The sequence below is a fragment of the Hymenobacter arizonensis genome (assembly GCF_900115775.1).
GTDB lineage: Bacteria > Bacteroidota > Bacteroidia > Cytophagales > Hymenobacteraceae > Hymenobacter > Hymenobacter arizonensis.
In genome coordinates this window covers 516774-574297 of sequence record NZ_FOXS01000001.1, presented here as the reverse complement: position 1 = coordinate 574297, position 57524 = coordinate 516774, and the positions used below count along the sequence as shown (strand labels likewise).

The following is a 57524-nucleotide window of genomic DNA, read 5'->3' as shown; positions in this document are numbered from 1 at the left end:
TTGCTTATAAAGCTGGTTATGTTCAGCGAAACTAAGTAGCAGGCAAAACAGCAGTTGTATACTGGCTTTCATAAAGCAAATATTACCTGCAAGAGCTTGGGTGCATAGCGGCAAGATGAGAACGGTTCAGACGAAGTGCGCATAGAGGTGTATTTCTATGGGAAGTTCAACTCTATGTCCTTTTTTCATACTGAATACAGGCTCACCAGTTCAACTAACCAGTTGAGGTGCAACTTTTTTACAACCCGATGGCCACTACTCATCGTGCTTAAATAATGGATGACATAAATCATGCGCCCCAGCAAGTTTCCTCATTTCGATAGCAAGCGTTGAAGCGGACTTTTGCGGGCTACCATTCACGCCCCTGCCGGGGCCCAAAGGACAAGTTTTTTAATCCAAAGCGGGGCGCCTGCCGTAAAGCATCTGTCAGCCAATGCGCTGAACCTGACCCGGAAACGGGTAAAAAAGAAATTGCAGTGGCCCAACGAGCAGCCCTGCACAGGGCCCGACAGCAGACCACACGGTGCTGCGGAGCAACTTGACGGCGGGCAAAACGTGAACGGGAACCAGACCCAGTAATCGAATGGCTATGAGCGCAGTAGGAGAAGCAACCAAACCCAAAACCAAACCTTTGCAATTGTCGGCCGATGAGGCCGTGGCCTGGCACAGCCTGCCCGCCGACGACGTGCTGGAGCACCTGCAGGTGTCGCCCGAGCAGGGCCTGAGCGATGCCGAGGTAGCCGAGCGGCAAGCCCAAGCGGGCCTCAACCAGATGACGCCCAAAGCCCAGCAAAGCGCCCTGCTCCGCTTCCTGCTGCAGTTCCATCAGCCGCTGATTTACATTTTGCTGGCGGCCACGGTGGTCACCATATTTCTGAAAGAGTACACCGACGCCATTGTCATTTTCGCGGTGGTGTTCGTCAACGCCGTCATCGGCTACGTGCAGGAATCGAAGGCACTGGCGGCCATCGATGCGCTGGCCAAGAGCATGACGGCCCACGCCCAGGTGATTCGCAACGGGCACCGACAGGAAATCGACGCCCGGCAGCTGGTGCCCGGCGACGTAGTGTTGGTGCAGTCGGGTGACCGGTTTCCGGCCGACGTGCGCCTGGTGCGGGCCCGTGACCTGAAAGTGGACGAATCGGCGCTGACCGGCGAGTCGGTGGCGGTGGAAAAAAACCAGGAGCCCGTGCCCGCCGACCACGGCCTGGCCGACCGCCTGTGCCTGGGATACGCCTCCACATCCGTCACCTACGGACAGGCCCGGGGCGTAGTAATCGCCACCGGCGACCGCACCGAAGTCGGCAAAATTCAGCAGTCCATCGCTGGGGCCGACGACCTGGAAACGCCACTCACTCGCAAAATCAAACAGTTCAGCCACTTGCTGCTGTGGGTGATTCTGGCCCTGTGCGTGGTGGTGTTTCTGATAGGCCTGTGGCGCGGCGAAAGCCTCGCCGACACGTTTATGGTGGCCGTGGCGCTGGCCGTGGGCGCCATTCCGGAGGGCCTGCCGGTGGCCGTCACCATCATGCTGGCGCTGGGCGTGTCGAAAATGGCAGCCCGCCGCGCCATTGTGCGCAAGCTGGTGGCCGTGGAAACGCTGGGCAGCACCAGCGTCATCTGTTCCGATAAAACCGGCACCCTCACCGAAAACCAGATGACCGTGCAGCGGCTGGCCGCCGGCGGCCACACCTACGAGGTGAATGGCCTGGGCTACCGGCCCGAAGGCGATATCCTGCTCGATGGACAGGCCGCCGACTTGGCCACCAACCAGGCGCTGGCGCGGTGCCTGCAAGCCGGCTTGCTGTGCAACGACAGCGCGGTAGCCGAAAAAGAAGGCAAATGGACCGCCGAAGGCGACCCCACCGAAGCGGCCCTGGTGGTAACGGCCGGCAAAGGGGGCCTGCAGCGCGCCGAGCTAGAGCAGGACTGCCCGCGCCTCGACGCCATTCCCTTTGAGTCGGAATACCAGTACATGGCCACGCTGCACGGCGGCGAGCAGCCCATCATCTACCTGAAAGGCTCCGTTGAAGCCTTGCTCGAACGCTGCGACCACGCAATGCTGGCCGATGGCACGCTGGCCGACGTAGACCCCGCCGCCATTATGCAGCAGGTGGAGCAGATGGCCAGCGACGGCCTGCGCGTGCTGGCCTTTGCCACCGTCGATGCGCCCGCCGGCCTCACGGCCATCGACCACGGCAACACCGGCAGCGGCTTGGTGTTTCTGGGCCTGCAGGCCATGATAGACCCGCCCCGGCAGGAAGCGGTGGAGGCCGTGCACCTGTGCCAGGTTGCGGGCATCGCCGTGAAGATGATAACCGGCGACCACGCCCTCACGGCGGCAGCCATAGCCGGGCAAGTGGGCCTGCTGGGGCGGGAGGAAAACGGCAGGCTGGTGGCCATAACCGGCAAGGAGTTGGAGAAGATGAGCGACGAGGAGCTGACCGAAGTGGCCAACAGCACCGCCGTGTTTGCCCGCGTGTCGCCCGACCAGAAGCTACGCCTCGTGAAGGCCCTGCAGGCCAACGACCGGGTGGTGGCCATGACCGGCGACGGCGTGAACGACGGCCCCGCGCTGAAGCAAGCCAACATCGGCATCGCCATGGGCATCACCGGCACCGACGTGGCCAAGGACGCAGCCGACATGGTGCTCACCGACGACAATTTCTCCTCCATCGAGGGCGCCGTGGAAGAAGGACGGGGCGTGTTCGACAACCTCACCAAGTTCATCGTCTGGACACTGCCCACCAACCTAGGCGAGGCCCTCACCATCCTGGCCGCCATTGCATTTGGCACGCAGCTGCCCGTGCAGCCCATCCACATTCTCTGGATTAACATGACCACGGCCGTGCTGCTGGGCCTCACCCTGGCGTTCGAGCCCAAGGAGCCCGGCATCATGGACCGCCCGCCCCGCCCCGCCGACCAACCCATCCTCACTTTTGAGCTTACCATGCGCACACTGCTGGTGGGTGTGCTGATGCTGGCGGCCACCTTTGGCCTATTCGTGTACGAGCGGCGCCTGGGCGCTTCGCTGGCCGAAGCCCAGACCGTGGCCACCACCGTGCTTGTGGTGATGGAGGTTTTTTACCTCTTTAGCTGCCGCTCGCTGGTGCGGCCGGTCAAGGAAATCGGCTTCTTTTCGAACCTCTGGATTTACTACGGCATTGCCGCCATGTTATTCCTGCAGGCTCTGTTCGTTTACTTGCCGTTCATGAACAACCTGTTCAGCACCAGCCCACTCGGAGGCGTGCAGCTGCTGCGCATCTTCGGAGCCGGACTGACCTTGCTCATTATTGTGAGCATAGAAAAGCACTTCCGCTTCCGCGCCAACAGTCGGGCCAGCGTTGCGACCAAAGAGGCCGCTAGCGCGGCCGATTAGCGGCTTGGGGGAGTGTGCCGGTCCGACGCCCTAGGCGTCCGACCGGTTGTTGCGAGAACAATACTCTCGGCCCAAACTACCCAGAGTCCTCATTACAACCGGTCGGACGCCTAGGGCGTCGGACCAGGGCTAGCGACCTGTCTACTGCCGCCGCAACTCCTGCAGCTTCAGGTGCAGCTCTATCATGCGCGTGTCCTCGTCGCTCCAAATGAAATTTCGAATGTTATCAACCCGAATGGTGGCGAGGCCATCGTGCTCCCCGTATTCGGTATAGCAGTTCAGGAGCACGTGTTCGTCGGTGAATTGCTGGATGCGGCCGTACAGGTCGGGCCCTACCTGCGTGGCCAGAAACACCAGCTGCTGCGCTTCCATGGCACGGGCCAGCAGCAGCGGAATGGTCAGGTATTCCTGCTCCATGAAGGCGGGCGACTTGATGCCCGCATACACTTTGTCCAGGTTGTCTTCCTTGAGCTCGATGTTGCGGATGTATCGGTCGTCGAAATCTATCTGGAAAATATCTTCCATGTTGAAGGACTGCACCCCGGTCGGCATACCGTCGCGGTTGATGACGCGCAGCATCACCATCTCATCGCTGAAATTGACCACGTAGCCCACCGAAAACCTGCCGTCCGACGAGTTGCTTCGAACGCCCAGCATGCGTTTTTCGGCTTGGGCGCGCTTCAGGATTTCAACAAACAGACTGGACATAGCAACAGAGGAAACAAGGTAAGGCCAAACGCAACAGGGCGTTAGCTCGATATAAGCTGAGCAATTGCCCGGCAATATTACAATGGCGCAAATGTTCCTCCTGGTCCTACCCTACGGCCTGGCCCATTACTGCAGAAACCCTAGCAGCGCCCGGTGGAACTGCGCCGCCGCTTCCAGGTGCGGGATGTGGCCTACTTTCTCCAGCTCCATCAGCTTGGCGCCCTTAATCTGGGCGGCGGTGCGGCGGCCCAGGGCTGGGTATTGGCCCATTTGGGCCAGCACTTTGGGGTCTTTTATCAGGCCCTTGCCCACTACCGTGCGGTCTTGCTGCCCAATGACGAGCAGCGTGGGCGCCGTGATGCGACTGAACTCGTAGCTAACCGGCTGCTGGTAAATCATCTCAAAGGTGAGGGCATTGGCGCGGGCCACTTTGGCGAAGTCGGGGCTACGGGTTTGGGCAGCCAGGGGGAGCAGCCATTGGTCGTGGGCAGCCGGGTAGCCGTTGGGGTAATAGGTGGCGTGGTACTTCCGAATGCTGGCTTCGGTGCTTTTCAGCTCCCCGGCCTCGGCCTGGTCCACGCTTTGAAACGGTACGCCCACGCGGTAATCCTCCAGGCCGATGGGGTTTTCGAGCACGAGTTTTTCGGTGGCTTCCGGGTACATCAGCGCGAAGCGGGTGGCCAACATGCCGCCCATGCTATGCCCCACAATGACGGCCTTTTTCACGCCGAGCGTGTCGAGCAGCTTTTTGGTGTTGCGCGCCAGCAGATGAAAAGAGTAATGAATGTCAGCTTTGTCTGACTTGCCGAACCCAATCTGGTCGGGCACCACCACGCGGAAACCGGCGCCCGTGAGCGCCTTCACGGTTTCGCGCCAGTAGGCCCCGAAAAAGTTTTTGCCGTGAAGTAGCACTACGGTGCGGCCGTTGGGGCTTGCCGTGGCGGGCACGTCCATATAGGCCATGCGCAGGGCCTGCCCTTCTATTTTCAGCGGCAATATTTTGACAGGAAAAGGGTACTCGTAGCCATCGAGCGTGGCGTTGAGTGGAGCGGTTTGGGCGTGGCTGGTGGTGGCCGTGAGTAGCAATGGCCACAGTAGAAGCAGGAAGTATCGGAGCATAACAGAGTCTGTAAGAAACATTCCGCTCTACGACAAACTGTGGACGCTGAGTATTATTTAGAGTAAACAAAAAGGGTTTCATGTAGGCTAGGCCCCGTTGAATGCGCCATGTTGACCCTGCCCCCGTCTGTCATGCTGAGCTTGCGAAGCATCCTCTCACGTCTTAACGCTTTGTTCATCGGGGATAAGGTGCTTCGCTCCGCTCAGCATGACAGATATAGGGGTCAGAAATAATCAACCGCTACCCGCTTTGCCGACCGTTCAAACTAAGCCGGCAAGCCTTCCAGCACCTCCTTGGTCTTGCTCACGTGGTCGACGGCCCCGCTCAAGGAGTTGAAAATGTATTGGATAATGCCATTCTTATCAATCACATACGTGACGCGCCCGGGCAGCAGGCCCAACAGAGCCCGGGGCACTTCGTAGAGCTTGCGCACTTCGCCTTTCTCATCGGCCAGCAGCTCGAAAGGCAGGTTGTGCTTAGCGGTGAACTTCTGGTGCGATTTCTCGCTGTCGGAGCTGATGCCCACTACTTCGGCGCCGAGGTCCTTGAAGTCCTCGTACTGGTCGCGGAAGCTGCAGGCTTGGGCGGTGCAGCCGGGCGTGTCGTCTTTGGGGTAGAAATACAGCACCACGTGCCGGCCACGCAGCGCCGAGAGGCGGAACGTGTCGCCGGTAGTGGTTTTCAAAGTAAAGTCGGGAGCGGGTTGGCCTACCTGAAGCATGATTGGGTTTGATGTATGACAGCCGCAAAGTTGCAGCACCGTGCTGCTTTACGGCGGCGGCGGCATCTTTGTGGTGCGGTTGGCGCGTGCTGCCCGGATTATTGGCTTGCTGCGGACCGCTCCGCCCTTCTTTTTACTATGGCTCCGCCCCGCATCAGCGTTATCATTCCGGCTCACAACGAGGAAAATGCCATTGCCTTGGTGCTGGCAGAAATCCCGGCCGGGCTAGTGCAGGAAGTGGTGGTGGTCAACAATAATTCGACCGACAACACCAGCGCGGTGGCCCGGGCGGCCGGGGGCACGGTGCTGCACGAGGCCCGCCCCGGCTACGGCTATGCCTGCCTGGCGGGCATGGCCTACGTCTTCGGCAAGCCCCAATCCGAACAGCCCGACATCGTCGTATTTCTCGACGGCGACCATTCCGACTTCCCCGAACAAATGCCCGAGCTGCTGGCTCCCCTGCTCCAAGGCGACGCCGACATGGTCATTGGCTCGCGGGCGCTGGGCGTGCGCGAACGCGGCGCGCTGCTCCCGCAGCAACGCTTCGGCAACTGGCTCGCCTCGCGGCTGATGCGCCTGCGATACGGCGGCACCTTCACCGACTTAGGTCCGTTCCGGGCCATCCTCGCCCCGGCCTTGCTTGGCCTCCACATGGAAGACAAAACCTACGGCTGGACGGTGGAAATGCAAGTGAAAGCCGCCCGCCAGGGCCTGCGCACCGTGGAAGTGCCCGTGCGCTACCGCAAGCGCATCGGCACCAGCAAAGTATCGGGCACGGTGCGAGGCACCATCGGGGCGGGCTACAAGATTTTGTGGACCATTTTCCGGTACTGGTAAGCGCCTCCGAGCGCTCCACTCCTGTTCGATTCTGGCAAATGTTCTCTGTGTTTTTGGTCTCTAGTTTCTGCTTCTGATGCCGCTGCTGCCCCTTTTGCTTGTGGTGCTGTACGGCCTGTGCCTGGTGTTCATCATCTGCTTCAGCATGGGGCAGTGGCAGCTTACGCGCCTGGCGCGCCGTGCCTATGCGGGCCCGCCAACGCCCTTGCCGCCAGCGCCCAGCAGCTGGCCCAAGGTCACGGTGCAGCTGCCGCTTTACAATGAGCAAAACGTGGTAGAACGCGTAATTGACGCTACGGCAGCCCTCGAATACCCCGCCGACCGCCTGCACATTCAGGTGCTCGACGACTCGACGGATGCCACCGTGGGCCTGGCTGCGGCGCGCGTGGCCCACCACACCGCCCGGGGCCTGCACATCACCCACGTACGCCGCCCCGGCCGCGAGGGCTACAAAGCCGGTGCCCTGCGTCACGGCCTCACCGAAACCGACGGCGAGTACATCGCCATTTTCGATGCCGACTTCGTGCCCACGCCCGATTTTCTGCGCCGCACCATGCCCTTCTTTTTGCAGGACGAACGGGTGGGCGTGGTGCAAACCCGCTGGGGCCACCTCAATCAGGACGAATCCCTGCTGACGCGTCTGCAAGCCTTCGGGCTTGATGCGCACTTTCTTATTGAGCAAGTCGGCCGCACGTTCGCGGGCTTCTTCATCAATTTCAACGGCACGGGCGGCGTGTGGCGCCGCAGCTGCATCGACGATGCCGGCGGCTGGCACACCGACACCCTCACCGAGGACCTCGACCTGAGCTACCGCGCCCAGCTGCGCGGCTGGCGCTTCGTGTATCGTCCCGAAATCGTAGCGCCCGCCGAGCTGCCTGCCGTGATGGACGCCCTTAAATCGCAGCAGTTTCGCTGGACCAAGGGCGCCGCCGAGACGGCCCGCAAGCACCTTGGCACCATGTGGCGGTCGTCGCTGCCGTTGGCTACCAAGCTGCAAGCCACGTTTCACCTGCTCAACAGCAGCGTGTATGTGGTCATTATGCTTATGGCCTTGCTGAGCGTGCCACTGGTGTTTGTGCGAGCCGACTACCGCGAGTTTCAACTGGTATTTCAGCTGGCATCGGTGTTTTTGCTGGGCTTCGTGCCGCTCATTTATTACTACTACACGGCGTGGCGGCTGGCTCAGCCGACTAATAAGGCGCAGCTGTACCCGGGGTTCTTTCTGCTTTTTCTGTCGGTGTCGATGGGCCTGGCGCTGCATAATGCCCGGGCCGTTCTGCTTGGCTGGATGGGCCAGCGCACGCCCTTCGTTCGCACGCCCAAAACCGGCAACAAAGGCCGCACCAAGCGGCGCTACCGTACCGGGGGCGTGGGGCTGCTGGTGGTATTGGAAGGTGTTTTAGCCGTGTACTTTGCCTTTGGGTTGGGCGCCGGAATCTATTTTGGCGATGCAGGCCTGCTGCCCTTTCACACTTTGCTGACTTTCGGATTTGCGGCGGTGTGCTACTATTCGGTACGCCACTCGCAGCAGTAATTTAAGTCCTTGCGCCGGTCCGACCGCCCTAGGCGGTCCGACCGGTTGAATAGCGCGCCGCCCTGCTCCAGCGGCAACCGGTCGGACCGCCTAGGGCGGTCGGACCGGAGCAACTTGCTAGTTTACATATTACCAATAAAATAACCACGGCTTCCATGCTTCCCTCTTATTCCCAAGTGGTGGCGCTGCTCGTTTCCTTGGCGGCCTATGCAGGCCTGGCGTATGCCACCCCACGGGAGAATTTTGGGCAACTGGCAAGTCTTTTTGCCGTGGCTTTGCTGGCCTATGCGTGGCTATTGCGCAGCCGGCTTTCGTGGCGCTGGGGCCTGACCGCAGCCCTGGTTTTTCGCCTGTTGTGGCTGCCCGCCACGCCCGCCTTCTCCGACGATGTGCACCGCTTTCGCTGGGATGGCCTGCTGGTGGCCAACGGCGTGAATCCCTTTCAATTTCGGCCCGATGAAATCATTGCCGACGGGGCTCGTACGGCCATCCGCGACGAGCAAAAACGTAATCAGGCCCTGCCTGAGCTGCAGCAGCTGTATCGCCGCCTCAACTCGCCGCATTATTACTCGGTATATCCTCCGGTTTGCCAGTACGTGTTCGGGGCCGCCGCCTGGGCCTTCCCCAACTCCGACGTTGGCTTTGCCGTGGGCCTGCGCGCAGTGCTGCTACTGGCCGAAGCCGGGGTAGCGTGGCTGCTGCTGGCGCTGCTCGCTGGCGTGGGTACCCGGCCTGAGCAAGCGCTGCGGTACCTGCTCCACCCATTGGTGATTGTGGAGCTCACTGGCAATCTGCATTTTGAAGGCTTGGTGCTGTGTTTCCTGCTGCTGGCCTTGTGGCTGCTGAGCCGGAGCCGCTGGCTGGGTTCGGCGGTGGCGCTGGGGCTGGGTGTGGCCACCAAGCTGCTGCCGCTGCTGGCGCTGCCGCTGCTGGTGCGGCGGCTGGGCTGGCGGCATTTTTTGGGCTATGCTGCCATTTGCGGCGGCACGCTGGCAGTGCTTTTTAGCCCGTTTCTGTCGGTGGAGTTGTTCATAAACATCAGCCGGAGCCTCAACCTGTACTTCCGCAGCTTTGAGTTCAATGCCAGCATTTACTACCTGCTGCGGCCCCTCGGTATCTGGCTCACTTCCTACAACCAGATTGCTGTAATCGGCCCGGCTTTAGCGCTGCTTAGCGGGCTGTCGGGGCTGGTATTGGCGTGGCGGGAACGCCGCCCCAGCCTGTCTACTTTGCCGCAAGCTCTACTCCTGCTGCTCACGGTTTATTTCGCCCTGGCCACCACGGTTCATCCCTGGTACCTGACCTTGTTGATTGGCCTTAGTGCGTTGACGCGTTTTCGCTACCCGCTGGTGTGGGGTGGTATGGCGGTGCTGTCGTACGCCGCGTATCAGACTCGTGCTTATACTGAAAACTTGCTGCTTATCGGGCTGGAGTATGCAGTGACTTTGGCGGTGCTTGGCTGGGAGGTTTTGCGTCAGCCCACGGCAACTAGTAGTGCCTTGGCAGATAAATCTGATTGAGAATAGTGCGCCAATTGCTGTAGAGACGCGACACTTCGCGTCTAGTCGTTGAACGATAACGCCCGAACGACAGCCGAACGACGAGACGCCAAGTGTGGCGTCTCTACACTGTTCAATCCTACCTCAAATGTCTTTTAGGTAGCACTACGCCACACCTCCAGGTCGGCGGCGGTGTCCACGTCGTGCAGCTCTGGCAAGAAAGCTACCCGCAACCCCAGGCGCTTGGCATCGGCCACGGTATCGATTAGCACAGAAGCCGTGCTCCATTCCTTGTTGAGGAACAGCTCCGGTTGCGGTCGGCTCAGGCCCAGCAGGTAATAGCCGCCATCGGTTGCGGGGCCCAGGACTACTTCGTGCTCGGCCAGCAAGTCAAAGGCCTGGGTCAGATGCGTATCGCGCAAGCCCGGGCAATCGGTGCCGATGATGGCCACGCGCTGCGCTCCCGCTGCGAAGGCAGCTGCAAAAGCGGCCTTCATGCGTTGTCCTAAGTCGCCGGATTCCTGGCAGCGGGTGGCCATGCCCTCCCACTCCTTGGTCTCGGCGGCGGTGGGTTCCGGTCTAGCGGTATCCGCCAGCCAAACCGTGGTGGGCACGCCGGCTTCCGTAATGGCCGTGCGCGTGATGGCCAGCAGCTCCTGGTAGATAGCCAAGGCGCTTTCTTCGCCAATGCCGGCCGCCAGTCGGCTTTTCACGCGCCCCAACGCTGGCACGCGCGCAAATACGAGCAGGTGGTTGCCTTCTATTGAAGCACCCGCCCTCGGCGCGGCTGTATTACTCATACACTTTTCGTCCATTTTTTAGCCACGGCCCCCACATAGCCGAGTACGGGTGCACGTTTTGGGTTAACCCCTGGGCATTATAAACCGGGTAATTCTGATTGACCCACTCAAACAATCCCCCATACAAATTGCGCACATTTTTGAAGCCTAGGGCGTGCAGGCGTTCGCCCAGCCGCTCGCTGCGGTAGCCCACCGAGCAGTACACTACCACCGGGCGGCTCCGGTCGAGGCCCGCAAACTGCTCGGTGGCCAGCGAGTCGTAGTTCACAAACCGGGCCCCGCGCAAATGGCTCACCCTGAACTCGGCCGGGCTACGGGCATCGAGCAGCTGCGGGGCCGTGGGCCGGCTCAGTTCCCGTACCAGTTCGGCGGGCTTAATGGTGGGCACGGTGTTGCGGTACAGCGCCTGCAGCATGCGCGCGTAGGTGGGGCTGGTCATGCCCGCTTGGCCGGGCTCGGTTTGCCCGCACGCACTCAGCGCAAACAAGCTAAAACAGGCAAAGGCGGCGCGGGTAAGGGGCACGGAGCGGTCAACTAGTTACAAAAACGGATTTGCGAAGAACTTCCAATCAAGCGCTGCGACGCACGTGAATTTTCACCCGCTCGCCGTTATCATACGTGGTGGGCATCACGTCGATGCGGTCGGCTTCATCGTAATAGATGGCCAGGCCGCGCACAATGCCGACGGCCAGGCCACTCATGCGCCGCGGCGACACGTACTCAATCATCAGCTCGTTTTCGCTGATGCGCGTGACGTCGAGCACGGGCGGCGCGTTGTCGGCGTGCTCCTGGCGCACTTGCTTGTGCATGGTCAGCTCGGTGTGCTCAATCATATCGAGGGTTTTCCACTCCGGGCGCACCAGCTTCTGGTACATGTACATGAGGTCGGGCACCAGGTACTCGCCGAATTTCTCATGCAGCTCCTCGGCCGGAATGCCAGTCATTTCAGCAGCATGGCCCACCAGGGCATACACGTGCTCGTCGGGATACACCGACTTATGGTTAAACTCAATCTTATCAAGTCCCGAAAGCTCCACGAGCTTAACCCAAGTACTGTGGTCGTATTGGGTTTGCACGTAGCGCTTCAATAGGGTAATAATAGAACCGTGCATGGGGTATGGCGGAGAGAAAAAAGCGTAAAAACAAAATTACCGCTTGCTAGCTGCTTTAGCTAACAAGCGGTAATTATTGGCAACCTGTTGACAATCTAACCTAACTCGGTTCTAGATATTGCCAATCACCGTCATGGTGCTCAGTGTGGGGTTGACGCTGCCGCCCGTGGGCTCCACCGTCATGGCAAAGGCCTGGGCGCTGTTGATGTCCTTCATGGCCTGGAGGCCTTCGCCCGATACTGTAGTGGCGACAAGCACGCCGGCATCCACGGGCTTGCCATTGTCGAGGGCCCACAGCTGGTACTGCTTGCCTGCTGGCAGCGCCGGCAGGCTTTTCACATCAAGATACACCTTATGGGTGGTGGGGTTGAACAGCACCCGGGCCCGCGCCGAAGGAGCGGTTTTGGTGCCGGCCAGGGCCACCGCGCGGAACTCGTCGTTGCGGAGCACCTGGTTTTCCTGTCGCAGCTCGCCGAGCTGCTTGTCCATTACGGTGGTGGTTTGGGCAAAGCGGGCCTGGTCGTTTTGCAGGGCCACCAGGTCGTTGCTGGCGTCTTTCCAGCGGCTGTAAAACAAGGCGTTGGCGCCCAGGCTCAGCAGCAGGGCCACCGAGGCAGCCATGGTCCAGATGGAACGGCCAGCGGGCTCGGCCACCGGAGCCGACGACATGGGACGAACAACGGCTTCGCCGGCCACGGGCGTGGGCTGGGCGGCGGCCGGAGTACCGGCCTGGGGCGTGGTGCTGGCCTGCGCCAGGGCGTCGACATCGGCGCGCAGGCCGCTGGTCGAAGCGGGAGCCGAAATCTGGGCCATTACGTTGCCCAGCACCCGCTCCCGCATACCGGCAGGGGGCGTGATGGCGTGCGCTTCGGCATAAAAACCTAAAGCTGCCTGCACCTGTTCCAACTCTTCCCGAACGGCCGGATGGCGGGCCGCCTGGGCTTCAACGGCAGCTTGCTCGGCTGCCGACAGCTCTCCCAGAGCGTACTGCTCCAGAATGCCTGATTCTATATATTCTTGGATATTTTCCACGATGATTCAGCGAATGAGTTTGCTTAGGACTTTGATGGCGGTGCGGGCCCGGGTTTTCACCGTTCCCAGAGGAATGTTGAGCTCCTCCGCCACTTCACTTTGGGTGAAGCCCTCGAAATAGAGCAGGTCGATTATCTGGCGCTGCTCGGGAATCAGTTTTTGGGTGATTTCCTGCAGGCCAATGTGCTCTGGTCGGAAGGTGGTGGGCGCCGCTTGCCGCTGCGCTGTTAGACTATCGTCCAGTCCCTGAGTACGGCTACCTACGCGGTGCTGTCGTGAGCGGATTTTATCGATGCTGAGATTTCGGCAGATGTTCAGCACCCACGTAAAAAGCCTCCCTTTGCTGGCGTCGTAGCTGGCAAAGGCGTGCCATATTTTGACCAGTGCTTCCTGCAGCACGTCTTCGGCTTCGTCTTCGGCCTTCACAATACGGAAGATGACGCCGTAGAGCGCCGAGGAGTACCGTTCGTAGAACAGGGTCATGGCCGATTCGTCGCGGGCTTGCAGCCGTCTGACGAGCTCTGCCTCAGCGGCAGGTGGCAGGGATATAAGGGGAGTATCGGACACGGTAGTGACAGAAAGTGGATGATGAAGCCGCAATCGGCCTCATACTAAGCGCACGAAAATACAGTAAGCGGCGCAATCGCCACCGTAAGGTGCTGGAATGCGTAACCGTACTACCCTGGCATAAGTTGAAGGTTTACTGAATGTGCGCCCCACCCCGCCGTTTAGCGCCTTTTGGCCAATCTCATTCCACCCCCTTTTTTCTACCCCCTCCTACCCGCCATGCCCATCGAATCCTACAACCCGCACACCGGCCGTGTTCTGCGTCGCTTCACGGCGTTTACCTGGGCCAAGACCGAACGCATTCTCGACCAGGCCCACCGGGCCGCTGCCAAGTGGCAGGCCACCACCTTCGCGCACCGGGCCGAGATTTTGCGCCGCTCGGCCGAGATACTCCGCGAGCGCCAGGACGACCTGGCCCGCCTCATGGCCCTGGAAATGGGCAAACCCGTGACCGACGGCCGCGCCGAGGTACTGAAGTGTGCCACCTGCTGCGAGTACTACGCCGACCATGCCGAGGGCTTCTTGGCCGACGAAATCATCAAAACCGACGCCAGCCGCAGCTTCATCAGCTACCAGCCCCTGGGCGTGGTGCTGGCCATAATGCCCTGGAACTTCCCGCTGTGGCAAGTGGTACGTTTCGCCGCCCCGGCCCTGATGGCGGGCAACGTCGGCCTGCTGAAACACGCCTCCAACGTGCCCCAATGCGCGCTGGCCCTCGAAGCCATCTTTCACGACGCGGGCCTGCCCCCGGCCTGCTTCCGCACGCTGCTCATTGAAACCGACCAGGTAGAAAAACTGCTGACCGACGACCGGGTGCGCGCCGCTACTCTCACGGGCAGCGAAGGCGCCGGGGCCGCGGTGGCGGCCATTGCGGGCGCCCAAATCAAGAAAACCGTGCTGGAGCTGGGCGGCTCCGATGCCTTCATCGTGCTGGCCGACGCCGACCTAGAATTGGCTGCTAAAACCGCCGCCCAGTCGCGCATGATAAACAGCGGCCAGAGCTGCATTGCGGCCAAGCGCTTCATTGTGGAGAAGCCGGTGGTGAAAGATTTTATCAGCCTCATGAAAACGCACTTGCTGGCCATGCGCCCCGGCGACCCGCTCGACGAGTCTACGCAGTACGGCCCCTTGGCCCGTCCCGACCTGGCCGATGAGCTCACCAGTCAGGTTGAAGAATCGGTAGACCAAGGCGCCCGGGTGGAGCTGTTTGGCGGCCAGGCCAAGCCCGGTACCGCCTTGTTCAGGCCGATGATTTTATCGAACATAAAACCTGGCCAGCGCGCTTATGCGGAAGAGCTGTTCGGCCCTGTGGCCTTGGTGCTGGAAGCCAAAAACGCCGATGATGCCGTGCGCCTCGCCAACGACTCCCGCTTCGGCCTGGGCGCCGCTGTGTGGACCGCCGATGCAAAAAAAGGCGAAGCCATGGCCCGGCAGATTGAGAGCGGCGCCGTGTTCGTGAACGGCTTGGTGAAATCTTCGCCCGAGCTGCCGTTCGGCGGCGTTAAGAAATCAGGCTACGGTCGCGAGTTGTCCTACTTGGGCATCCGCGAGTTCGTCAACCAAAAGTCGGTTTGGATAGGTAAGAAAGTGGAAGTAAAGGATAAGACAGAATAAGCTTTCCTACCCGGGCTTACACTAGCCTTCCGCTGCAATGTGTGAACCGCGGAATAGAGGACGGTCATGCCGAGCGCAGCCGAAGCATCATGCTCTCGGGGTAGTAAACCCAGCCTACTGAGTTGCTACCCCGAGCGTGATGCTTCGGCTGCGCTTGGCATGACCATAGCTTTTGCAAAATGTGATTTGGGTGGTTCTATTCTTTGAGTAGCTGCTTCCTGAGCGCCCGCGTTGACGTTTCGGTACCCCTATTTCATCGTCTGCATTAGCCGCTTCGGGACGACCGCGGAACCAGATGCCGCCACCCGTCGCGGGGGGAAATACTTAGGGCCAAAAGCCGTAGTAAGCGGCTCGCATTTACGCGTTTGTGCCGAAGGCCCAGTGCCCTCAAGCTCCGGACCTTTGCCTACAGGTTTCGCCACTTTATTTGCTACATCGTGCTGAATTTTTTGTCTGCCGCCGGGTTCTTTGCCATTTGCTGGACACCGGCCGATTCCTCCGCGCAACCGGGGGCTACCTACGTCCTGCCGGGACCCCGAGGCGTGGTACGAGTTTTTGTGCCAGCCGCCGGCGGGGACATCGACTGGTATACCGGCCCGCTTTCGGCGGGTGAGTTGCGCTACCGCGGGCCTCTTACCAGCGAGGACCAGCTGCAAAAACTGCTGGCCACCACCCGCTGAGCTCCGGGGGGCGCACCGAGAGTCCCTTTCCGGTATTTGTCTTTGCCTCTCTAGCGGTACTTGCCGCACCGTTCCCCCTTCCTATGAAAAACAATCTTTTCCCTCGCGAGTCGCCCCAGGAGGACACCACCCCCGCGACTTTTATCGATTTAGACGTACCAGACGCCGTTCGGGCAGCGTGCGCGGCGGCGCAAGCCTCGGACCCGCTGCCCCAGCGCCCGCCCCTGCACGTCGACTGTCACCACTTACGCAGCCAACGCACGCTCGGCGTCAGTCACGTCGTGTCCCAGTTGCTGCTCTTGCGTCGGGGCGGCACGGCGGTGTGGCTGCACCGTGTCAATGCCCCGTTGCGGCGGTGCCTACGGCTGTTGCAACTGCACTCGCTGTTTCATTTCGTGGCACCCGAACCGGACGTAGCTCCTTTGTAAGGACACCCCTCAAGTTCTTGCGAGCGAACTGATTGGATGAACGCTCGGCAGCTCATTTTCTTCCTTCCCACCGATACTCACCTGGCCTGAATCGGCGGGCTAGCTGCCAGAAAATGCGAGCGTACCCCAATCCAGGCCGCGCCCCACGCCCGCTGCCCGAGTGTCCGGCCCGGAGAATGAAACCGGTCTGGTCTACCCTTGCCGACCCAGCGGCTCGCCTCTACCTCACCCGTATGCTACCACTCGCGCCCGAAGGGATTTATTTCGAGAACGCCGCGGGGCGCCTAGTTGAGCACCCCAACGGCTACGCGCTGGTCCGCTACTACCCTGGCCCGCGCAAATTCTCCGACTTTCAGGCCCTGCTCACGCACCTGAGCAGCCTGCTGGCCCGCCGCCGCTGGAATCGGCTCCTTAGCGACCAGCGCCAGATGTCCCCCCACACGGCGCAGGAGACAGCGTGGCTCCGCGACGTCTGGCTCGGCGCCACCAGCCGGCGCCCGGGCCCGCGCTACGGCGCCGTGCTGCGGGCCCTCGACGTCTTTGCCCGGCTTTCCATGAACCAGGTGCTGCACGAAGCCCGCGGCACCGGCCTGGTATACCGCGAGTTTGACCGCGAGGAAGAGGCGGCGCAGTGGCTCAGGCAGGTTCGCTGACTGTGGCCTACTGCCAGCGGGCAGCCCGTGCCCAGCCAGCCAAGGATAGTCGGGCCGCAGTCTGGGTTGTGCCCAACCAGAGGCAAACCCATGCCGGGCAAACGCCGCCGGCCGGGTTGCGCTACTGCTGCTGCTGTTGCTGCTGGTGGCGTTGCTGCTGCTCCTGGTAGAGGCGGAATGAATTCGCGGGCATTTCGGGGTCCGGCACTGCGTACACGGGGGCTGGCGCCAGGGCCGGGGCATCGGCCGGCACGGGTTCGGCGAAGTCGATTTGCACCGACACGTGCAGCTTATGGGTGCCAATGCCTTTGTAGGTTCCTTTCACGGGCGTGCAATCCGGGAAATTGCGGCCAATGGCCATGCGCACGTGGCCATCGTTCACGATGGTGTTGTTGGTGGGGTCCAGGCCCAGCCAGCCGTAGTTGGGAATGTAGGCTTCTACCCAAGCGTGGGTGGCGCCGATGCCGCGCACTTCGGCTCCTTCCTCCTCTTTTTTGGGGCACACGTACCCGCTCACGTACCGGGCCGGGATGCCCACCTGCCGCAGCAACGCCTGCAGGATGTGCGCAAAATCCTGGCACACGCCTGCCTTGAGCTGCCAGATTTCTTCGGCCGGGGTTTCGATGTTGGTCACGCCCTGGCGGTAGTCAAAGTGCCCAAATACGTATTCGGAGAGCACCAAGGCATTCTTCAGCGGTTTTTCGGTTTCGCTGGTCAGTTGGCTGAGGGTGGTTTTGACGTCGGCCAAGGACTTGAAATCCTCGGGGGTCAGAAAGTCGATAAAAGCCGGGTCGAGCTGCCGGCTCCGCAGGTCCTGCCACTGCTGCGCGGCGGGCTCCTCATCCATCGGAAACTGGATGGGGTGGGTGGTGACGTCGGCCGAGGACTCGATAACGAGCACGGTGTGGGGCTCAAGCACCGTGAAAACGCCCACGGTGTTGCCGAAGGCGTCCACGTAGGTGTCGATGGGCGGGCCGTGCCGGGCGCCGGAGTCGCTGGAAACGCATACTTCGTGCCGCGCCACCTGCAGCCGCTCGTCAGGGAGCGGATACAGCATAATCTGGTTGGCGCCGTCTACGACTTCGGCGGCGTAGGAGTAGCGCGTGATGTGCTTGATGGTGTAGGATGGCATACGGTCGTTTTAGCTTTTCCCCAAATAGTTTTTGCCCAAGGCCACCGCAATGTTGAGCAGCTCCTTGCGGGTGTCCAGCAGAAATTCGTTGAGCTGCTGCGGATTGCGGGCCGACGCGTCGGTGTATTTCACCTGGTTGGCCAGGCGCCCAATTAGGAACTCCAGCTTCTGGTGGCTTTCCGGCAGGCTGTCCGATTTCAGCCGCTCGAAGTACCAGCTCAGCCGGTTCAGGCACGAGTGCAGCGAGTGCGTGAAATAGGCGTTGTGCAGCACAAACTGCAGCACGCTGTCGGGGTTGAAGTTGCCGCGGTAGGTTTTCAGGTACAGCTCCTGGCCGGACATGGAGTGCACCAGGTAGCGCAGCTGCGGAACTTCCCTTTCGGGCAACGGCTGGGCCGCCACGTTCAGCCACTGCACGCGCAGCGTGTCGGTGGTTTGCAGGGCCCGCTCCAGCAGCTTGCCCAGGTTCAGGTAGCCGTAGCTTTCGTCGCGGGGCATGGTGTTCTGCACCGCTCCAATGAATACCAGGCCGTGGCGCATCAGGGCGTCGATGCCCGAAAGCGGGTCGCCGAAGCGAATCTGCTCTGGGATTTCGCCCTCCCGGATGGCGTGGTAAAAGCTGTTCAGGCAATGCCACACCTCCTGCGTAATGTGGTCCTGCACGGCGCGGGCATTCTCGCGGGCCTGCAGCACGCTGTTATAAGCCGAAGTGGGGTTGTCTTTATCCAGAATAATGCGCTCTAGCACCCGGGGCGTGTCGCGCTCCATCGCGCCTACTTCTTCGAGCGTGAGGCTGCCGCCGTAGCTGTAAAGCAAGGAGCGCCAGCTGAATTCGCTGGGGCTGTCCTGCGACGCCTGGTAGTGGGTCCGAATGACCTGCAGCATGGCCTGGGTTCGGTCCATATACCGGGCCAGCCAATAGATGGTGTCAGCAACGCGACTTAACATAGTGTCGATTTAGGAGAAAGGCAGGAGGTTTCTCAAATGAGCAGGCTGAACGTCCGTACTCACAATGCCTCCCGTTTCGTTCTTAATGTGTATCCGGCCCCAACACCCAGGTGTCTTTGCTGCCGCCGCCTTGCGAGGAATTTACCACCAATGAGCCTTCCTGCAGGGCCACGCGGGTGAGGCCGCCGGGCACAATGTCGATGCCCCGGGGCCCGTACAGCGCATACGGCCGCAGGTCTACGCGGCGGGGCTGCAGCACGCCGTTCAAGTAGCAGGGCGTGGAAGACAGGCTGATGATGGGCTGGGCAATGAAGCTTCGCGGGTCCTGCGTAATGGCTTCGCGGAATTCCTGCATCTGCTGCTCGGTGGCGCTGCTGCCTATCAGCATGCCGTAGCCGCCCGACTCGTTGGTTTTCTTAATCACCATCTTATCCATGCGCTCAAACGCCATTTTGCGCAGGTCCGGGTCGCTCATCTGGTAGGTAGGCACCGTTTTCAGAATGGGTTCCTCGTTCAGGTAGTAGCGTATCATCTCGGGCACGTAGCAATACACGGCCTTGTCGTCGGCCACGCCGTTGCCCATGGCGTTCACGATGGCCACGTTGCCTTTGCGGTAGGCCGCGTACATGCCGGGCACGCCCAGGGCGCTGTCGGGCCGGAACACCAGCGGGTCTAGAAACTCGTCGTCGACGCGGCGGTAAATCACGTCCACCTGCTTCAGGCCTTTGGTGGTTTTCATGAACACGTAGTGGTTATTCACCACCAGGTCACTGCCCTGCACCAGCTCAATACCCATGAGTCGGGCCAGCGTAGCATGCTCGTAATAGGCCGAATTGTAGATGCCCGGCGAGAGCAGCACCACCGTGGGGGCACTGATGTGGCGGTCGGCCAGGTCCATCAAATTGCGGAACAGCAGCTCGGGGTACTTGCGCACGGGCTGCACCTGGTTTTTGGGCAGCAGGTCGGGATAGAGGCGCGAGGTAATGCTGCGGTTTTCGAGCATGTACGACACCCCAGAGGGGGTGCGCAGGTTGTCTTCCAGCACGTAGAACTCCCCGTCGGAGTTTCGAATCAGGTCGACGCCCGCAATGTGGGTGTAGATGTCGTGGGGCACGTTCACGTTCATCATTTCCCGCAAAAACTGGGGGCAGGAATAAATGAGCGCAGCCGGAATCAGGCCGTCCTTGAGGATGAACTGCTCGTGGTAAATGTCTTTGAGGAAGAGGTTCAGCGCCTTCAGTCGCTGCTTGATGCCGGCCTCAATGTGCAGCCATTCGGCGTGCTGAATGATGCGCGGAATAATGTCGAAGGGAAAGATTTTCTCGATGCCCTCGCCGCTGCTGTATACCGTGAAGGTAACGCCCTGGCTCATGAACAGCTTGCGGGCCAGCTCGTCCTTGCGAGCCAGCTCGGTATTGGGCAAATTCTCGATGGCCGAGACGAAGTTGCGGTATTCGGGGCGGATGGAGTTCTGGTGAAACATCTCATCCCAGATGTTGGGCTGCTCCTGGTAGGCAGTCAACAAGGAATTCTCTATCATAAGCTAAGCCGGGAAGTAGCGCGGGTGGGTAGGCCAGCAAGGGCTGGGGCAAGGATATAATGTACGCCACCGTTTTGACAAAGTTGTACTATATTGATTTTTATCGCGACGACCCTTGCTTTTAAGTATCTACCCATGACCAGGCTAATGTTTGCTAAGTACGCTCAATCAACAGTTACGTATTTTTCGCAAAACACCGCGAAATGTACTCAAATTAGGTATTAGAGGGTATTTTTAGTTACGAGTATTCGCTGGCCTTATCAAAGAACATTCTTTGCTGAGCGCCAACCCATTCACCCTCAAGACGCGCGTTTTATAAAATATCAATATGATTATTTTCTGCCCCTCCCCGCTCCTGCTTTGCTGCCGGCAAGGCTCTTGGGAAGGTATGCTGAGCAAACCAATTCCGGAGCCCTCCGTTTGAACTGCCTCACGGCTTGACGCTTGGCTGTTGAGCGCAAGCCGTCCGGTCTATTTCACCCATTGTTTTATGAAGCTCTTCAATTGCACGCACTGCCAGCAAGTCGTTTACTTCGAAAATGACTCCTGCGAGCGGTGCAATCACGCCCTGGGTTTTGACGCCACGCAGCAGCAGATGGTGGCGCTGAAGCCGCTTGGAAAACATGGAAAACAGTGGGTTGCCGTGCACGACCAAGCCGAGGGCACTGCCTATAAGCACTGCGCCAACCACGCGCAGCAGGCGTGCAACTGGCTGCTGCCCGCCGATGCCAATGAGACGCTCTGCCAGGCTTGCTCCCTCAACCGCACCATCCCCAAGCTCAGCGAGCCGGAGCACATCACCCGCTGGCAAAACCTGGAAAAGGCCAAGCACCGCCTGGTGTTCAGCCTCTTGCAGCTCGGGCTGCCCATTGTCAGCAAAACGGAAAACGAGGAAACCGGCTTAGCCTTCGACTTCCTGGCCGACGAGCAAAAGCCCAAAGGGAAAAAGGTGCTGACCGGCCACGACAACGGCCTCATCACCATCAACATCAAGGAGGCCGATGACGTGGAACGGGAGATGGCGCGCCGGAACATGCACGAGGTGTATCGCACCCTGCTGGGTCATTTCCGGCACGAGGTAGGCCACTACTATTGGGACCGGCTCATCGATAACTCGCCCCACCTCGAGGAGTGCCGGCGCCTGTTCGGCGACGAGCGCGCCGACTACGCGGAGGCCCTGCAAAAGCACTACGACCAAGGCGCCCCCGCCGATTGGAACGAGCATTTCATCAGCGCCTACGCCACCACCCACCCCTGGGAAGACTGGGCCGAAACGTGGGCCCACTACCTGCACATTGTCGACACTCTGCAAACGGCTTTGGCCTACCGCATCCGCGTGAACCCCCGGGTGAGCGAAGAGGCCGACCATCTTTCCACCACCATTACTGAAGACCCCTACCGCCTCGAAGACTTCGCTGCTATTATGGAGCAATGGCTGCCGCTCTCACTGGCCCTGAACAGCCTCAACCAGAGCATGGGCCTGCCCGACGCGTACCCATTCGTCATCCCGCCCGCCGTGGTGGAGAAATTGGCGTTCATTCACCGGGTATGCCGCAAAGCTGGTCGGCCCAGCCCCTCGTAAAGCATTAGCCGGTGCACCTGCTGATTCGCTTCCTAGAGCCAGCCCAGTAATGTAGGCATGCTTTAAGGAGTGAAAAGCATTCGCCGCAGTCAGGCATGGGCGGGGCGGGTAGTACACTGCTTGTCACTTAGAGCTATGGGGCAAGCAGGAAACAATTTGATGTGCCAAAGGCGCCCCCTTTGCTATGTATGGCACTCGCTGAAGGATGATAAATAGCACGCTTTTTACAAATACCCCATGGCTTTGTACGTAAGCCACCCGGCTATTTCGTGCACCAGTATGCTCAGGTTTGCCAGCGCCTGGGGGTTAGGCACGAGCCAATAAGCAGGCGTGCTGAGGCGGTCGGTGCTCAGGAAGCCGGCTGGCACCGCAATGGGCGCAAGCCCCGCCTTTCGGAAGCAGCCCAGCGCCCGCCGCTGATGAAACGCGGAGGTTACGAGCAGCAGGGTGTCTAGTTCGGGCCTCGCGGCTACCAGCTGCTTGGTGAAAAGAGCGTTTTCGCGGGTGTTGCGGCTTTGGGCTTCCTGCAGAATGTCGCGTTGCGGCACGCCTGCCAGCCGCAGCAGCGTGGCCAGCTCGGTTGCTTCCGCATTGGCCTTGTCGAGCACCGCGCCCGACCCGCCCGAGATGATGATGCGGCGCACGCGCCCCGCCCGATACAGCCACAAGGTATTGGTGAGGCGGTCGGCCCCGCGGCCCAGGTACACCCGGTCGTGCGGCGATTTGTCGACTTCCGTGATGCCGGTTAGCAGTACTGCCGCATCGGCGCGGGCGGGCAAGTCAGCCAGTGGCACGGGCGGCCGCTCCCAGGCCAACATGGCCTCGTTTACCAGCGCGGGGTTGGTGGTAAGCAAGGCCAGGACAAAGGCAGCTACCAGCCACTGCCGCTGGCGCCGGGGCTGCCGGGCCAGCAGGGCCGCCAGCAACAGAGCCAGCAGCCACACCGTGGGCAGCAACACAAAATCGAGAAATTTGGAGAGCAGAAAAAACACCGACAAATGTAGCCTCCCAGCATTTTGAAAGCTGTTTACGCCGTGGCCTCACTCCTACTCACCCTGGCTCTACTTTCCCCGCAGGCGCGTCAGATGCTCCAGCATTTCCTTTTCGTTCACACAGGTACCGCACTCCAGCATGCGGCCCTGGCTGTAGCTCACAAAGAATGGGGCTTCCTGCTCGGCCATGAGGCGCTTAGCCACCGGATTTTCGCCGGAGTCGAGGCGCACGAACTGAATTCCAATCGACAGCTTATCGCCCACCAATTTGCTAAAAATAGGCTCCAGCACCTTGCAGACTTGGCAGCCGGTAGTAGTAAAAATGGCAAATACTTTGGGCTTGCTGTGCACGTAAATGCGCAGCCCTTCGTCGTTGGTATCGACCAGAGCCATTGAGGTATTTTTTTCAAGCATGGCCTTGCAGCGACAAGTAGCGCACGGACAGTTGGCCCGTTTACGTTGCCGCTTTCTGAATAAATACTTTGGCTTACGGATTATCCAGTTACAAAGACGTTACTGGGGCAGCATCAACTCGCGGATGTACTTGACCGGCGCACTGCCGTAGCTGAGGAATTTTTCGTGGAACGACTTCAGGTCGAAGTCCTTGCCTTGCTTCTGCTTTAGCTCTTCGCGCAGGGCGTAGATTTCGGTGTAGCCCGTGAAATAGCTGCTCAGCTGCACCTGGCTAAGGGTGGCGCGCAGCCACTTTCCACGGGCTTCGGCTTCCTCCTGGAAGCCGTCACGGCGCAGTAGGGTCACCACCTCGTTTTCGCTGGCATTGTCTACCTGAATCATGTGGTCGATGACGGTATTGAGCGTCACGCGCATGTTCCATTTGTCCCACAGCAGCCACATTTCGTCGGAGTTGTTGCCGTAGCCGTTTTCCAGCATCATGCGCTCGGCGTACACGGCCCAGCCCTCAATCATGGCGCCGTTGCCGAAAATGCTTTTCACGAGCGAGGGCGAGCGGTTGGCGTACACCAACTGGGTGTAGTGGCCGGGAATGGCTTCGTGGATGTTGAGGATTTGCAGGGTGTAGTCGTTGTATTCGCGCAGGTAGCTTTCGGCCTGGGCGGCGGTCCACTCGGCGGGGATGGGCTCCACGTTGTAGTAGGTGTCGGCGCCTTTGTCATAAGGGCCGGGCGCCGAGACGCTGGCACCCGCGCCGCTGCCGCGCATGTAGAGCGGGGTTTCGCGCACCACCAGCGGCTGGCTGGGGTCCTGCGTGAGGAGCTTCTTATCGTTTACAAAAGCCACCAGCGTGGGAATCTGGCGCTTCACCGCGTCCACAAATCCTTCGCGCGGGGCGTGCTTCAGCGTCAGCTGGTTCACCACGGCCGTAATCAGGGCCAGGGAGTCGGCGGGGGCTTTTTGGCCGGGGAAGTACTTCGGGTACAGGCGGGCTGCGCGGCGACCCATGTCGTGCAGCAGCTCGGCCTTGTGCTTCACCGCTTCCTGGTAGATTTCATCGGCCGTGGAATGCGCCTGAATGTCGTAGGCAAACTTCTGGTTGTACAGCTCCCGGCCTATGCGGAACGAGCGGAACTTGCCCGCTGGCAGCACGTCGTTTTTCAGGAAAGCTATGTAGCCTTGCACGGCTTGGCGGGTGCTGGCAATGCGCTCGGTGAGGGTTTTCTTTTCCTGCTCTGTCAGGCCGGATTTGCGAACGGAATCTGCCAGCGCGGCACCGAACACGGCGAGGCCGCCGGCGTTTTGCTTCATGGCCAGCTCGGTGTGCTCGCGGGTGGGGTTGTTGATGTTGGCACGGGCGGCGGCGTAGTAGGCCGGAGCGTTGCTGATTTTGTCAGAGATGTTGCGCAGGCGGCGGTCGAGGCGAAAGTGCCGGCCGTTGAGCAAGTCGCCTACCGAGGCTCCCAGGTTGTAGCTAGCGGGGTTCCACTGCCAGTTTTTGAAGGTGTCGGCGTACCAGAGGCTGGCGCGCAGTTCGTTGCGCAGCAGGCGCAGGTCAATCTGATTGTTGGGCGAAAGGCTGTCGAGCGAAAACTTGCTCATTGCAGCCAGGTACTGCCGGTTAAAGGCGGCATCCTGCTGGCGTCGGGCCGCATCGGGAATCACCAGCAAGGAGTCGTATTTGTGGTAGCCCGCGTACATGGCCGCGTCGGGGTTGTGCTTCCACAGGGCTTCGATGAATTGGCCTTTAAAGGCATCGAAGCGCCTGTCGCCTGCTTCGGCGCCGGTGGAGGCAGACTTGTCGGCTTGCGAGCAGCTGGCCACAGTTAGGGCCAGCAAGGGCAGGTAACGAAATTTCATGAAGGAAGAATAAGGGAAACTGCGGTTACAGAAAGGTCATATTATCGCAGCACGCGCGTAATCGCAGCACGTCATGCTGAGCTTGTCGAAGCATCTCGCTCGCACCGTTGCAATGCTATTTATTACTGCCCCACGCGAGATGCTTCGCTGCGCTCTGCATGACGTGCTGCGATACTATAAACTGTACTGCGCGTGGCCTGGCGTTCTGTAATAAAATACTCTGCTAACCCAACCGGCCCCAAAGGAACACCGCAAACCGGATACGTTGCAGACCTGAGCCGTAGGTTTGCCCCGAAGCCTATCCAATTTCGTATTACCTCATCCATCCCACCCGCCCTATTTCCATGAATAATTCCCGCATCGAACACGACTTTCTCGGCGAACGCATCCTCCCCGACACCGCCTACTACGGCATTCAGACGCTGCGGGCTCTGGAGAACTTCTCCATCACCGGCATTCCCATCAACACAGAGCCGCTGTTTGTGCAGGCGCTGGCCTTCGTGAAGAAAGGCGCGGCCCTGGCCAACCGTGACCTGGGCGTACTCGAGCCCACCATTGCCGAGGCCATTGCGGCGGCCTGTGACCGGGTAGCAGCCGGGGAGTTCAACAACCAATTCCTGACCGACATGATTCAGGGGGGCGCGGGCACGTCGGTGAACATGAACGCCAACGAAGTCATCGCCAACGTGGCCCTCGAAATCATGGGCCATGCTAAAGGCGAGTACCAATACTGCCACCCCAACAACCACGTCAACTGCTCGCAAAGCACCAACGACGCCTACCCCACCGCTTTCCGCATCGCGCTCAATAACAAGTTGGTCGGCTACCGCGAAACCCTAGGCAACCTGGCCGACGCCTTTGCCCACAAGGGCGATGAGTTCCAGAACGTGCTCAAAATGGGCCGCACCCAGCTCCAGGACGCCGTGCCCATGAGCATGGGCGACGAGTTCCGGGCCTTCGCCACCAACCTGCGCGAAGAGCTGCTCCGCATTGACGACTCGCGCAGCCTCATCAACGAAATTAACATGGGCGCCACCGCCATCGGCACCCGCGTCAACTCGCCCGACGGCTACCCCGAACTCGTGACCGATTACCTGCGCACCATCACGGGCCTCAACCTGAGCCTGGCGGGTGACCTGTTCGAAGCCACCTACGATACCGGCGCTTACGTGCAGCTCTCCGGCGTGCTCAAGCGCACGGCCGTGAAGCTCTCCAAAATCTGCAACGACCTGCGCCTGCTCTCCTCCGGCCCGCGCTGCGGCTTCAATGAAATCAACCTGCCGCCGCTGCAGCCCGGCTCCAGCATCATGCCCGGCAAAGTGAACCCCGTGGTGCCCGAAGTAGTGAACCAGACAGCCTTCTACGTCATCGGCGCCGACCTCACCGTGACCATGGCAGCCGAGGGCGGCCAGCTCCAGCTCAACGTGATGGAGCCAGTGATTTCCTTCGCGCTGTTCACTTCCATTTCCTACATGACCAACGCCTGCCGCACCCTCAACGAGAAGTGCGTGGTCGGCATCACCGCCAACGTGGCCCACGCCGAAGCCCTGGTGCGCAACAGCATCGGCATCGTCACGCAGCTCAACCCCGTTATCGGCTACGAGGCCTCGGCCGAAATTGCCAAGGAAGCCCTGAAGACGGGCAAGTCTGTGCACGACATCGCCGTGACCGAACGTCAGCTACTAACCCAGGACAAGTGGGATGAGATTTTCACCTTTGAGAACCTGATTCGGCCGGTGTTTATTCAATAGCTGCTAGAAAGTAGCGCGGACTCTGTAGTCCGCGTCCCCGCGCCGTATCAACGATTTGCGCACGGCTCGGGGACGCGGACTACAGAGTCCGCGCTACTTTTCCCCGTGGCTGCTCTTTACAAAGTTTACCTTAACAATTTCCTGGCTCTACACAATCTCATTGTCTTTCAAAGCCTGCCATTCGCTATGCCACGTATTTTACTCCTCGCGCTTCTCTTCTTCGCTGCTACTTCAGTTGCTTCAGCCGCCAAAGTAGATACCCTGGCCATCCCCAGCGCGGCCATGAACAAGACCTACCGCGCCGCCGTGGTTACGCCCGCTTCCTACGCCAAAAACAAGAAAGCCAATTACCCCGTGCTTTACCTGCTGCACGGCGCCTACGGCCACTTTGGCGACTGGCTGAAAAGCACTCCCGATAAGTTGCTGGTGCATCGTCTGGCCGACCAATACAACATCATTATTGTGCTGCCCGAAGGCGAGACTTTTGCCTTCTACCTCGACAGCCCGGTGAACCCCGGCAGCCAGTTCGAAACCCACCTGACCAAGGAAGTCATTCCAAAAATTGACCAGAGCTACCGCACTATCCGCGACCGCAAGGGCCGCGTGATTACGGGCCTGTCGATGGGCGGGCACGGGGCCCTCTACCTTTCGGCCCGCCACCCTGAGCTGTATAGCGCCGCCGGCAGCATGAGTGGCGCGTTGGATTTACAGAGCTTCAACCGCAAGCTCACGCCCGAAGCCGCCGCCCAGCGCGCCCAGCTTTGGGCGCCTGTGCTCGGCGCCGAAACCGCCAACCCCGAGCGCTTCGCCGCCAACTCCGTAGTTAATCTGGTCGACCAGATGCAGCGCAACGGCCTGCCGCTCATCATCGACTGCGGCATTGATGATGGCCTCATCGAAATCAACCGCGAAGTGCACCGGCGCTTGCTTTACAACCACACCCCGCACGACTACACCGAGCGGCCCGGCGCGCACACCTGGGAGTACTGGCAGAATGCCCTGCCCTACCAGGTTATGTTTTTGCACGCGGTGCTGAAGGCCAACGGGGCAGCAGTACTGTAGCGGTTTTGCCAACCCAAACTGCTAGCGAAGCATACCGGACTAGGTTTCGCGCCCACTAAAAGCGTGTTATTTCTAGGTTAGTTTGCCACGGCACCGAACTGATGCATTGAGAGGATAAAGAAATGGAAGCCAGTGGCTGGAAAACGACAAGCGGCTTGCTGTTCAAAGGGAAAGGAATTTACGGGGCTGCCCAGCACCAACAATCCCGTGCGGCTTCGGTTGTACCCCGCGAACATCCTTTCCTTTCCCTATGAAATACAACCTTCTGGGCCAAACCGGCCTCAAAGTGTCGGAGCTTTGCCTTGGCACCATGACCTTTGGCGGTACCGGCTGGGCGGCTGCCATCGGCAACCTCGACCAGCCTGCCGTTGATGAAATCATGAAACGCGCCCTCGACGCGGGCATCAACTTTATCGACACAGCCAACGCCTACTCCGAGGGCCTTTCTGAAGAGCTTACCGGCCAATCTATCCGCAACTTGGGCGTGAGCCGCGACGACCTGGTGCTGGCCACCAAAGTGCGCGGCAAAATGGGCGAAGGCCCCAACGATGCGGGCCTAACGCGCAAGCACATCATGGCGCAGGCGGAGGCCAGCCTGAAGCGCCTGAACACCGACTACATCGACCTCTACCAAATTCACAGCTACGACCCGCTCACGCCGCTGGACGAAACACTGCGGGCCCTCGATGACTTGGTGCGCAGCGGCAAGGTGCGCTACATTGGAGCCAGCAACTTGGCGGCCTGGCAGCTGATGAAGGCGCTGGACATTTCCCGGTATGAGCACCTGGCCAAATTTGTGTCGCTGCAAGCCTACTACACCATTGCGGGCCGCGACCTGGAGCGCGAGCTGGTGCCTCTGCTGCTCGACCAGAAAGTGGGCCTCATGGTGTGGAGCCCCCTGGCCGGCGGCTTCCTAAGCGGCAAGTTTACCCGCGAAAACCAGGGCAACGAAGACTCCCGCCGCACCGGCTTCGACTTCCCGCCCCTCAACAAAGACCTGGCTTTTGACATCATCGACAAGCTGCGCCCCATGGCCGAAGCCAAAGGCTCGTCGGTAGCTGCGCTGGCCCTGGCCTGGCTCCTGCACCAGCCCGTGGTTAGCAGCGTCATTATCGGCGCCAAGAAGCTCGACCAGCTCGACGACAACCTGAAAGCCGTCGACGTGCAGTTTACCCCCGAAGAGCTGCAAGAGCTTGCCGATGCGAGCCAGCTGGCCCCGGAATACCCCGGCTGGATGCTAGACTTTACGGGCGGCGACCGGCAGGCTTAAACGCCTGTTGAGTTCTTAAAAAAATCTTCGCGGCATCAGGCGAGGAGACTTTTTAAGAACTCCAGCGGTATCGGCGCGTACACCAACGCTCCTCCTTTTCACTCTATCTACACTTAAATTATGGGAACCAGACTGCAAGGCAAAGTCGCCATTATCACGGGCGGCGCCGCCGGAATTGGCGAAGCTATTAGTAAAAGATTCGCTTTAGAAGGGGCCGCCGTGGTGGTGGCCGGCCTGCCCGACGACCCGGTGCGCGAGGTAGTCGACGAAATCAAGGCCAGCGGCGGCCAAGCCGTGGGCTATCTGGGCGACTTGTCGAGCTGGAAGCTGGCGCAGGAATGCGTGAAGCTGGCCGTGGACGAGTTCGGCAAGCTCGACATCCTCATCAACAACGCGGGCGTGTTCATCGAAACCAACTACCTCACCGACTATTCGGAAGAGGCGTTCGACTACATGATTCGCCACAACACCAAAACGACCTTCCTCATGTCGAAGGCCGCGCTACCCGAGCTGCAGAAAACGCACGGCAACATCGTGACGGCCGGCTCGGAAGCGGGCGTGCTGGGCATTCCGCAAAACACACCCTACGGCGGCACTAAGGCCTTCAACATTGCTTTCACCAAAGGCTTGGCTGCCGAACAGGCGGCGTTTGGGGTGCGCTGCAACGTGGTCGGCCCCGGCCCCATCGACACGGCCTGGACGCACAAGGAAACCGGACCCATGGACGCCAAGATGGAAAAAACCAACAACCAGGCCGTGCTCACTGGCCGCCGCGGCACCCCCGAGGAAGTAGCCAACGTGTACTTGTTCCTGGCTTCGGACGAAGCTTCCTACGTGACGGGTGCGCTGTATATGGTCGATGGCGGCATTACCATCGCCAAAGGCCCGGCTGGCGACCAAGCCGATTCCTTTTTCAAAAAACAGCCGAAAGAGGATTTGAAACTGCAGCATTCCATGGATGGCCACACTTCCATTCGGGAATAAAGCGTTGGCTCTGAGTAGCAACCTACAGGCCCGCCGACTCAGTTGGCGGGCCTTTTTATTCAAACTATACCACCCCTAATTCTCCCATCTTCTTCCTCATGGAATACAGACAACTAGGCGCCTCCGGCCTTCAAATCCCCGTCCTGAGCTTCGGTACCGCCACGTTTGGCGGCGGCGATGAATTCTTCAAAGCCTGGGGCAGCACCGACGTGGCCGAAGCCAGCCGGCTGATTGACATCTGCCTCGAAGCCGGAGTCAACCTCTTTGACACGGCCAACGTGTACTCCACCGGCATTGCCGAAGAAATCCTGGGCAAGGCCCTGGCCGGGCGCCGCCACGATGTGCTGCTCTCCACGAAAGCCACCTTCCCGATGGGTGACGGCCCCAACGATTTTGGCTCTTCCCGCCAACACCTGCTCAAGGCCTGCGACGACAGCCTGCGACGCCTCGGCACCGACCACATCGATATTTATCACCTGCACGGGTTCGATGCCCGCACGCCCGTTGAGGAAGCTCTACGTGCCCTCGACGACCTGATTCAGAGCGGGAAAGTGCGCTACATAGCCTGCTCCAACTTCTCGGGCTGGCACCTGATGAAGTCGCTTTCGGTGTCGGAGCGCCACGGCTGGTCCCGCTACGTGGGCCACCAGGTGTACTACTCCCTCATCAACCGTGAATACGAATGGGAGTTGATGCCCCTGGGCCAGGACCAGGGCGTGGGCGCCATTATCTGGAGCCCTCTCGCCAGTGGGCGCCTCAGTGGCAAGATTCGCCGGGGCCAGCCCGCTCCGCCCGAAAGCCGCCTCCAGCAAGGCGGCGGCCAGGGCCCCGATGTGCCCGACGAATACCTTTTCGGCATCGTGGACGTGCTCGATGAGCTGGCCATTGAAACCGAGAAAACCGTGGCGCAGGTAGCCCTGAACTGGCTGCTGCAGCGCCCCACCGTCACTAGCCTCGTTTTTGGGGCCCGCAACGAAACTCAGCTTCGCCAAAACCTGGGCGCCGTGGGCTGGAACCTCACGCCGGCTCAAGTGGCCCGCCTCGACGCGGCCAGCGACACGCCGCCCGTGTACCCCTACTGGCACCAGCGGCGCTTTCCCATGCTCAAGGCTTCGCTGCTTTAGCAGCCCTGCGCGTGAGTGCATACCGTAACCAAGGCACGGCCAATGCTGTTAAGCTCGGCTAGAACTTGCGTCCCCAATTATCGTTTGCACTTTAGGCAGCGGCTATTTCGGCCGCTGCCTTTATTTTAAGCCTGTACTCCCGATGCCTACCCAGCAACTCCACGAAGCCGAATTTAAGAACAGCCTGGTTGACGAACTGCGCGGCGAAATTGCGCCCGACGCCCGCCCCCGGCAGGTGCGCGGCTACACGTATTCCCGCATCAACCCCACCCCCGTGCGCGACCCGCACCTGCTTGCCTGGGCCGATGACCTGGGCAAATTCCTGGGCCTGGAAAAGCCCGCCGAGCGCGGCCCCACCATAGACGCCCTAGCCGGCAACCTGGTCACGGAGAGCATGAAACCCTTCGCCGCCCGCTACGCCGGCCACCAGTTTGGCAATTGGGCCGGGCAATTGGGCGACGGCCGCGCCATCTCCTTGGGCGAGCTGACCGCTACCGACGGCAGCACCTGGGAAATCCAACTTAAAGGCGCCGGCCCCACGCCTTACTCACGCCGCGCCGATGGCCGCGCCGTGCTGCGGTCTTCGCTACGGGAATTTGTGTGCAGCGAGGCCATGCACTACCTAGGCGTGCCCACAACGCGTGCCCTAAGCCTGGTGGCCACTGGCGACATGGTGGTGCGCGACATGTTTTACAACGGCAACGCCAAGCCCGAGCCTGGCGCCATTGTGGCCCGCGTGGCCCCTACGTTTATCCGTTTCGGCAACTTTCAGATGATGGCCGCCGCCGGTGAGCTCGACAACCTGCGCGCCCTGGCCGACTACGTTATTCTGCATCACTACCCGGAGCTGGGCCCGCCCTCGCCGGAAGTGTACGTGAAGTGGTACGAGGAAATCTGCCTGCGCACGGCCGTGATGGTGGCGCACTGGATGACGGTGGGCTTTGTGCACGGTGTGATGAACACCGATAACATGTCCATCCTCGGCCTCACCATCGATTATGGCCCCTACGGCTGGCTCGAACCCTACGACCTCGACTGGACCCCGAATACCACCGATTTTGGTTCGCGTCGCTATGCCTTCGGCCAGCAGCCGCAGATAGCTCTCTGGAACCTGGCTCGGCTGGCCGAGGCGCTGGGCCTACTGGTGGGCGACGTGGAGAAAATGCGGCCAGGCCTGGACGTGTACACGACTACCTTCGAAAGCACCCGGCAACAGATTCTGATGAAGAAGCTAGGCCTCACGGCCCTTCACCCCGAGGAAGACGCGCACCTGACCGGCGGGCTGCTGGAGGCCCTGGCCGAATCTGAGGTGGACATGACCATCTTCTTCCGTCAGCTTTCGCACCTGGCTCCCGAGCTACTAGCCTCCCCCGAGGCCGAGGCTGACCGATTTAATGAACTGCTGGCTGCGGCTACCTACGTTCCGCTGCCCAGCCCCACGCACGCGCCGCTGCTCAAGTGGCTGGGCCACTACCTGGTGCGCCTGCGGCAAGAACCCGCTAGCCCTGACACGATTAAAGCCGGTATGCTGCGCGCCAACCCCAAGTACGTCCTCCGCAATTACATTGCCCAGAAAGCCATTGAAGCTGCGGAAAAAGGCGACCTCACCTACCTGCACACGCTGATGGAGGTACTGAAATCGCCGTTTGATGAGCAGCCCGAGCACGAAGAGTTCGCCGCCAAGCGCCCCGAGTGGGCCTGGGATATGCCCGGCTGCGCCACCCTTTCGTGCAGCTCGTAGCAAACCGCTATGGGGTAGCTGGACGTCTGGCAGGAAACTTACTTTCTGAACTGCCCGCATCACCAAGCATTTCCTAATTCGATTAGGTTAGTCCTCCGGTACCCACCGGAGGACTTTTTTTGCGCCGGCCAGTGCCAGGTTCATTCCCTACTTTCGCGGTTATGCGTGCTCCTCTTTTGCTTTTGCCCCTGGCCATGTGGGCTTGTTCTCAACAATCGGCCGATAATTCCACCGCCCAGGTGCCTGCCACCAAGCAGGCCGTGCTGCAAAAGAGTGCGGCGCCATTTCCCGAAACCTTCGAGGCTGGCCGTAAGGGTGCTTACGCGGAAGCCGAAGAACCCCTGGCCACTGGCCCCTGGCAGTTTGCAGAAGCCCTAATTGGCAGTAGCCCGCAGGACCACAAAAACGGCGAGCGCGCCGCCCGCCTGCACAACCTGGGCCGCATCCGCATGAATTTTGACGTACCTGCCGGCGTGCAGCGCATCACCATCAGCGCGGCGGCTTATGGGCAAGACGGCCCCAGCACCTGGGAGTTGTGGCTGAGCCGGGACGGTGGCCGCAGCTACGTGCAAACCGGCCAACGCATCGAAACCCGCGGCCCCGAGCTAAAGCCTCACGTCTTCGAAGGCGTAGCCAACCAACCCATTCGCCTCGAAATCCGCAAAACCAGCGGCCAGAATGCCCGCCTAAACATCGACGACATCAAACTGGAGGCAGCTAACGGCCCGGCCACGGCAGCTAACGCCGGTGCCACCGGCGGCTACTTCGAAAACCGTAACCAGCCGCAAGCTTCTAGCCCTGCAAGCCCCCGCCCCACTTCTCCGCCAACAGCCACCCGCCCGGCACCAACTGCTGGCACCCAGGCCCCCAGCACTTCCACCGATAACCTCGCCCTCGGCAACCCCAGCGGCGCCACGTCCGACCCCACCAACGCCTCTAACTACCTGCTGGTCCACCCTGCGTTCACCCTGGGCTACCACGCCACGCGCGGCATTCCCACCTGGGTCAGCTGGCACCTCGGCCGCGGCGACATTGGCAAGGCCCCCCGCCAAAACGATTTTCGGGCCGATGCCGCCCTGCCCCGGCAGTTCTACCAAGTATCGCCCGCCAGCTACAGCCGCTCCGGCTTCGACAAAGGCCACAACTGCCCCAGCGGCGACCGCACCGCCGACCTCGACGCCAACTCGGCCACTTTCCTCATGACCAACATGGTGCCCCAGGCCCCGCGCAACAACCAGCAAACCTGGGCGCAGCTCGAAGAGTACGGCCGCGCCCAAGTGCAGCGCGGCCAGGAAATCTACATCATCATGGGCAGCTACGGCCGCGGTGGCACCGGCACCAACGGCTTCGCCCAAACCCTTGACCAAGGCCGCGTAACGGTGCCTGCCCGCATCTGGAAAGTCATGGTTATTATCCCCGAAGGCACCAACGACCTCCAGCGCATCAGCACCAACCCCAACGTGCGCGTGCTGGCCATCGACACGCCCAACGACAACAGCGTGGAGGCCGACTGGCGCAAATACCTGACTACAGTTGATAAGATTGAAGCGGCCACGGGCTTAGACTTACTCAGTGCCCTGCCGCAAGAGAGCCAAGCCCGCCTGCAGAAGCTGGTGGATGCTGGCCAACGCTAGGTATCGTAGTAAGTACTTCGTCAAAAGCACTCAAGCGCAAAAAGAACGTCATGCTGAGCGGAGCCGAAGCATCTCGCGTGCAGTAGTAACTCAATCGTTGAACGATGCGAGCGAGATGCTTCGGCTCCGCTCAGCATGACGTTCTTTTTTAAGCTTGGGTGCTTCTACAGCAGTATCCAGCAATTATTATTGGACGGTTATCTCAACATCCGCTCCCGGCAGCCCCGCCGCAGTGGCCCGCAGCGTCACCTTCCCCGCCTCTTGGCCACCCTTTATAATCACCATGCACCGCCCCTGCCAGGTGGTGCGCTCGGGCCGCTGGTAGCTTTCTAGGCTGATGGGGTTGGCATTGCCCACACCCACAATGGTGCCCGGTCCGGTGAGCGCAAACTGCAGCGGCACCTCTGCTTTGGGATTGCGGATGCCTTTCTGGTCCAGCACTTCTACGGTTACATAGCTTAGGTCCTGGCCGTTGGCCCGGATGGTGCCGCGGTCCGGCGTCAGCCGGAACCGGGCTGGCGCCTCGGCCGAGCGTAATTCAGCAGTACCTACTTCTTTCCGGCCGTTGTAGCCCACGGCCTGCAACACTCCGGCCTGGTACAGCACCGCCCAATTGGCTTGAAAGCGGGTAGCGCGGGTCGTAGGCTTGCTGCCCAGGGAGCGGCCGTTCAGGAGCAGTTCTACCCGCTCGCACGACGAATACACCTCCACATTCAGGGACTTGTTTTCCTGGCCCGGCCACGTCCAATCGGCCAGCACGTCGTGCCATTCCCACTTGCTCCACTCCTCTTTGCCCGGGTTCAGCGGAAAAGACGGCGTGGGCGGCTGCACAAATACCGATACCTGGTTAGGCTTCCAAAGCGCGTCGCGGTAGTACGATTGGGGCCGTTTCCAGCCGCAAATGTCCAGGTCGCCGCAGTAGGCCAGGTTCCAAGGGAAAAAGCCCTGGTTTTGCCAATAGCCTAGCCAGCCGATGCTGGCCTCCCCGATGTAGTCGAAGGCCGTCCACACGAAGTCGCCCACCACGTAAGGGTGGTTCACCACGTCCATCCAGCTGCCAAACGCTTCCAGAGGGTACGACTCCGCGCCGTACATCACGCGCTGCGGCAGTCGGGCATGGTCTTGGGCGTAGATGGCCGGCTGGTGGTGGTCGCCGCCCGCCGCGTAATTGTAGCCCGACACATCGAGCACGGCAAAATAGGGGTCCTTGTCGGGGTTCAAACCATTCACCCCCGATGTGATGGGCCGCGTGGGGTCCAGCTTGCGGACGTAATCAGCCAGCTGCCGGGCCGTTTGTACCCCCGCCGGTGAGCCGCGCTCGGGAATCTCATTGCCCAGGCTCCACATGATGATAGATGGGTGGTTGCGGTCGCGCCGCACCATGCTGGCTACGTCGTGCTGCCACCACCGGTCGAAGTAAAGGTGGTAGTCGAAGGGGTTTTTGGCTTCGCGCCACATGTCAAAAGCTTCGTCGATGACCAGCATGCCCAGCCGGTCACAGGCGGCCAGCAGCGCCGGCGCGGGCGGGTTGTGCGAGCAGCGAATGGCATTGTAACCGCTGGCTTTCAGCAGCTCCACCTTGCGCTCCTCGGCCCGGTCGAAGGACTTGGCGCCGAGCGGGCCATGGTCGTGGTGAATGCAGCCGCCTTTGAGTTTCAACGGCTGGCCATTCAGGCGAAACCCGTTCTGGGCATCCATCGAAATGGTGCGCACGCCAAAGGACGTTTCCACGCGGTCGAGCAGGCGTTGCTGCTCATACACTTCCGTGATGGCCGTGTACAGCCGGGGCTGGTCTACTGACCAACGCTCCGGCGACTTAATGGTTAGCGCCTGACTAACATCGGCAGAAGCGCCCGCTGCAACGGCTTGTTTAGATTCGGTTTTGGCCACTTCCTGGCCCTTGGCATTGCGAATCCGGGTTATGAGCGTCACCTCCGCGGCTTGGGCGCTTTTGTTGGCGAGCGTGGTAACGGCCCGCACCTGCGCCGCGGCGGCCGTCACCTCCGGCGTGGTAAAGTAGGTGCGCCACGTGCACCGGCGCGCGCACACTCAGCCACACGTGCCGGTAGATACCCGAGCCGGAATACCAGCGGCTATTTGCGCCCTGATTATGCACTTCGACTGCTACTACGTTCGGCCCGGTTGGTTTAACCAGGTCTGTCACGTCGTGCCAAAAGCTGGTGTAGCCGTACGGGTGCCGGCCCAATGACTGCCCGTTGACCCACACTTCGGCGTTCATATACACCCCCTCAAACATCAGCTGCACCCGTTGGCCCGCCGCGCCCGCCGGCAGCTCAAACGTTTTGCGGTACCAGCCACTGCCACCCGTAGTGAAGCCGCCGCTCACCTGGCTCGGGGCATCGGGGCTGAAGGGCGAGGCGGTGCCGGGCAGGTCCTCAATGCTCCAGTCGTGGGGCAGGTCAATGGCTCGCCAAGTCTTATCATTGAATTCCGGTTTTTCTGCTCCCTGCGCGCCGCCGCGGTGAAAGCGCCAGCCGCTGTCAAACAAGCTGGTGGTACCCGAAGCGGGCTGGGCGTGGCCGGAACTCAACAAAAACATAAGCAGAACAATGCCAAACAGTACTCTCATTGGATGTCTATAAAGGGCTACGCCAATTGTAATTGCGGAGCCAGACACAACCCAAGCTGCGCATTCACCCCGCCATCGGGCATCGCCCAAATATAGCCGGGCCTTTCCTACCTGAATCAGCGCTCGTTGGAGTACGGTACCAAACAGGTAGTGGTGCTACGATTTACCCCTCAGGGTTCGTAGCACCACTATAGCTATTACAGCGGATTCAGGTCGATGTGCAGCACGGTCGCGCTACTGAACACGCTTCACACTTACATGAAAATCACTCTAATTCAAGCCCTGGCTTAACAGGATTTGAGTCAATTGGCTTCCTACAAAGGCCTAATTAAAACCGCCGCGTCAGCGTCAGACCAGTGCCCCCGGCCTGGCCCGGATACGTCACCACGCCCACGGCCATACGCGTCGGCTCAGCTGTGCAGTGGCGTAGCAAGTTCCAGAAGCTCAGGGCCACGGTGGCAGTGCCAGCGCCAATGTTCAGGAAAGAAACTGTTCGCTCTGCAGCAAAGGATTTTACAACCGGCGGGCCATACCCGATGCTTGGCCGGCTGGGCTCGTCGGTGGGCAAACGCAGCGCCCCCAGCAAGACCTGACCAGTGCCGCTGAGCACGCCAGCGTAGGCGGCCCCGCGCCCGGCACCTGGCTGGTTAAACTGGCTGGCGTTGGCGGCAGCCAGCATTACGTTGATGCCGCCCCACACTGCCGAGCCCGCGGCATAGCCGGTAGGTACTGCTACGGGCGTCAGTACCGGCGCGGTAGGCGAGCCGTAAGTGGGCTGAATGAGGGCACATTCTGCCTTGCTCAGGCCGGATGCGGCCACCCAATCGGCCAGGGCCGGTACCTTCATGTCGGCAATCAAATCGTACTGGTGGGCGTGGTTGATGCCCTCCGCCACGGGGCGGCCGGCGGTTTCGGCCACCAAAAATCCCACGGCGCACAGGCGGCCGTCGCGGTCAATGAAACATGGGCGGCGCTCGCCGGGGTAGTCATGATTGCGCGGAAACACCCCGGCCACCCAGTAGCCGTGCAGCAAGTCGAGCAAGTGCGCGCGGCGCCGGGCCAACGCCGGAGTCAGATAGCGGGGCGTTTGCTGACGCAGGGTGCGCTCGGCATAGGCCAAGTGAGCCTGTACCCGCGCATCGTCGTTGGTGCCAATTTCAGGCTCGTGGCCGGTAGCAGCCACGTAGCCAGCATTGCCCACCAGCACATTCACCTGGTCGGTGGCGAGAGGTTGGGGCTGGTGCTGGCAGGCGCTCAGGCTCACCGCCAACAGCAGCATCGCATAGATTTTTTTCATAGGTGAAAAGACGTGAACCACGGGCAACCACCCGCTTTCCACCTTGACCGCCCACTCCCGACCACGGTTGCACGCTTTCTCTCCAATGCAGTTTCTATCCCAACACCATAGCCTTCAACGGGCCGCTAACTCCGTTTGAGGGCCAGAAACCGCGTCACTTCCCACACGTATTTGTCGCCGAATTCTGCTTGGGTAAGGGTAGGCATGCCCTGCATGTGACCACCTTCAAAGGTCAGCACCTGCCGCTTCTGTCGGCGCCGGGCCATTCGCACCACGGCCACCGAATCGGCCAGCGGTGTGCTCAGGTCTGCAGTCCCGCCAATCAGCAACCACGGGCATTTGATGCGCGGCGCGGCATTGGCGTAGGTGGCAGCTTCGGCAGGCAGCGTAACCACCTTTTGGCGGCTCTGCAGTTGATACTCTACCAACCGCTGGGGACTCGCCACGTAACCTTCGGCCACAAAAAAATCGGGCCGGCCAGTAGCTGCCACTTCAGCCCCCATAATGGTGCCCATGGAAAAGGCGATAATGCCCGTCCGGTTCCGGGGAAAGCGGCGCCGGGCGTCGGCTAGCACGGCCGCCAGGTCCACCACAAATTCCTGATAATACAACCGTTGGGCATCAATGACAAAATCGGAGCTATGCCCAAAGCCGCGGTAATCAAATAGCCACACCCGGTAGCCCGCTGATGCTAAAGCCTTCGCCTGGGTTAAGTAGTAGGACATGTTGCCGAAGTCGCCATAGGCCAGCACCATGGTCGTGTGCTGGTCGGGCACGTTGGCTTCCGGCTCAATTATCCAACTGGTCAAGGCCGCCTGGTCGGGCGTAGTCACCGATACCGTCTGGTAGCGCAGCCCCACGGCATCGGGGGTGCCTATCCATTCCTTACTTGGCTTTAGTGCCCAAGCCGAAACCGTTTGGCACAAGAAAAGGACAGCTAGTAGGAAACGACGCATATGGGCAGGGTTTAAGCGAGTGGTAGAACACGCTATCTACACCGACTTGCCTCAAACGTTGCACGCACCCATCTCCCCGGCTGCAATTACTAGTCGGCGCTCAAAGCCATTGTCGGAGTATTTGTACGCCTGCTAGTCCGACGCCCTAGGCGTCCGACCAGTTGTTGCCAGCGCAATTGTTATTTAAAACTCTATCAACAACCGGTCGGACGCCTAGGGCGTCGGACCGAGCCCAATTACTGAAGGCGAAAGCACCCTAGGTTTCCGTCAGCACGGTTTTGAAGCCGGCCAGGGTGCCGTCCGCCGTGCGGCCCAGCGCGTAGACTTGCACCTGTGGGCCTTTGCCCACCCGGTACACCTGCGTATCGTCCAGCTCCTGCTTCATAAACATCTGCAGCGCCTTATAGCGGTTGGCCAGGTTCACGTCGCCCAGCACGCCGTTGTCGGCGGTGTGGTTGCGTAGAAACTGCGTGAGCTCCACTTTCTCCACCGGCCCGTCGGCTGGCTCGCCTAGCGCCTTGAGCAGCGCGGCATCGGAAAGTTCGCCGCCCGGTGCGGCATACGCTACAGCCTCCAGTGGCGCATCCGATTCGCTCATGAAAACGAGGCCTTTCACCTGCTGCTGCAGTTCCGACGGCACAGCGGCACCGGCTTCCCCGACGGCGCTGGCTTTGGCTTCGCTGAGCCCGCTGCCCCCTTCCACTTTAGCGGCAATTGCCTCAGCCAGCTCCTGCATACGGGCCTCGGGCACTTTGATTTTTGGGTTGGCAAAGTTCATGTCCGACACCTTGTTCATCGGAATAAGGTGAATGTGCGCGTGCGGCACTTCCAGCCCAATTACGGCCACGCCAATGCGCTTGCACGGCACCGCGGCCAGCACCGCCTTGGCCACGCGCTGCGAAAACGCGTGCAATGCCGCTAGCTCATCCGTCGGCAAATCAAAGATGTAGTCAACCTCCTTCTTCGGAATCACCAGCGTGTGGCCTTCCACCAGCGGCGTAATGTCGAGAAAAGCTAGGTGGCGGCCGTCTTCGGCTACTTTGTAGGCCGGCAGCTCGCCGGAAACGATGCGGGAGAAGATAGAAGGCATTTTTATTGGCTGTTAGCTATTAGCTTATGGCTGTTAGCTTTTTGTGGAAATTCTGTTTGCAAGCTGCACGCTTTTTCTGAGATGCACGGCCTGCCAGTACGTAGCGGGCATAAAAAAGCCGCAAACATCCGCCGGACGTTTGCGGCTAACAGCTATCAGCCAAGAGCTAACAGCTTAAACTTTTTACCGGGTGATTTCCAGAATTTCAAACTGCAGCTTGCCGGCCGGCACGATGATTTCGGCCGTGTCGCCGGCCGATTTACCCAACAGACCTTTGCCGATGGGCGACTTCACCGAGATTTTGCCGGCGGCTAGGTTGGCCTCCTCTTCAGCCACCAGAGTGTAGTCGAGCACCATGTTATTCTTCAGGTTCTTTAATTTCACCTTACTCATGATGAGCACCTTACTGAAATCCATATTGGTTTCGTCGATGACGCGGGCGTTGCCCACTACTTCTTCGAGTTTGGAGATTTTGAGCTCTAGCAGGCCTTGGGCGTCCTTGGCGGCGTCGTATTCGGCGTTCTCGCTCAGGTCGCCTTTGTCGCGGGCTTCGCGCAAGTCTTCGGCAGCTTTGGCCCGGCCGCGGACCTTGAGGTCCTGAAGTTCATCCTTCAGTTTTTGCAGGCCCTCGGGGGTGTAATAGTTGATGGTGGACATAAGATGTAGCGGCTGGTGGGTTTGGCTAAAAAGCAAGGAGAACGGCTGGCACTGCCAACCGTTCTCCCTCCTTAGGTTCATTGCAAAGATACGCAAAAACGGACTAGCTCCCTGCGGCTCCGGTTTTGTTGTCGGAGAGAAAGGCCCCAATCTTCTTTACCAGCACTTCGTTGATGCGGGCATAGCTCTGGTGCGTCCAGCCGCCGATGTGGGGCGAGAGTATCACATTGGGCGCCGTGCTCAAATAATCAAACCGGGCCCGCTGGTCTGCGCTGAGCGTGCTAAGCTTTTCATTTTCCAGCACATCGAGCGCGGCGCCCCGCAACTTGCCGGCTTGCAGGGTCTGCACCGCGGCGGCGTGGTCCAGCACCTCGCCCCGTGCGGTGTTGAGCAACCAGAAAGGCTGTTGAAAGCCCTGTAGCAGGGCCTCATTCACGAAATGATGGTTCGCTGCCGAGTAGGGAATGTGCAGGCTCAGCACCTCGGCGCGGGCCTGTAGTTCCGCCAAGCTAACCAACGTGGCAAAGTCGTCGGCCGGGCAGGCTGGGTCGATGTCATGGGCAAGCACGGTGCAGCCAAAAGCCCGAAGGCGGCGCGCAAAAGCCCGCCCCATGTGCCCGTATCCCAACAAGCCGATGGTTTTGCCGCCCACTTCTTCCCCGCGGTTGGCTTCCCGGCGCCACTGGCCCTGCCGCACCTCCTGGTGGGCCGGCACAATGTTTCGAAGCAACGCCAGCAGCAGGCCCATCGCATACTCGCCCACGGCATCGCGGTTGCCCTCAGGCGCGTTGAGCAGCGTAACGCCAGCTGCGGCCAGCGCCGGTTCGTCGATGTTGTCGACGCCGGCCCCGGCCCGTGCTATGTAACGCAGCTGCGGCCCGTGGCTTAACAAGTCGGCGGTGATGCGCAGCTTGCTGCGCACCATCAGGCCTTCGTAAGGATAAGCGGCCAGCGCCGCAGGCACTTCTGCAGCGGTAAGATGTGGGCAATAGTCTATTTTAACCCCAATGGCTTGTAGCATGGCTTCGAGCGAAGCGTGCATTTCATCTATTACAAGGCATACGCCGCCTGTGGCAAGGGGTTCAGCGGGGTTCATAAAGATTTAAATGGTTGTTCTATACAGTACAATGGTGGTAGTTCACCGCTCATATGGGCGCCTCCCCCCCGGCCCCCTCTCTGGTGGAAAGGGGGAGCCACGGCGTCACCTGGCATGATTCGCTCGGCGCCCCCCTCTCCGCGGGAGGGGGGCCGGGGGGTGAGGCCCACGCCAGAACTAATATCTGCTGCCTTACTCAACAAGGTCACTCAAATCGAGGTCAGGCAAAGCCGCACTGGCACCGGCGTTGTGCTGCGCCACGCGTTGCGTCAGGCCCACAAAGTCAGCCACGCCTAGCTGCTCTGCCCGCTTCTCGAAAATGGCATCGGTAGTAGCCTCGGCCGGCAGGCCAAACGGCTTCAGGGCGTTGCGTAGGGTCTTGCGTCGGGTTTGGAAGGCCTGCTTCACTACCCGGAAAAACAGCTTCTCATCGCAATCCAACGCCACCGTTTCGTTACGAGTGAGCCGCACCACCGCCGACTCTACCTTAGGCGGGGGCACAAACACGTGCGGTGGCACCGTAAACAAGTACTCAATCTTATAATACGCTTGCAGCAACACGCTCAGAATGCCATAGGTCTTGGAGCCGGGCGGCTCGGCCAGGCGTTGCGCCACCTCCTTCTGAATCATGCCCACTACCTCGCGCACCTGCTGCCGATTGGCCAGCACCTGGAAAAAAATCTGGCTGCTGATGTTATAAGGAAAGTTGCCGATGATGGCCAGCGGCTGACCCGGAAACATAGTGCTCAGGTCTTGCCGTAGAAAGTCAGTAGCGTAAATACGGTTTTCCAACGCCGGGTAATGGGCTTTTAGGTAGGCCACCGACTCAGTGTCGATTTCTACCACACTGGTTTGGTAGGCCGGGTTTTGAAGCAGGTATTGCGTGAGCACGCCCATGCCCGGCCCAATCTCGAGCACCTCTCTTACGTCGTCGGGCAGCTGCAAGGCAGCCACGATGTTACGGGCAATGTTGGGGTCAGCCAGAAAGTGTTGGCCGAGGTGTTTTTTGGGGCGGACGGTATTCACAGAAGTGTTACGTGTAGGGTTGATAGAAAGTCGTGCTGAGCCTGTCGAACCGGTGGTCGGCAAATCCAAGCCTCCTACCGCTTCGTTACATCAGCACGATTTACTTCCGCAGGAGGGATGCTTCGGCTGCGCGGACGCCCGATGAGCATGACGCTCCTTTTGCGATTCGTCAAAAACCTCACCACCTAAACTGTACCTTGCGGACTCAAATCTACGGCCTTCACTCCCGCTCATGTCCTTAGCCCTTGCCCACGTGGCCGCCGCGCCGGCCCAATCCACACAGGTGTTCATCCTGTCGAACGGCACTACTGCCCTGCCCACCGGGGCTGTCGGCGACCTCTCAGCCGAAGCTCAGCAGTACGTAACCACCGCTCTGGCCGACGACCAGAAGCTCATCCACCTCAATCATTTCACGCACCATCACTTTTTTGTGGTGCTCGCCAAAAAGCCAACCGCTGAGCAAGTAGCCGAGGCCCTGCGCCGCAGCGGCCATACCCTGCACGGCCAGCTGAAAAAAGAAAAGATTGCCGAGGTTTTCATTCATAACCTGAGCGAAACGCCCAACGCTGCCTTAGTCCTCACCGAAGGCCTGGCCCTGACGGCCTACCAGTTTGAAGGCTATAAAACCGACGAAAAATCGCGCAAGCCCGCCACCCTCACCAAAGTTTCGGTAGTAGGCGACGCCGCGACCTCAGAGACAGTAGCTGAGCTCGACGGCCTCCTACAAGGCGTATTCCTGGCCCGTAACCTGGTAAACGCTCCACTCAACAAGCTCAACGCCATTCAGCTGGCCGAGAGCATCGCCACCGCCGGCGATGAGGCCGGCTTCACCACCGACATCCTCGACCTGCCCAAAATCGAAGCCCTCCGCATGGGCGGCTTACTGGCGGTGAACCTGGGCTCGCCCGAGCCGCCCACGTTCAGCATTCTGGAATGGAAGCCCGAAGGCGCTCAAAACGCCAAGCCTTACGTGCTGGTGGGCAAGGGCGTGGTGTTCGACACCGGCGGCCTCAGCCTCAAGCCCACGCCCAACAGCATGGACATGATGAAGTGCGACATGGCCGGCGGCGCGGCCGTGGCCGGCACCCTTTTCGCCCTGGCCAAAAACAACGTGCCGCTGCACGTCATCGGCCTAGTGCCAGCCACCGACAACCGCCCCGGCGGCCTCGCCTACGCCCCCGGCGACGTCATCACCATGCACAGCGGCCTCACGGTGGAAGTAAAAAACACCGACGCCGAAGGCCGCTTGCTGCTGGCCGATGCCCTGAGCTTCGCCAAAAAGTACGACCCGGAACTGGTTATCGACCTCGCTACCCTGACCGGAGCCGCCGTCCGGGCCATCGGCACCGAAGCCTCTGCCGTGATGGGCACGGCCGATGCCAGCACTAAAGAGGAGCTTGCCACCGCTGGCTTCGGTGTGCACGAACGCCTCGTGGAGTTCCCCCTCTGGGACGAATACGCCGACCACATCAAGTCCGACATCGCCGACCTCAGCAACCTCGGCAAAGGCGAAGCTGGCCAGATTTCTGCCGCCAAGTTCCTTGAGCGCTTCGCCGAGGGTTACCCCTGGATTCACCTCGACATCGCCGGCCCGGCTTACCTCACCGCTCCCGAAAGCTACCGGGGCAAAGGCGGCACCGGCGTGGGCGTACGTCTTTTGTATAAATTTCTGACAACGAAGCTGTCTTAACTATCCTTTCCTCAGCAGGATACATAAAGTACCAGTGTAGCTTCGACCAACGCCACACTTTCCGGTTACTAAAGCAGCCTGCCCGAAACGGCCCGGCAAACAGCTCACCCTAACTCCAAACCATCCGCATCTTGCCACCTCTCCCCCGCTTAGGTTTTTCCGTTGGCGACCTTGCCGGCATCGGCCCTGAGGTCATTTACAAAACGCTGCTCGATGAGCGGCTACTGAAGATTTGTACGCCGGTCGTGTACGGCACCGCCACCGACCTCTTCCACGACTTCCCGGTTGCACCCGACGCCGAGCCGCTCATGTTCCGGCAGCTGCGCGACGCGGCCGACATTGCCCCTGGCCGCCTCAACGCCGTCACGTGTTGGGAGGAGGATTTTGCCCTCGCTCCCGGCCAGCCCTCGCCCGCAACGGGCCAGGCCGCGCGTGAAAGCCTGCTGGCTGCCAGCCGCGACCTGAAAGCCGGTAAGCTCGACGCCATCGTTACTGCGCCCATTAGCAAGGACAATACCCAGTCCGATGACTTCCGCTACCCCGGCCACACGGAGTTTCTCACTAGCTATTTCGAGGCCCCCGAGAGCCTGATGTTCTTGGTGGACGAAAGCGGTTTGCGCATTGCCACCGTCACGGGCCATATGCCGCTCAAAGACGTGCCCTCGCGCCTCACCGCGGAGCTGCTGCGCACCAAAATCACGCTGCTACTGAAGTCTCTCAAGCAGGACTTTGGCATTCTTCGCCCCCGAATAGCCGTGCTCGGCCTAAATCCCCACGCGGGCGAAAACGGCCTGCTAGGCAGTGAAGAACGCGACTTGGTTTCGCCCGTTATTCAGCAGTTTGCGCAAGATGGCCACCTGGTGTTTGGTCCCTTCCCCGCCGATGGTTACTTCGGCACCCAGCAATTCCGGCAGTTCGACGCTACCCTGGCCCTCTACCACGACCAGGGCCTGATACCCTTCAAGCTCATGGCCTTCGAGCAGGGTGTGAATTTCACGGCTGGCCTGCCAGTAGTACGTACCTCCCCCGACCACGGGACTGCCTACGGGCTAGCCGGGCAGTTCAAAGCCGAAGAGTCGTCGTTTCGGGCAGCGGTATACTTGGCCTGCAAGGTGTGGCAGCAGCGTTGGGAAGACGCCTAGCCCCGCTCCGCGCGCTGAGAACGGCTGCACCCCAGGGGCACTAATCTCGTGCAGGACACGTATAGAAGACCTGCGATTTGCCAAATACCGGCTGACCATCAACGCTAACACAACCCATTTCGGGCTGAAACTGCTAAGAAAGTTGGCCTTAATCTTTGGCAAAAAGCCAGAATTTCATTACTTTTGCCCCCTGCTATTCAGCCGACCGTGAAAAAAGAAAGCCAATACGACATCAATTTAGCCAAACTGGCGCTGAAAACGCATCACTTTGAGTTTGAATTGGGTCCCGACTTTTTTGCCTTATTCGACCAACCCTTGGTTGAGCAAGGCAAACTGCATGCTGACGTCGAATTAATTAAGACCGAGCGGCTGCTAACGTTGAATTTTCATATCACCGGCGACGTGCGCCTGATTTGTGACCGCAGCCTCGACGAGTTCGACCAGCCGCTGGACATTGAAGAGCAGCTGCTGGTGCGCTTCGGCGACGAAAACAAGGAGCTGGACGACAACGTGCTGCAAATTGTGCCCGAGACCCAGGCCTTGCCCCTCGCACAGCACCTGTACGACTACATTGGCCTCGCGCTGCCCATGAAGAAGCTGCACCCGCGCTTCCAGAACGAAGCCGACGAAAACCCTGACGCTCCCACCAAACTCATCTTCAGCACCCGTCCTGCCGATGATGAGCCCGATGACGACGAGCCGGCCGACCCGCGTTGGGCCGCGCTGCGCAACCTCAACTAAGCGCCCCGAGTCGCTTCCACTCGTTCAACGAAACTTCAATTCCCCTAATTCAACAAAACCATGGCTCATCCTAAGCGCCGCACCTCTTCCGCCGTTCGCGACAAGCGTCGCACCCACTACAAGTTGACTCCTAAGGCTGTGACCTTGTGCCCCAACACGGGCGAGCTGCACCTGCGCCACAAGGCCTATGTAGTTGACGGCGACTTGTACCACAACGGCCAGCTGGCCATCAAAAATTACTCGAAGGTGAGCTCGGCCCCTGCAGCCGACACCACCGGCGACGACGAATAGCGCGTCAGGTTGTTATTTCGCGGTACCTTACGGTCCGGCTTCGCTCCTTTTTTAAGCCAGCGGGGCCGGACTTGTAGTTACTACCCTTTCTCCTGACCTCCCCAAACACCTCTTACATGAAAATAGCCCTCGACGCAATGGGCGGCGATTTCGCCCCCAAAGCCGCCGTGGCGGGTGCCCTGCTGGCAGCCGAACAACTAGCCGGCCAGGCCACCATCGTCCTAATTGGTCAGGAAGACGCCGTAAGGCCCTTGTTGCAAGCCGCTGGCGCCGCAGCCGATGCCATAGAGTTTGTTCCTGCCTCGCAGGTCATCGACATGGCCGAGCACCCTGCCAAAGCTTTCCAGCAAAAGCAGGACTCCAGCATTGCCGTGGGCTACAAGCTGCTCCTGAAGGGCGAAGTTGAAGCGTTTTGCTCGGCGGGCAACACGGGTGCCATGCTCGTGGGTGCCATGCTCACGGTGAAGGCCGTGCCCGGCGTGATTCGCCCGGCCATTGCCAACTTCGTTCCGAAGCTCAAAGACAAATTCGGCATTCTGCTCGACGTGGGCGCCAACGCCGAGTGCAAGCCCGAGATGTTGGAACAGTTCGGCGAACTGGGCTCTTTATACGCCCAGTACGTGCTGGGTATTGCCCAACCCAAAGTGGGCCTAGTGAACCTAGGCGAGGAAGAGGGCAAGGGCACTCCCCTCACGCAAGCGGCTCACCAGCTGCTAAAAGTGAACCCTCACGTTCATTTTATCGGCAACATCGAAGGACGCGACATGTTCAACGACAAGGCCGATGTCGTGGTCTGCGACGGCTTCACGGGCAATATCTTGCTGAAAATGGCCGAATCCATCTACGAAATGATGGACGAGAAACAGATTCACGACCCCTTTTTCGACAAATTCAATTACGAGGCGGTAGGCGGCTCTCCCATTCTGGGCATCAACGACAACGCCATTATTGGCCACGGACGTAGCACGCCCCTGGCCATTGCCAACATGCTGGTGCAGGGGTTCAACATGGCCAACTCTGGCATTGTCGAACAAATTAAGGCTACTTTTAAGAGTTAAACCCTGCCCTTGGCTATGAAAAAACCTCCGGCTTCGGCCGGATTTTTTTTAAAGTTTAAATGGGTTGCCTTCGTTTATCTGGGAGCCAACTGATTGTACATTTTAGGCTCCGATTCCCTTTTTCTCGCTTGCCCCGCCTACTTTTGCCTGTATGAAGATTACTGCTGCCATCACCGGCGTGGGTGCTTACGTGCCCGAATATGTGCTCACCAATGCCGAGCTTGAAAAGCTGGTCGATACGACGGATGAGTGGATTATGTCCCGCACTGGTATTCAGGAGCGCCGCATTCTGAAAGGAGAAAACCAGGGCGCTTCGGTTATGGGCATCAAAGCAGTGCAGCAACTGCTCGATAAAACCGGCACCAACCCGGAAGAAATTGACCTGCTCATTTGTGCCACTACCACCCCCGATGTTTTGTTTCCGGCCACGGCCAACATCATTTCCAACGGCGTAGGTATTACCCGCGCCTTCAGCTACGACGTGAACGCGGCCTGTTCCAGCTTTCTGTTTTCGCTGGCCACGGGGGCGCAGTTTATCCAAGCGGGCACTTATAAGAAGGTGATTGTGGTGGGCGCCGACAAAATGTCGTCCATTGTCGACTACACCGACCGCGCCAACTGCATCTTGTTTGGCGATGGCGCCGCCGCCGTACTCCTCGAACCCAACACCGACGGTTTTGGCCTGCTCGACCAGGTGCTGCGCACCGATGGCAGCGGTGAAGCCTACCTGCACCAGAAAGCCGGTGGCAGCCGCCGCCCCCCTTCGCACGCCACCGTCGATAACAAGGAGCACTACATCTATCAGGAAGGCGCCACGGTGTTTAAGTTTGCCGTGAAGAGCATGGCCGACGTGGCCGCCCAGGTAATGGAACGCAACTCCCTGAGCAAGGACGATGTGGCCTGGCTGGTGCCCCACCAAGCCAACAAGCGCATCATTGATGCCACCGCCAACCGCATGGGCGTGGGCCCTGAGAAGGTAATGCTGAACATTCACCGCTACGGCAACACCACCAACGCCACTATTCCGCTGTGCCTGGCCGACTACGAGCGCCAGCTGCACCGAGGCGACAACCTGGTGCTGGCGGCCTTTGGCGGCGGCTTCACCTGGGGTTCCATCTACATCAAATGGGCTTACGACGGTGCCGCCGCGGCTGCTAAAGTTTCCAAAGCGTAAATCAGGGCTTCGCTGCGATTTATATTTCCAATACCATCACCACAACGTTTTGAGAGTGAAGAGCTAATTAGTGGTCACTCCAGTTTGCAGCTCTTCATTTTTAATTTTTCAATTAAAAATTCCCACAATGGCAAGTACCGCCGACTTTCGCAACGGCCTCGTCCTTAATTACAACGGCGAGTTGCACGTCATCACCGAATTCCAGCACGTGAAGCCGGGCAAAGGCCCCGCGTTTGTACGCACCAAGCTGCGCAACATCAAAACCGGCCGGGTTATCGACAACACGTTCAACGCCGGCGTGAAAGTGGAAACGGCCCGCGTAGAGCAGCGCCCTCACCAGTTCATTTACAAGGACGATTACGGGTTCACGTTCATGGACAACAGCACCTTCGAGCAGATTGTGCTGCCCGATGCCATGGTACCTTTCGCCGACCTCATGAAGGAAGGCCAGGAAGTAACCATTCTGATGCACGCCGAAACCGAGCAGCCCCTCACTGCCGAACTGCCCACCACCGTGGAACTGACTGTGACTTACACCGAGCCCGGCTTGAAAGGCGATACCGCCACCAACACCCTGAAGCCCGCTACGGTAGAAACCGGTGCTCGCATCCAGGTGCCGCTGTTCATCGACACCGACACCAAAATCCGCATCAAAACCAGCGATTACAGCTACGTCGAGCGCGTAAAGTAGCCTTTATTAAGCCGTTAGCTAGCAGCTGATTTGCTGATAGCCGACGTTCAAAAAAGCTAACAGCTAGCAGCTAATAGCTAGCAGCTAAAGAATATGTCAAATTCGCCCAAAAAGGACGCTGCCATGAAAGCCAAAGAACTACAGGAACTGCTCGATTTTATCGCCAAATCGGGACTCAACAAGGTGAACATTGAAACCGAAGAGTTTAAAATCTCGGTGCAGCGTGAGCCCAATACCAAACATACCACCAGCGTAGCGGCTCCCACGCACAGCCACGCCCCGGCACCAGCCCCCGTAGCGCCAGCCCCCGCCCCCGCGGCGGCTGCGGCTGCACCCGCCGCTGCGGCTCCGGCCGAGGCCCCTGCCGCTGCCAACCACCGCGCCCTGAAGGCGCCCATGATTGGCACTTTCTACCGCAGCAGCGGCCCCGACTCGCCTTCATTTGTGCAAGTAGGCGACAAGGTGGAGAAAGGCCAGGTTATCTGCATTATCGAAGCGATGAAGCTGTTTAACGAAATCGAAGCCGAGGAAAGCGGCCGCATTGTGAAGGCCATGGTTGAAAACGCCTCGCCGGTAGAATACGACCAGCCGTTGTTCCTGATTGAGTAGTTTCCCCCGTTTGTCATCCTGAGCGGAGCAAAGGACCTTATCGAACTAGAACGGCAATCGTTCCTGAATGATAAGGTCCTTTGCTCCGCTCGGGATGACAGTTTTTTTATTACTGACCATCCCACCCATGTTCAAGAAAATACTCATCGCCAACCGGGGCGAAATTGCCCTGCGCATTATCCGCACCTGCAAGGAAATGGGCATCAAAACGGTGGCCGTGTACTCAACTGCCGACAAGGAAAGCCTGCACGTGAAGTTTGCCGACGAAGCCGTGTGCATCGGCCCGCCGGCGTCTGCCAAGTCTTACCTGAGCATGCCCAATCTGATTTCAGCCGCCGAAATTACCAACGCCGATGCCATTCACCCCGGCTACGGCTTCTTGTCTGAAAACGCGGAATTTTCGCGCATCTGCGCCGAAAACGGCATCAAATTCATCGGGGCCTCGCCCGAGATGATTAACCAGATGGGCGACAAGGCTACGGCCAAAGCCACGATGATTAAAGCCGGCGTGCCCTGCATTCCGGGTTCGGTGGGCTTGCTCGACTCGGTGGAGCAGGGCAAGAAAATCGCCAATAAAATCAAGTACCCGGTTATCCTGAAGGCCACGGCCGGTGGCGGCGGGCGCGGCATGCGCATCATTCATTCCGACGACGAGTTCCAGAAAGCCTGGGACGACGCCCGCACGGAGTCGAAGGCTGCTTTCGGCAACGACGGCATGTACCTGGAGAAGTTCGTGGTGGAGCCCCGCCACATTGAGGTGCAGATTGTGGGCGACCAGTTCGGCCACGTGTGCCACCTCTCGGAGCGCGACTGCAGCATTCAGCGCCGCCACCAGAAGCTGGTGGAAGAGGCTCCCTCCCCTTTCATGACCGACGCACTGCGCGAGAAAATGGGCAAGGCAGCCATCGCCGGCGCTTCGGCCATTGGCTACGAGGGCGTGGGCACCATTGAATTCCTGGTAGACGCCAACCGCGACTTCTACTTTATGGAGATGAACACCCGCATCCAGGTAGAGCACCCGGTGACCGAGGAAATTATCAACTACGACCTTATCAAAGAGCAGATTAAGGTAGCAGCGGGTATTCCGATTTCGGGCAAAAACTACTTCCCGAAAATGCACGCCATGGAGTGCCGCATCAACGCTGAGGACCCGCGCAACGGCTTCCGTCCGGCGCCGGGCCGCATTACTACGCTGCACATTCCCGGCGGGCACGGCGTGCGCGTGGATACGCACGTGTATGCAGGCTATCAGATTCCGCCTAACTACGACTCCATGATTGCCAAGCTCATCACCGTGGCTCAAACCCGGGAGGAGTGCATCGTAAAAATGAAACGTGCCCTGAGCGAGTTTGTGGTGGAGGGCGTGAAAACCACCATCCCCTTCCACTTGGCACTGATGGACAATGAGAGGTTCCGCGAGGGAAATTTCACAACGGCTTTCTTGGAGCAGTCGTTTGATTTCTCGACGATTTAAGCACGTATTTGTTTGTAAGCAGCAACGCCTGACCATCTTTGGTTGGGCGTTGCCGTTTCCATCTGCTTATCCTGACTTGCCGTGAAAAAGCTGCTTTTTCTTTTGGTCATCGTCATGACCTGTTTTCAGGCAATGGCCAAGTATTCGCCCACACCACTGGCCGAATTGGTTGATGAATCGGACTTGATTTTCCACGGCGTGATAGTATCAGTGCAGGAGAAGTCTATTACGGTCAAGCCTCTGAACGTCGTCAAAGGCGCGCGGCCCGAGGCAACAATCACCTTGGATAAGTTTGAAGATTGGACATGTGCTTCCCGCTTCACTTCCTATAAAGTGGGCCAGCAGGAGTTTTTATTCCTGAGAAAGAGCAAGACAACAGGAGTTTATTTTCCATTAGGGTCGGGAAACGAGGGGGAAATTCCTGTTTTAAACCAGAAAGTTTACTACAGAAACCCCAACCCTAACGACACCAAAGACCTTCACACCTTCTCTGTTTACGGAGGCACCGTCCTTGGCCACGTCTACAGCTACAACGGCTTCGTGGATGCCATTAAATTCTACATGGCCAATCGGGCTGCAATGACCGCGGCCATTACTTCCGACAAACTACGTGGTGAGCTAGCACAAAGCCCAGCGCTGCGACGCATCTACACCGAGTTGCATTACTACCGCCCCAACCGTCTTTACTAAACCCAGCAACGCTTTTTTTATGCCTTACCTGTGCGCGCTTTCGTTTCGGCTCTCTGTCACCCTCATTGTAATTGGCGGTGGGCTGGCCATGTCCGGCTGCTCTGATTCATGCAACGGCAACATCGAAACCACGGTGCTCTATGCCAAGCCGGGACCGAAAGGCGTGGGCCGGTCCGTTTATGTGAACGTGGTAAACAAACCGGATTTGGGCGTTAAGCAGAGCTTAATGTATGAAGGCAAGGAATTCGGTACGTTTGAGCATATCGTCATCATCAATGACCCTACCAACCGCTTCGCCTCCAACCGCACCATCTGCTTCTCTAATTTTCGGCAGGAAGCTGCCACCACCGGCGGTGATTTAGCCGAGGAGGGCTTGCCGATTATTACGGTCGAATAGCGCGTGGTGGCACCTTCGTGGCACCCTTGGCAGGCAGGTTAAAGGCTGCTTGCTAAGAGAAGAATGAATTTAGCTAATGAGAGAGTGGCTGTGTCTTCCCGATGGTAGATGCTACGTTCCGTTGTTCTTTAATGCAACACTTGAGCTCTCACCTGTCTCTTCTATCTGGTAAACCAGTACTTAGCTATCTACTTTAAAGCTGCTGTATGAAAAACTTCTTAGTATTTTTCATTTTCATAAGTGCACCCTTGCAGGTATTTAGCCAAGGGCGCGACACGGTTTTTGCAGTGCATAAATTATTTCGTGAGAAACGCGCAACCGGCCAGCACTTAGAATCTTACCGGGACAGTTCGGCGAGCAAGGCCTATTACGCAGAACGCGCTGACAGCCCCCTCACAAAGCAAGAAATTAATCAGAACGCCTTGGGCAATACTGCGTTCACACTGGTCGGCGCAATGAAAACAAGCCGCTATAGCGTCGAAGAAGAGACTGATATTATCAGGCGCTACAACAATGGCGGGCCAATCCCGGCGCAAGTTAGGCGCAAGCTCAAACGCAAGCATTTCCATCGAACCACGCGTGACGTCCTAGAAGCGAAGAACTGATTTGAACGCCCCCTCCGCACATAGCGCCGGGGGCGTTCGGCTTTCTGGCTACCTTTGTCCCACCAAATTCCCATCCCACCTTAACTCCCCAAATACCCCTCCTATAATATGGCACGAGTGGAAATGACGATGCCCAAAATGGGCGAAAGCATCATGGAAGGCACCGTCCTGAAATGGCTCAAGCAAGTTGGCGACTCCATTGAGCAGGACGAATCGGTGCTGGAAGTGGCCACCGACAAGGTTGACACCGAAGTACCGGCCATTCACGCTGGCGTGCTACAGGAAATTCTAGTTCAGGAAGGCCAAGTTGTGGCCGTGGGCGCTCCCATTGCCATCATGGAAACGGATGCAGCAGCGGCGGGTGCTTCGGCGCCGGCCAGCGCTCCCGCTACCCCGCAAGCGGCCTCGCTCAACGGTACGCGTCCGGATGCCGGCGTGGCCGAGGTGCCCTACCTACCGGAAGCTGCCGCACAGGCTGCGCAAGGTGCGGCGAGTGGCGCCGTGCACCAGCCCGGCCGCTTCCTTTCGCCGCTGGTGCTCAGCATTGCCCGCGAAGAAGGCGTGAGCATGAGCGACTTGGAATACCTCCCCGGCACCGGCAAAGAGGGCCGCGTGACCAAAAAGGACATTCTGGATTACGTAGCCGGCGGCAAGCAGCCCCTGGCAGCCAGCGCAGCCGCTCCGGCTGCAGCACCAACGCCCGCTCCGGCAGCGGCGGCCCCGGCACCCCAGCCGCAAGCTGCGCCGGCCGCTGCCCCTGCTCAACAAGCCGCCAGCACCAAGCCCGTGCCCAGCGTGAGCGGCGGCCAGGAGCTGATTGAGATGGACCGCATGCGCAAGATGATTGCGCAGCGCATGGTGGACTCCAAGCGCATTTCGCCCCACGTCACCAGCTTCGTAGAGGCCGACGTGACGGACCTCGTGAACTGGCGCAACAAGCACAAGGACGCCTACAAGAAGCGCGAAGGCGAAAACCTCACCTTCACGCCCATCTTCATTCAGGCGGTGGCGCGCGCCATTCAGGACTACCCGATGATTAACGTGTCGATTGACGGCGACTACATCATCAAGAAGCGCGACATCAACATTGGCGTGGCCGTGGCCCTGCCCAGCGGCAACCTGATTGTGCCCGTCATCCACAACGCCGACCAGCTGAACTTGAACGGCCTGAGCAAGAAGGTGAACGACCTAGCCAACCGCGCCCGGGCCAACAAGCTCAAGCCCGAAGACCTGGAAGGCGGCACCTACACGCTCAGCAACGTGGGCTCGTTTGGCAACGTGATGGGTACGCCCATCATCATGCAGCCGCAGGTGGCCATTATGGCCGTGGGCGCCATCAAGAAGAAGCCAGCGGTGATTGAGACGCCCCATGGCGACCTCATTGGCGTGCGCCACTTCATGTTCCTCTCGCATAGCTACGACCACCGCGTGGTAGACGGCTCGCTCGGCGGCATGTTTGTGCGCAAAGTGGCCGATTACTTGGAGCAATTCGACCCGAACACGGCCATTTAAGTTATTCATTGGCAACTGAAAACGTCATGCGGAGCGTAGCCAAAGCATCTCACCTGCAGCAGTCATTCCATTGATTGGGTTTACTGCCACACGCGAGATGCTTCGACAGCGCTTAGCATGACGTTCTGGTTTTTCGAAGCTTTCCTTATGAAAATCATGTTCATCGCGGCCCTGGTTATTGCAATGGGGCTCATTGGCTTTCTGTACCAGCAGCTCAACTCGACTCAGGAGGCGCTCAAGACGTCCCAGCAGCGCTTCGCCGATTGCCAGCAGGTCACGTTTCAGCTGCAAAACCAATTGGCGCAGGTGCAGCGGGAGGCCCGCGGCGATACCGTGCGCAGCCGGCCGCTGAGCGGAGGCGGACGTTAGGCCAAACCACACATTTGAAATGCAAAAGGCTGCTTCTGATATTCAGAAGCAGCCTTTTTTGCGGGCGCATTGCCGATGAGCCTGATTAAAAGCGCAGAGCTAGGCTTTTTGTCCCAGCAGCATGAGCATGAAGGCAAAGTTGCGGGCCGTGTCGTGCAAGGACTTGAAACGGCCCGAGGCCCCGCCGTGGCCGGCGCTCATGTCGGTGTGCATTAGGAGCAAGTTGTTGTCGGTTTTGGTGGCGCGCAGCTTGGCTACCCATTTGGCGGGCTCGAAGTACTGCACCTGCGAGTCGTGCAGGCCGGTGGTGACGAGCATGTTGGGGTAAGCCTGGGCCTTCACCTGGTCGTAGGGCGAGTACGAGAGCATGTAGTCGTAGCTGGCTTTGTCGGCGGGGTTGCCCCACTGGTCGTACTCGCCGGTGGTGAGCGGAATGCTGGCGTCGGACATGGTCGTGACCACGTCGACGAACGGCACGGCGGCCACTACGCCCTTGTAGAGGTCGGGGCGCATGTTGACCACGGCGCCCATGAGCAAACCGCCGGCCGAGCCGCCCATGGCAAACAGCTTCTGCGGCGAGGTGTACTTCTGCTTAATCAGGAACTCCGAGCAGTCGATGAAGTCGTTGAAAGAATTGATTTTCTTGCCCATGCGGCCGTCTTCAAACCACTGCCGGCCCAGCTCCTGCCCGCCCCGGATGTTGCACAGCACGTATGCAAAGCCGCGGTTGAGCAAGCTCAGGCGGGCCGCCGAAAAGCCGGGGTCCATGTTGGCGCCGTAAGAACCGTAGGCGTATTGCAGCAAGGGGGCGTTACCGTCTTTGTTAAAGCCTTTTTTATAGACAATGGAAGTCGGTATCATCTTGCCGTCGCGGGCTTTCACAAACACGCGCTCTGTGACATAGTCGGCCCGGTTGAAGCCGCCGAGCACGGCCTGCTCCTTGCGCAGGGTGCTTTTGCGGGTGTTCATGTCGTAGTCGTACACCGAGGAAGGCGTGGACAGGGACGTGTAGTTGTAGCGCAGCACTGGCGTGTCGAACTCGCGGTTGAAGCCGATGGACGACGTGAAGGCTAGCTCGTCAAACTTCAGGTAGTGGTCCTTTTGGTCTTTCCAGGTGATAACACGCAGCTGCAGTAAGCCTTCCTTGCGCTCGTTGAGCACCAGAAAATCCTTGAACAGCTCCATGCCTTCCACAAACACGTCGGGGCGGTGGGCAATGACGTCTTTCCAGCTTGCCTTGGCCGGGCTGGCAATGGGCGTGCTCATCACCCGGAAGTTGGGAGCCTGCCAGTTGGTGCGCACGTAAAACTTGTCGCCGAAATCTTCTACCTCGTAGAGGTGGTCAGCCTCGCGGGGCAGGAAGGTTTTGAGGGCCTCCGTGGGCCGGGCGCGGTCCAGGTAGCGCACTTCGCTAGACAGCGACGAACCCAGCGTGAGCAGCACAAAGCGGCGCGACTTGCTATGGCTCACGCCCAGGTAGAAGGTATTGTCTTTTTCCTCGTACACCAGCACGTCCTGCTTGGGGTCGGTGCCCAGGGTGTGGCGCATCAGCTGAAACGGCAGCAGCGTGGCGGGGTCTTTTTTGGCGTAGAACACCGTCTTGTTGTCGGCGGCCCACACGGGCGAGCCCTCCGTATTGGCAATTTTCTCGGGG

The 57524-nt window shown here is 59.7% G+C and carries 53 protein-coding genes (1 of these 53 only partly in view); 30 read left to right on the top strand and 23 right to left on the bottom strand.

The features are described from left to right. Window positions 1-589 precede the first annotated feature (589 nt). Entirely contained in the window at window positions 590-3379 is a 2790-nt protein-coding gene (locus tag BMZ66_RS02435) for a cation-translocating P-type ATPase (RefSeq protein WP_092668582.1), read from the top strand. Between the two features lie 141 nt (window positions 3380-3520). Here the strand turns inward: BMZ66_RS02435 and BMZ66_RS02430 are convergent, their stop codons facing one another. The 3 genes from BMZ66_RS02430 to BMZ66_RS02420 form a co-directional block, all read right to left on the bottom strand. After that, entirely contained in the window at window positions 3521-4087 is a 567-nt protein-coding gene (locus BMZ66_RS02430; protein ID WP_092668581.1) for a hypothetical protein, read from the bottom strand. A gap of 126 nt (window positions 4088-4213) precedes the next feature. Next, the gene (locus tag BMZ66_RS02425) at window positions 4214-5206 is read right to left on the bottom strand and encodes an alpha/beta fold hydrolase (RefSeq protein WP_092668579.1); all 993 of its coding nucleotides are present in this window, start codon (window positions 5204-5206) and stop codon (window positions 4214-4216) included. A gap of 266 nt (window positions 5207-5472) precedes the next feature. Then, window positions 5473-5928 (bottom strand): peroxiredoxin, encoded by a 456-nt coding sequence (locus BMZ66_RS02420; protein ID WP_214606942.1) that lies wholly within the window; start codon window positions 5926-5928, stop codon window positions 5473-5475. A gap of 138 nt (window positions 5929-6066) precedes the next feature. Between BMZ66_RS02420 and BMZ66_RS02415 the strand changes: the two genes are divergently transcribed. The 3 genes from BMZ66_RS02415 (at window position 6067) to BMZ66_RS24995 (ending at window position 9819) form a co-directional block, all read left to right on the top strand. Beyond that, window positions 6067-6765, top strand: coding sequence for a glycosyltransferase family 2 protein (locus tag BMZ66_RS02415; RefSeq protein WP_092668577.1), 699 nt, complete (start codon window positions 6067-6069; stop codon window positions 6763-6765). 76 nt (window positions 6766-6841) lie between these two features. After that, a complete protein-coding gene (locus tag BMZ66_RS02410) occupies window positions 6842-8299 on the top strand; it encodes a cellulose synthase family protein (protein WP_177204562.1) in 1458 nt (485 codons plus the stop codon). Between the two features lie 155 nt (window positions 8300-8454). Then, window positions 8455-9819, top strand: coding sequence for an MptA/MptB family glycosyltransferase (locus BMZ66_RS24995; RefSeq protein WP_143080013.1), 1365 nt, complete (start codon window positions 8455-8457; stop codon window positions 9817-9819). 134 nt (window positions 9820-9953) lie between these two features. On the opposite strand, the gene BMZ66_RS02400 is transcribed toward BMZ66_RS24995, so the two are convergent. From BMZ66_RS02400 to BMZ66_RS02380, 5 genes are all read right to left on the bottom strand, one after another. Continuing rightward, a complete protein-coding gene (locus BMZ66_RS02400; protein WP_092668575.1) occupies window positions 9954-10598 on the bottom strand; it encodes a TIGR04282 family arsenosugar biosynthesis glycosyltransferase in 645 nt (214 codons plus the stop codon). Further along, a complete protein-coding gene (locus BMZ66_RS02395) occupies window positions 10591-11121 on the bottom strand; it encodes a rhodanese-like domain-containing protein (RefSeq protein WP_092668573.1) in 531 nt (176 codons plus the stop codon). The genes BMZ66_RS02400 and BMZ66_RS02395 overlap by 8 nt, the downstream gene beginning before the upstream one ends. A 46-nt stretch (window positions 11122-11167) precedes the next feature. Then, window positions 11168-11710 (bottom strand): heme NO-binding domain-containing protein, encoded by a 543-nt coding sequence (locus tag BMZ66_RS02390; RefSeq protein ID WP_092668571.1) that lies wholly within the window; start codon window positions 11708-11710, stop codon window positions 11168-11170. Between the two features lie 111 nt (window positions 11711-11821). Beyond that, window positions 11822-12742, bottom strand: a complete 921-nt coding sequence (locus BMZ66_RS02385; protein ID WP_092668568.1) for an anti-sigma factor — start codon at window positions 12740-12742, stop codon at window positions 11822-11824. Between the two features lie 6 nt (window positions 12743-12748). After that, the gene (locus BMZ66_RS02380) at window positions 12749-13309 is read right to left on the bottom strand and encodes an RNA polymerase sigma factor (protein ID WP_092668566.1); all 561 of its coding nucleotides are present in this window, start codon (window positions 13307-13309) and stop codon (window positions 12749-12751) included. 219 nt (window positions 13310-13528) lie between these two features. Here BMZ66_RS02380 and BMZ66_RS02375 point away from each other — a divergent pair, with 219 nt between their 5' ends. The 4 genes from BMZ66_RS02375 (at window position 13529) to BMZ66_RS02360 (ending at window position 16684) form a co-directional block, all read left to right on the top strand. Next, window positions 13529-14923, top strand: a complete 1395-nt coding sequence (locus BMZ66_RS02375; RefSeq protein ID WP_092670214.1) for an NAD-dependent succinate-semialdehyde dehydrogenase — start codon at window positions 13529-13531, stop codon at window positions 14921-14923. Between the two features lie 437 nt (window positions 14924-15360). Continuing rightward, the gene (locus tag BMZ66_RS02370) at window positions 15361-15603 is read left to right on the top strand and encodes a hypothetical protein (protein ID WP_092668564.1); all 243 of its coding nucleotides are present in this window, start codon (window positions 15361-15363) and stop codon (window positions 15601-15603) included. An 83-nt stretch (window positions 15604-15686) separates the two neighbouring features. Continuing rightward, on the top strand, window positions 15687-16031 hold the full coding sequence (locus BMZ66_RS02365; RefSeq protein ID WP_092668562.1) for a hypothetical protein: 345 nt from the start codon (window positions 15687-15689) through the stop codon (window positions 16029-16031). Window positions 16032-16264: 233 nt separating this feature from the next. Then, the gene (locus tag BMZ66_RS02360; protein WP_092668559.1) at window positions 16265-16684 is read left to right on the top strand and encodes a hypothetical protein; all 420 of its coding nucleotides are present in this window, start codon (window positions 16265-16267) and stop codon (window positions 16682-16684) included. A gap of 121 nt (window positions 16685-16805) precedes the next feature. On the opposite strand, the gene BMZ66_RS02355 is transcribed toward BMZ66_RS02360, so the two are convergent. The 3 genes from BMZ66_RS02355 to BMZ66_RS02345 all read right to left on the bottom strand — a co-directional run bounded on the left by BMZ66_RS02355 (window position 16806) and on the right by BMZ66_RS02345 (window position 20304). After that, on the bottom strand, window positions 16806-17816 hold the full coding sequence (locus BMZ66_RS02355; RefSeq protein ID WP_092668557.1) for a transglutaminase family protein: 1011 nt from the start codon (window positions 17814-17816) through the stop codon (window positions 16806-16808). 9 nt (window positions 17817-17825) lie between these two features. Next, on the bottom strand, window positions 17826-18764 hold the full coding sequence (locus BMZ66_RS02350) for an alpha-E domain-containing protein (protein WP_092668555.1): 939 nt from the start codon (window positions 18762-18764) through the stop codon (window positions 17826-17828). Window positions 18765-18846: 82 nt separating this feature from the next. Beyond that, window positions 18847-20304: a circularly permuted type 2 ATP-grasp protein gene (locus BMZ66_RS02345; protein ID WP_092668553.1), complete on the bottom strand. Its 1458-nt coding sequence runs from the start codon at window positions 20302-20304 to the stop codon at window positions 18847-18849. A gap of 490 nt (window positions 20305-20794) precedes the next feature. On the opposite strand from BMZ66_RS02345, the gene BMZ66_RS02340 reads away from it, so the two are divergent. Beyond that, window positions 20795-21886 carry a zinc-binding metallopeptidase family protein gene (locus tag BMZ66_RS02340; protein WP_092668551.1) on the top strand — a complete coding sequence of 364 codons (1092 nt, stop codon included), beginning with the start codon at window positions 20795-20797 and terminating at the stop codon, window positions 21884-21886. Window positions 21887-22110: 224 nt separating this feature from the next. Here the strand turns inward: BMZ66_RS02340 and BMZ66_RS02335 are convergent, their stop codons facing one another. The 3 genes from BMZ66_RS02335 to BMZ66_RS02325 form a co-directional block, all read right to left on the bottom strand. After that, a complete protein-coding gene (locus BMZ66_RS02335) occupies window positions 22111-22878 on the bottom strand; it encodes a YdcF family protein (RefSeq protein ID WP_234794994.1) in 768 nt (255 codons plus the stop codon). Between the two features lie 69 nt (window positions 22879-22947). Next, window positions 22948-23292, bottom strand: a complete 345-nt coding sequence (locus tag BMZ66_RS02330) for a YbbN family protein (RefSeq protein ID WP_092668547.1) — start codon at window positions 23290-23292, stop codon at window positions 22948-22950. Window positions 23293-23391: 99 nt separating this feature from the next. Beyond that, the gene (locus BMZ66_RS02325) at window positions 23392-25149 is read right to left on the bottom strand and encodes a DUF885 domain-containing protein (protein ID WP_092668545.1); all 1758 of its coding nucleotides are present in this window, start codon (window positions 25147-25149) and stop codon (window positions 23392-23394) included. 344 nt (window positions 25150-25493) lie between these two features. Here BMZ66_RS02325 and aspA point away from each other — a divergent pair, with 344 nt between their 5' ends. The 7 genes from aspA to BMZ66_RS02290 all read left to right on the top strand — a co-directional run bounded on the left by aspA (window position 25494) and on the right by BMZ66_RS02290 (window position 34715). Further along, complete coding sequence (aspA, locus tag BMZ66_RS02320; protein ID WP_092668543.1) at window positions 25494-26900, top strand: aspartate ammonia-lyase; 1407 nt, start codon at window positions 25494-25496, stop codon at window positions 26898-26900. 186 nt (window positions 26901-27086) lie between these two features. Beyond that, window positions 27087-27962 carry an alpha/beta hydrolase gene (locus BMZ66_RS02315; protein WP_092670212.1) on the top strand — a complete coding sequence of 292 codons (876 nt, stop codon included), beginning with the start codon at window positions 27087-27089 and terminating at the stop codon, window positions 27960-27962. A gap of 250 nt (window positions 27963-28212) precedes the next feature. Continuing rightward, entirely contained in the window at window positions 28213-29232 is a 1020-nt protein-coding gene (locus BMZ66_RS02310; protein WP_092668541.1) for an aldo/keto reductase, read from the top strand. A 120-nt stretch (window positions 29233-29352) separates the two neighbouring features. Then, complete coding sequence (locus BMZ66_RS02305) at window positions 29353-30216, top strand: SDR family NAD(P)-dependent oxidoreductase (protein ID WP_092668539.1); 864 nt, start codon at window positions 29353-29355, stop codon at window positions 30214-30216. Between the two features lie 98 nt (window positions 30217-30314). After that, entirely contained in the window at window positions 30315-31340 is a 1026-nt protein-coding gene (locus BMZ66_RS02300) for an aldo/keto reductase (protein ID WP_092668537.1), read from the top strand. A gap of 142 nt (window positions 31341-31482) precedes the next feature. Further along, complete coding sequence (locus BMZ66_RS02295) at window positions 31483-33081, top strand: protein adenylyltransferase SelO (RefSeq protein ID WP_092668535.1); 1599 nt, start codon at window positions 31483-31485, stop codon at window positions 33079-33081. Between the two features lie 161 nt (window positions 33082-33242). Beyond that, on the top strand, window positions 33243-34715 hold the full coding sequence (locus BMZ66_RS02290) for a DNA/RNA non-specific endonuclease (RefSeq protein WP_234794946.1): 1473 nt from the start codon (window positions 33243-33245) through the stop codon (window positions 34713-34715). Window positions 34716-34901: 186 nt separating this feature from the next. On the opposite strand, the gene BMZ66_RS02285 is transcribed toward BMZ66_RS02290, so the two are convergent. The 8 genes from BMZ66_RS02285 to rsmA all read right to left on the bottom strand — a co-directional run bounded on the left by BMZ66_RS02285 (window position 34902) and on the right by rsmA (window position 43427). After that, window positions 34902-36695, bottom strand: a complete 1794-nt coding sequence (locus tag BMZ66_RS02285) for a glycoside hydrolase family 2 TIM barrel-domain containing protein (RefSeq protein WP_234794993.1) — start codon at window positions 36693-36695, stop codon at window positions 34902-34904. Further along, window positions 36586-37305, bottom strand: coding sequence for a sugar-binding domain-containing protein (locus tag BMZ66_RS25940; RefSeq protein ID WP_234794945.1), 720 nt, complete (start codon window positions 37303-37305; stop codon window positions 36586-36588). The genes BMZ66_RS02285 and BMZ66_RS25940 overlap by 110 nt, the downstream gene beginning before the upstream one ends. Before the next feature lie 328 nt (window positions 37306-37633). Further along, on the bottom strand, window positions 37634-38602 hold the full coding sequence (locus BMZ66_RS02280) for a hypothetical protein (RefSeq protein ID WP_092668533.1): 969 nt from the start codon (window positions 38600-38602) through the stop codon (window positions 37634-37636). A gap of 125 nt (window positions 38603-38727) precedes the next feature. Next, window positions 38728-39558 (bottom strand): alpha/beta hydrolase family protein, encoded by an 831-nt coding sequence (locus BMZ66_RS02275; protein WP_092668531.1) that lies wholly within the window; start codon window positions 39556-39558, stop codon window positions 38728-38730. A 256-nt stretch (window positions 39559-39814) separates the two neighbouring features. Beyond that, on the bottom strand, window positions 39815-40648 hold the full coding sequence (locus BMZ66_RS26385) for a nuclease A inhibitor family protein (protein WP_177204560.1): 834 nt from the start codon (window positions 40646-40648) through the stop codon (window positions 39815-39817). 183 nt (window positions 40649-40831) lie between these two features. Beyond that, window positions 40832-41305: a transcription elongation factor GreA gene (gene greA / locus BMZ66_RS02265; RefSeq protein WP_092668529.1), complete on the bottom strand. Its 474-nt coding sequence runs from the start codon at window positions 41303-41305 to the stop codon at window positions 40832-40834. A gap of 103 nt (window positions 41306-41408) precedes the next feature. Next, complete coding sequence (locus BMZ66_RS02260; RefSeq protein WP_092668527.1) at window positions 41409-42401, bottom strand: NAD(P)-dependent oxidoreductase; 993 nt, start codon at window positions 42399-42401, stop codon at window positions 41409-41411. Window positions 42402-42593: 192 nt separating this feature from the next. Beyond that, entirely contained in the window at window positions 42594-43427 is an 834-nt protein-coding gene (gene rsmA, locus BMZ66_RS02255; protein WP_092668525.1) for a 16S rRNA (adenine(1518)-N(6)/adenine(1519)-N(6))-dimethyltransferase RsmA, read from the bottom strand. A gap of 232 nt (window positions 43428-43659) precedes the next feature. Between rsmA and BMZ66_RS02250 the strand changes: the two genes are divergently transcribed. The 14 genes from BMZ66_RS02250 (at window position 43660) to BMZ66_RS02185 (ending at window position 55870) form a co-directional block, all read left to right on the top strand. After that, entirely contained in the window at window positions 43660-45117 is a 1458-nt protein-coding gene (locus BMZ66_RS02250; protein ID WP_092668523.1) for a leucyl aminopeptidase family protein, read from the top strand. A 131-nt stretch (window positions 45118-45248) separates the two neighbouring features. Continuing rightward, window positions 45249-46259: a 4-hydroxythreonine-4-phosphate dehydrogenase PdxA gene (gene pdxA, locus BMZ66_RS02245; RefSeq protein WP_092668521.1), complete on the top strand. Its 1011-nt coding sequence runs from the start codon at window positions 45249-45251 to the stop codon at window positions 46257-46259. Window positions 46260-46466: 207 nt separating this feature from the next. Continuing rightward, window positions 46467-47000: a YceD family protein gene (locus BMZ66_RS02240; RefSeq protein ID WP_092670208.1), complete on the top strand. Its 534-nt coding sequence runs from the start codon at window positions 46467-46469 to the stop codon at window positions 46998-47000. 60 nt (window positions 47001-47060) lie between these two features. Beyond that, window positions 47061-47291, top strand: a complete 231-nt coding sequence (gene rpmF, locus BMZ66_RS02235; protein WP_092668519.1) for a 50S ribosomal protein L32 — start codon at window positions 47061-47063, stop codon at window positions 47289-47291. Between the two features lie 116 nt (window positions 47292-47407). After that, window positions 47408-48349, top strand: a complete 942-nt coding sequence (gene plsX / locus BMZ66_RS02230; protein ID WP_092668517.1) for a phosphate acyltransferase PlsX — start codon at window positions 47408-47410, stop codon at window positions 48347-48349. 151 nt (window positions 48350-48500) lie between these two features. Continuing rightward, entirely contained in the window at window positions 48501-49523 is a 1023-nt protein-coding gene (locus BMZ66_RS02225; protein ID WP_092668515.1) for a beta-ketoacyl-ACP synthase III, read from the top strand. Window positions 49524-49650: 127 nt separating this feature from the next. After that, a complete protein-coding gene (gene efp / locus BMZ66_RS02220) occupies window positions 49651-50214 on the top strand; it encodes an elongation factor P (RefSeq protein WP_092668513.1) in 564 nt (187 codons plus the stop codon). A 123-nt stretch (window positions 50215-50337) separates the two neighbouring features. Next, complete coding sequence (accB, locus tag BMZ66_RS02215; protein WP_092670206.1) at window positions 50338-50823, top strand: acetyl-CoA carboxylase biotin carboxyl carrier protein; 486 nt, start codon at window positions 50338-50340, stop codon at window positions 50821-50823. Between the two features lie 127 nt (window positions 50824-50950). Next, window positions 50951-52297: an acetyl-CoA carboxylase biotin carboxylase subunit gene (gene accC, locus BMZ66_RS02210; RefSeq protein ID WP_092668511.1), complete on the top strand. Its 1347-nt coding sequence runs from the start codon at window positions 50951-50953 to the stop codon at window positions 52295-52297. Window positions 52298-52378: 81 nt separating this feature from the next. Beyond that, window positions 52379-52987, top strand: coding sequence for a hypothetical protein (locus BMZ66_RS02205; protein WP_092668509.1), 609 nt, complete (start codon window positions 52379-52381; stop codon window positions 52985-52987). Between the two features lie 19 nt (window positions 52988-53006). Further along, the gene (locus BMZ66_RS02200) at window positions 53007-53384 is read left to right on the top strand and encodes a hypothetical protein (protein WP_092668507.1); all 378 of its coding nucleotides are present in this window, start codon (window positions 53007-53009) and stop codon (window positions 53382-53384) included. A 206-nt stretch (window positions 53385-53590) separates the two neighbouring features. After that, on the top strand, window positions 53591-53989 hold the full coding sequence (locus tag BMZ66_RS02195) for a hypothetical protein (protein ID WP_092668505.1): 399 nt from the start codon (window positions 53591-53593) through the stop codon (window positions 53987-53989). A gap of 108 nt (window positions 53990-54097) precedes the next feature. Further along, on the top strand, window positions 54098-55501 hold the full coding sequence (locus BMZ66_RS02190; protein ID WP_092668503.1) for a dihydrolipoamide acetyltransferase family protein: 1404 nt from the start codon (window positions 54098-54100) through the stop codon (window positions 55499-55501). A gap of 147 nt (window positions 55502-55648) precedes the next feature. After that, window positions 55649-55870 carry a hypothetical protein gene (locus tag BMZ66_RS02185; protein WP_143080012.1) on the top strand — a complete coding sequence of 74 codons (222 nt, stop codon included), beginning with the start codon at window positions 55649-55651 and terminating at the stop codon, window positions 55868-55870. A gap of 99 nt (window positions 55871-55969) precedes the next feature. On the opposite strand, the gene BMZ66_RS02180 is transcribed toward BMZ66_RS02185, so the two are convergent. Then, a protein-coding gene (locus BMZ66_RS02180) for a S9 family peptidase (protein ID WP_439645756.1) crosses the window boundary here: on the bottom strand, window positions 55970-57524 show its 3' portion. It continues 593 nt past the right edge of the window; 1555 of the gene's 2148 nt are visible here — the last part of the coding sequence; its start codon lies beyond the right edge, outside the window — the gene reads right to left on this strand; its stop codon occupies window positions 55970-55972.

Excerpts from the sequence above, each read along its gene's own strand:
- BMZ66_RS02225 (WP_092668515.1), top strand. The coding sequence starts at position 48,501 with ATGAAGATTACTGCTGCCATCACCGGCGTGGGTGCTTACGTGCCCGAA.
- efp (WP_092668513.1), top strand. The coding sequence starts at position 49,651 with ATGGCAAGTACCGCCGACTTTCGCAACGGCCTCGTCCTTAATTACAAC.
- BMZ66_RS02200 (WP_092668507.1), top strand. The coding sequence starts at position 53,007 with ATGCCTTACCTGTGCGCGCTTTCGTTTCGGCTCTCTGTCACCCTCATT.
- BMZ66_RS02305 (WP_092668539.1), top strand. The coding sequence starts at position 29,353 with ATGGGAACCAGACTGCAAGGCAAAGTCGCCATTATCACGGGCGGCGCC.
- BMZ66_RS02300 (WP_092668537.1), top strand. The coding sequence starts at position 30,315 with ATGGAATACAGACAACTAGGCGCCTCCGGCCTTCAAATCCCCGTCCTG.
- BMZ66_RS02250 (WP_092668523.1), top strand. The coding sequence starts at position 43,660 with ATGTCCTTAGCCCTTGCCCACGTGGCCGCCGCGCCGGCCCAATCCACA.
- BMZ66_RS02410 (WP_177204562.1), top strand. The coding sequence starts at position 6,842 with ATGCCGCTGCTGCCCCTTTTGCTTGTGGTGCTGTACGGCCTGTGCCTG.
- BMZ66_RS02355 (WP_092668557.1), bottom strand. The coding sequence starts at position 17,816 with ATGCCATCCTACACCATCAAGCACATCACGCGCTACTCCTACGCCGCC.
- BMZ66_RS02315 (WP_092670212.1), top strand. The coding sequence starts at position 27,087 with ATGCCACGTATTTTACTCCTCGCGCTTCTCTTCTTCGCTGCTACTTCA.
- BMZ66_RS02365 (WP_092668562.1), top strand. The coding sequence starts at position 15,687 with ATGAAAAACAATCTTTTCCCTCGCGAGTCGCCCCAGGAGGACACCACC.
- accB (WP_092670206.1), top strand. The coding sequence starts at position 50,338 with ATGAAAGCCAAAGAACTACAGGAACTGCTCGATTTTATCGCCAAATCG.
- BMZ66_RS25940 (WP_234794945.1), bottom strand. The coding sequence starts at position 37,305 with ATGAGAGTACTGTTTGGCATTGTTCTGCTTATGTTTTTGTTGAGTTCC.
- rpmF (WP_092668519.1), top strand. The coding sequence starts at position 47,061 with ATGGCTCATCCTAAGCGCCGCACCTCTTCCGCCGTTCGCGACAAGCGT.
- BMZ66_RS02275 (WP_092668531.1), bottom strand. The coding sequence starts at position 39,558 with ATGCGTCGTTTCCTACTAGCTGTCCTTTTCTTGTGCCAAACGGTTTCG.
- aspA (WP_092668543.1), top strand. The coding sequence starts at position 25,494 with ATGAATAATTCCCGCATCGAACACGACTTTCTCGGCGAACGCATCCTC.
- BMZ66_RS02195 (WP_092668505.1), top strand. The coding sequence starts at position 53,591 with ATGAAAAACTTCTTAGTATTTTTCATTTTCATAAGTGCACCCTTGCAG.
- BMZ66_RS24995 (WP_143080013.1), top strand. The coding sequence starts at position 8,455 with ATGCTTCCCTCTTATTCCCAAGTGGTGGCGCTGCTCGTTTCCTTGGCG.
- BMZ66_RS02425 (WP_092668579.1), bottom strand. The coding sequence starts at position 5,206 with ATGCTCCGATACTTCCTGCTTCTACTGTGGCCATTGCTACTCACGGCC.
- BMZ66_RS02185 (WP_143080012.1), top strand. The coding sequence starts at position 55,649 with ATGAAAATCATGTTCATCGCGGCCCTGGTTATTGCAATGGGGCTCATT.
- accC (WP_092668511.1), top strand. The coding sequence starts at position 50,951 with ATGTTCAAGAAAATACTCATCGCCAACCGGGGCGAAATTGCCCTGCGC.
- BMZ66_RS02375 (WP_092670214.1), top strand. The coding sequence starts at position 13,529 with ATGCCCATCGAATCCTACAACCCGCACACCGGCCGTGTTCTGCGTCGC.
- BMZ66_RS02290 (WP_234794946.1), top strand. The coding sequence starts at position 33,243 with ATGCGTGCTCCTCTTTTGCTTTTGCCCCTGGCCATGTGGGCTTGTTCT.
- BMZ66_RS02280 (WP_092668533.1), bottom strand. The coding sequence starts at position 38,602 with ATGAAAAAAATCTATGCGATGCTGCTGTTGGCGGTGAGCCTGAGCGCC.
- BMZ66_RS02360 (WP_092668559.1), top strand. The coding sequence starts at position 16,265 with ATGCTACCACTCGCGCCCGAAGGGATTTATTTCGAGAACGCCGCGGGG.
- BMZ66_RS02415 (WP_092668577.1), top strand. The coding sequence starts at position 6,067 with ATGGCTCCGCCCCGCATCAGCGTTATCATTCCGGCTCACAACGAGGAA.
- BMZ66_RS02435 (WP_092668582.1), top strand. The coding sequence starts at position 590 with ATGAGCGCAGTAGGAGAAGCAACCAAACCCAAAACCAAACCTTTGCAA.
- BMZ66_RS02330 (WP_092668547.1), bottom strand. The coding sequence starts at position 23,292 with ATGCTTGAAAAAAATACCTCAATGGCTCTGGTCGATACCAACGACGAA.
- BMZ66_RS02325 (WP_092668545.1), bottom strand. The coding sequence starts at position 25,149 with ATGAAATTTCGTTACCTGCCCTTGCTGGCCCTAACTGTGGCCAGCTGC.
- BMZ66_RS02420 (WP_214606942.1), bottom strand. The coding sequence starts at position 5,928 with ATGCTTCAGGTAGGCCAACCCGCTCCCGACTTTACTTTGAAAACCACT.
- BMZ66_RS02310 (WP_092668541.1), top strand. The coding sequence starts at position 28,213 with ATGAAATACAACCTTCTGGGCCAAACCGGCCTCAAAGTGTCGGAGCTT.
- BMZ66_RS02340 (WP_092668551.1), top strand. The coding sequence starts at position 20,795 with ATGAAGCTCTTCAATTGCACGCACTGCCAGCAAGTCGTTTACTTCGAA.
- plsX (WP_092668517.1), top strand. The coding sequence starts at position 47,408 with ATGAAAATAGCCCTCGACGCAATGGGCGGCGATTTCGCCCCCAAAGCC.
- BMZ66_RS02345 (WP_092668553.1), bottom strand. The coding sequence starts at position 20,304 with ATGATAGAGAATTCCTTGTTGACTGCCTACCAGGAGCAGCCCAACATC.
- greA (WP_092668529.1), bottom strand. The coding sequence starts at position 41,305 with ATGTCCACCATCAACTATTACACCCCCGAGGGCCTGCAAAAACTGAAG.
- BMZ66_RS02400 (WP_092668575.1), bottom strand. The coding sequence starts at position 10,598 with ATGAGTAATACAGCCGCGCCGAGGGCGGGTGCTTCAATAGAAGGCAAC.
- BMZ66_RS02390 (WP_092668571.1), bottom strand. The coding sequence starts at position 11,710 with ATGCACGGTTCTATTATTACCCTATTGAAGCGCTACGTGCAAACCCAA.
- BMZ66_RS26385 (WP_177204560.1), bottom strand. The coding sequence starts at position 40,648 with ATGCCTTCTATCTTCTCCCGCATCGTTTCCGGCGAGCTGCCGGCCTAC.
- BMZ66_RS02295 (WP_092668535.1), top strand. The coding sequence starts at position 31,483 with ATGCCTACCCAGCAACTCCACGAAGCCGAATTTAAGAACAGCCTGGTT.
- BMZ66_RS02190 (WP_092668503.1), top strand. The coding sequence starts at position 54,098 with ATGGCACGAGTGGAAATGACGATGCCCAAAATGGGCGAAAGCATCATG.
- BMZ66_RS02350 (WP_092668555.1), bottom strand. The coding sequence starts at position 18,764 with ATGTTAAGTCGCGTTGCTGACACCATCTATTGGCTGGCCCGGTATATG.
- BMZ66_RS02260 (WP_092668527.1), bottom strand. The coding sequence starts at position 42,401 with ATGAACCCCGCTGAACCCCTTGCCACAGGCGGCGTATGCCTTGTAATA.
- BMZ66_RS02430 (WP_092668581.1), bottom strand. The coding sequence starts at position 4,087 with ATGTCCAGTCTGTTTGTTGAAATCCTGAAGCGCGCCCAAGCCGAAAAA.